General features: G+C 70.4%; 61 protein-coding genes and 1 pseudogene (1 of these 62 cut by a window edge). 20 read left to right on the top strand and 42 right to left on the bottom strand.

The genetic code is table 11. From position 1 onward, the window contains the following. A partial coding sequence (locus CGZ93_RS06270) for a translation initiation factor IF-2 N-terminal domain-containing protein (protein WP_176451654.1) occupies positions 1-392 on the bottom strand: 392 nt, incomplete at its 3' end. Between the two features lie 175 nt (positions 393-567). After that, positions 568-846, bottom strand: coding sequence for a YlxR family protein (locus tag CGZ93_RS06275; RefSeq protein ID WP_094363300.1), 279 nt, complete (start codon positions 844-846; stop codon positions 568-570). Between the two features lie 142 nt (positions 847-988). Here CGZ93_RS06275 and CGZ93_RS06280 point away from each other — a divergent pair, with 142 nt between their 5' ends. Together CGZ93_RS06280 and CGZ93_RS06285 are read left to right on the top strand one after the other, a co-directional pair. After that, the gene (locus CGZ93_RS06280) at positions 989-1,543 is read left to right on the top strand and encodes a hypothetical protein (protein WP_094363301.1); all 555 of its coding nucleotides are present in this window, start codon (positions 989-991) and stop codon (positions 1,541-1,543) included. Positions 1,544-1,582: 39 nt separating this feature from the next. Beyond that, positions 1,583-2,284, top strand: coding sequence for a M50 family metallopeptidase (locus CGZ93_RS06285; protein ID WP_094363302.1), 702 nt, complete (start codon positions 1,583-1,585; stop codon positions 2,282-2,284). Between the two features lie 8 nt (positions 2,285-2,292). On the opposite strand, the gene nusA is transcribed toward CGZ93_RS06285, so the two are convergent. After that, positions 2,293-3,276, bottom strand: a complete 984-nt coding sequence (gene nusA / locus CGZ93_RS06290; protein WP_094363389.1) for a transcription termination factor NusA — start codon at positions 3,274-3,276, stop codon at positions 2,293-2,295. Continuing rightward, positions 3,276-3,788 (bottom strand): ribosome maturation factor RimP, encoded by a 513-nt coding sequence (gene rimP, locus CGZ93_RS06295; protein WP_094363303.1) that lies wholly within the window; start codon positions 3,786-3,788, stop codon positions 3,276-3,278. The genes nusA and rimP overlap by 1 nt, the downstream gene beginning before the upstream one ends. A gap of 135 nt (positions 3,789-3,923) precedes the next feature. On the opposite strand from rimP, the gene CGZ93_RS06300 reads away from it, so the two are divergent. The 3 genes from CGZ93_RS06300 to CGZ93_RS06310 all read left to right on the top strand — a co-directional run bounded on the left by CGZ93_RS06300 (position 3,924) and on the right by CGZ93_RS06310 (position 7,283). Further along, positions 3,924-4,940 (top strand): DUF4439 domain-containing protein, encoded by a 1,017-nt coding sequence (locus CGZ93_RS06300; RefSeq protein WP_094363304.1) that lies wholly within the window; start codon positions 3,924-3,926, stop codon positions 4,938-4,940. A gap of 344 nt (positions 4,941-5,284) precedes the next feature. Next, positions 5,285-6,607 (top strand): HNH endonuclease signature motif containing protein, encoded by a 1,323-nt coding sequence (locus CGZ93_RS06305; RefSeq protein WP_094363305.1) that lies wholly within the window; start codon positions 5,285-5,287, stop codon positions 6,605-6,607. Between the two features lie 307 nt (positions 6,608-6,914). After that, a complete protein-coding gene (locus CGZ93_RS06310) occupies positions 6,915-7,283 on the top strand; it encodes a DUF427 domain-containing protein (protein WP_094363306.1) in 369 nt (122 codons plus the stop codon). Here CGZ93_RS06310 and CGZ93_RS06315 read toward each other — a convergent pair. Both CGZ93_RS06315 and CGZ93_RS06320 read right to left on the bottom strand, forming a co-directional pair. Continuing rightward, positions 7,247-7,561: a TSUP family transporter gene (locus tag CGZ93_RS06315; protein WP_094363307.1), complete on the bottom strand. Its 315-nt coding sequence runs from the start codon at positions 7,559-7,561 to the stop codon at positions 7,247-7,249. The genes CGZ93_RS06310 and CGZ93_RS06315 overlap by 37 nt on opposite strands. Positions 7,562-7,644: 83 nt before the next feature. After that, a complete protein-coding gene (locus CGZ93_RS06320; protein ID WP_094363308.1) occupies positions 7,645-8,661 on the bottom strand; it encodes an aldo/keto reductase in 1,017 nt (338 codons plus the stop codon). Between the two features lie 97 nt (positions 8,662-8,758). Between CGZ93_RS06320 and CGZ93_RS06325 the strand changes: the two genes are divergently transcribed. After that, positions 8,759-9,475 (top strand): dienelactone hydrolase family protein, encoded by a 717-nt coding sequence (locus CGZ93_RS06325; RefSeq protein ID WP_094363309.1) that lies wholly within the window; start codon positions 8,759-8,761, stop codon positions 9,473-9,475. Positions 9,476-9,484: 9 nt separating this feature from the next. On the opposite strand, the gene CGZ93_RS06330 is transcribed toward CGZ93_RS06325, so the two are convergent. The 10 genes from CGZ93_RS06330 to CGZ93_RS06375 form a co-directional block, all read right to left on the bottom strand. After that, positions 9,485-10,096 carry an arsenate-mycothiol transferase ArsC gene (locus CGZ93_RS06330; protein WP_176451655.1) on the bottom strand — a complete coding sequence of 204 codons (612 nt, stop codon included), beginning with the start codon at positions 10,094-10,096 and terminating at the stop codon, positions 9,485-9,487. 99 nt (positions 10,097-10,195) lie between these two features. Then, complete coding sequence (locus tag CGZ93_RS06335; protein WP_094363390.1) at positions 10,196-11,953, bottom strand: proline--tRNA ligase; 1,758 nt, start codon at positions 11,951-11,953, stop codon at positions 10,196-10,198. Between the two features lie 76 nt (positions 11,954-12,029). After that, entirely contained in the window at positions 12,030-12,803 is a 774-nt protein-coding gene (locus CGZ93_RS06340; protein WP_094363311.1) for a hypothetical protein, read from the bottom strand. Between the two features lie 26 nt (positions 12,804-12,829). Further along, complete coding sequence (locus CGZ93_RS06345) at positions 12,830-13,684, bottom strand: GNAT family N-acetyltransferase (protein WP_094363312.1); 855 nt, start codon at positions 13,682-13,684, stop codon at positions 12,830-12,832. A gap of 1 nt (position 13,685) precedes the next feature. Then, positions 13,686-14,855, bottom strand: a complete 1,170-nt coding sequence (ispG, locus tag CGZ93_RS06350; protein WP_094363313.1) for a flavodoxin-dependent (E)-4-hydroxy-3-methylbut-2-enyl-diphosphate synthase — start codon at positions 14,853-14,855, stop codon at positions 13,686-13,688. Between the two features lie 29 nt (positions 14,856-14,884). Continuing rightward, positions 14,885-16,192, bottom strand: a complete 1,308-nt coding sequence (locus CGZ93_RS06355; RefSeq protein WP_094363314.1) for a M50 family metallopeptidase — start codon at positions 16,190-16,192, stop codon at positions 14,885-14,887. Positions 16,193-16,201: 9 nt separating this feature from the next. Continuing rightward, positions 16,202-17,449, bottom strand: a complete 1,248-nt coding sequence (gene dxr, locus CGZ93_RS06360; protein WP_094363315.1) for a 1-deoxy-D-xylulose-5-phosphate reductoisomerase — start codon at positions 17,447-17,449, stop codon at positions 16,202-16,204. A gap of 23 nt (positions 17,450-17,472) precedes the next feature. Next, positions 17,473-18,057, bottom strand: coding sequence for a hypothetical protein (locus CGZ93_RS06365; protein WP_094363316.1), 585 nt, complete (start codon positions 18,055-18,057; stop codon positions 17,473-17,475). Positions 18,058-18,115: 58 nt separating this feature from the next. Next, positions 18,116-18,766: a peptidoglycan recognition protein family protein gene (locus tag CGZ93_RS06370; protein ID WP_094363317.1), complete on the bottom strand. Its 651-nt coding sequence runs from the start codon at positions 18,764-18,766 to the stop codon at positions 18,116-18,118. Next, on the bottom strand, positions 18,766-19,443 hold the full coding sequence (locus tag CGZ93_RS06375; protein ID WP_094363318.1) for a M23 family metallopeptidase: 678 nt from the start codon (positions 19,441-19,443) through the stop codon (positions 18,766-18,768). The genes CGZ93_RS06370 and CGZ93_RS06375 overlap by 1 nt, the downstream gene beginning before the upstream one ends. 197 nt (positions 19,444-19,640) lie before the next feature. On the opposite strand from CGZ93_RS06375, the gene CGZ93_RS19340 reads away from it, so the two are divergent. Together CGZ93_RS19340 and CGZ93_RS06380 are read left to right on the top strand one after the other, a co-directional pair. Then, positions 19,641-20,018 (top strand): hypothetical protein, encoded by a 378-nt coding sequence (locus CGZ93_RS19340; protein ID WP_229117247.1) that lies wholly within the window; start codon positions 19,641-19,643, stop codon positions 20,016-20,018. A 46-nt stretch (positions 20,019-20,064) separates the two neighbouring features. Further along, entirely contained in the window at positions 20,065-21,129 is a 1,065-nt protein-coding gene (locus CGZ93_RS06380; protein WP_229117248.1) for a S8 family peptidase, read from the top strand. Between the two features lie 81 nt (positions 21,130-21,210). On the opposite strand, the gene CGZ93_RS06385 is transcribed toward CGZ93_RS06380, so the two are convergent. After that, positions 21,211-22,275 carry an alpha/beta hydrolase family protein gene (locus CGZ93_RS06385; RefSeq protein WP_141211105.1) on the bottom strand — a complete coding sequence of 355 codons (1,065 nt, stop codon included), beginning with the start codon at positions 22,273-22,275 and terminating at the stop codon, positions 21,211-21,213. Between the two features lie 59 nt (positions 22,276-22,334). Between CGZ93_RS06385 and CGZ93_RS06390 the strand changes: the two genes are divergently transcribed. Together CGZ93_RS06390 and CGZ93_RS06395 are read left to right on the top strand one after the other, a co-directional pair. Beyond that, positions 22,335-23,432, top strand: coding sequence for an LOG family protein (locus CGZ93_RS06390; protein WP_094363320.1), 1,098 nt, complete (start codon positions 22,335-22,337; stop codon positions 23,430-23,432). 337 nt (positions 23,433-23,769) lie between these two features. Beyond that, positions 23,770-24,150 (top strand): hypothetical protein, encoded by a 381-nt coding sequence (locus tag CGZ93_RS06395; RefSeq protein ID WP_141211106.1) that lies wholly within the window; start codon positions 23,770-23,772, stop codon positions 24,148-24,150. Between the two features lie 101 nt (positions 24,151-24,251). On the opposite strand, the gene CGZ93_RS06400 is transcribed toward CGZ93_RS06395, so the two are convergent. The 8 genes from CGZ93_RS06400 to pyrH all read right to left on the bottom strand — a co-directional run bounded on the left by CGZ93_RS06400 (position 24,252) and on the right by pyrH (position 34,479). Beyond that, positions 24,252-26,714: a glycoside hydrolase family 3 protein gene (locus CGZ93_RS06400; RefSeq protein ID WP_094363322.1), complete on the bottom strand. Its 2,463-nt coding sequence runs from the start codon at positions 26,712-26,714 to the stop codon at positions 24,252-24,254. A 72-nt stretch (positions 26,715-26,786) separates the two neighbouring features. Beyond that, positions 26,787-27,887 carry a CapA family protein gene (locus CGZ93_RS06405; RefSeq protein ID WP_141211107.1) on the bottom strand — a complete coding sequence of 367 codons (1,101 nt, stop codon included), beginning with the start codon at positions 27,885-27,887 and terminating at the stop codon, positions 26,787-26,789. Positions 27,888-28,049: 162 nt separating this feature from the next. Next, entirely contained in the window at positions 28,050-29,417 is a 1,368-nt protein-coding gene (locus CGZ93_RS06410) for a dicarboxylate/amino acid:cation symporter (protein ID WP_094363324.1), read from the bottom strand. A 228-nt stretch (positions 29,418-29,645) separates the two neighbouring features. Further along, complete coding sequence (gdhA, locus tag CGZ93_RS06415) at positions 29,646-30,983, bottom strand: NADP-specific glutamate dehydrogenase (protein ID WP_094363325.1); 1,338 nt, start codon at positions 30,981-30,983, stop codon at positions 29,646-29,648. Positions 30,984-31,023: 40 nt separating this feature from the next. Next, positions 31,024-32,229, bottom strand: a complete 1,206-nt coding sequence (gene rlmN, locus CGZ93_RS06420; RefSeq protein ID WP_094363326.1) for a 23S rRNA (adenine(2503)-C(2))-methyltransferase RlmN — start codon at positions 32,227-32,229, stop codon at positions 31,024-31,026. Then, on the bottom strand, positions 32,226-33,143 hold the full coding sequence (locus tag CGZ93_RS06425; protein ID WP_094363327.1) for a phosphatidate cytidylyltransferase: 918 nt from the start codon (positions 33,141-33,143) through the stop codon (positions 32,226-32,228). Before CGZ93_RS06425 ends, rlmN begins: the two co-directional genes overlap by 4 nt. Further along, a complete protein-coding gene (gene frr, locus CGZ93_RS06430; protein WP_229117259.1) occupies positions 33,143-33,697 on the bottom strand; it encodes a ribosome recycling factor in 555 nt (184 codons plus the stop codon). Before frr ends, CGZ93_RS06425 begins: the two co-directional genes overlap by 1 nt. A 74-nt stretch (positions 33,698-33,771) precedes the next feature. Then, on the bottom strand, positions 33,772-34,479 hold the full coding sequence (gene pyrH / locus CGZ93_RS06435; RefSeq protein ID WP_094363329.1) for a UMP kinase: 708 nt from the start codon (positions 34,477-34,479) through the stop codon (positions 33,772-33,774). 119 nt (positions 34,480-34,598) lie between these two features. Between pyrH and CGZ93_RS06440 the strand changes: the two genes are divergently transcribed. After that, positions 34,599-35,021 (top strand): MarR family winged helix-turn-helix transcriptional regulator, encoded by a 423-nt coding sequence (locus CGZ93_RS06440; RefSeq protein WP_094363330.1) that lies wholly within the window; start codon positions 34,599-34,601, stop codon positions 35,019-35,021. Next, positions 35,021-35,599, top strand: a complete 579-nt coding sequence (locus CGZ93_RS06445) for a DUF998 domain-containing protein (RefSeq protein WP_094363331.1) — start codon at positions 35,021-35,023, stop codon at positions 35,597-35,599. The genes CGZ93_RS06440 and CGZ93_RS06445 overlap by 1 nt, the downstream gene beginning before the upstream one ends. A gap of 28 nt (positions 35,600-35,627) precedes the next feature. Here the strand turns inward: CGZ93_RS06445 and CGZ93_RS18320 are convergent, their stop codons facing one another. The 4 genes and pseudogenes from CGZ93_RS18320 to rpsB form a co-directional block, all read right to left on the bottom strand. Further along, positions 35,628-35,975 (bottom strand): hypothetical protein, encoded by a 348-nt coding sequence (locus tag CGZ93_RS18320; RefSeq protein ID WP_141211108.1) that lies wholly within the window; start codon positions 35,973-35,975, stop codon positions 35,628-35,630. A 38-nt stretch (positions 35,976-36,013) separates the two neighbouring features. Continuing rightward, positions 36,014-36,214: pseudogene (locus CGZ93_RS20040) on the bottom strand (serine hydrolase); the annotation flags it as partial. 138 nt (positions 36,215-36,352) lie between these two features. Beyond that, a complete protein-coding gene (tsf, locus tag CGZ93_RS06460) occupies positions 36,353-37,165 on the bottom strand; it encodes a translation elongation factor Ts (protein WP_094363333.1) in 813 nt (270 codons plus the stop codon). Between the two features lie 30 nt (positions 37,166-37,195). Continuing rightward, complete coding sequence (gene rpsB, locus CGZ93_RS06465) at positions 37,196-38,107, bottom strand: 30S ribosomal protein S2 (protein WP_094363334.1); 912 nt, start codon at positions 38,105-38,107, stop codon at positions 37,196-37,198. A 316-nt stretch (positions 38,108-38,423) separates the two neighbouring features. On the opposite strand from rpsB, the gene CGZ93_RS19345 reads away from it, so the two are divergent. Then, positions 38,424-39,428 carry a M23 family metallopeptidase gene (locus tag CGZ93_RS19345; RefSeq protein ID WP_229117249.1) on the top strand — a complete coding sequence of 335 codons (1,005 nt, stop codon included), beginning with the start codon at positions 38,424-38,426 and terminating at the stop codon, positions 39,426-39,428. A 51-nt stretch (positions 39,429-39,479) separates the two neighbouring features. Continuing rightward, on the top strand, positions 39,480-40,112 hold the full coding sequence (locus tag CGZ93_RS06475) for a hypothetical protein (protein WP_176451656.1): 633 nt from the start codon (positions 39,480-39,482) through the stop codon (positions 40,110-40,112). A gap of 12 nt (positions 40,113-40,124) precedes the next feature. Here the strand turns inward: CGZ93_RS06475 and CGZ93_RS06480 are convergent, their stop codons facing one another. Then, complete coding sequence (locus CGZ93_RS06480) at positions 40,125-41,075, bottom strand: tyrosine recombinase XerC (RefSeq protein ID WP_094363336.1); 951 nt, start codon at positions 41,073-41,075, stop codon at positions 40,125-40,127. Positions 41,076-41,185: 110 nt separating this feature from the next. Between CGZ93_RS06480 and def the strand changes: the two genes are divergently transcribed. Next, positions 41,186-41,782: a peptide deformylase gene (def, locus tag CGZ93_RS06485; RefSeq protein ID WP_094363337.1), complete on the top strand. Its 597-nt coding sequence runs from the start codon at positions 41,186-41,188 to the stop codon at positions 41,780-41,782. A gap of 18 nt (positions 41,783-41,800) precedes the next feature. Here the strand turns inward: def and CGZ93_RS18820 are convergent, their stop codons facing one another. From CGZ93_RS18820 to CGZ93_RS06505, 5 genes are all read right to left on the bottom strand, one after another. Then, a complete protein-coding gene (locus CGZ93_RS18820; protein WP_176451657.1) occupies positions 41,801-41,941 on the bottom strand; it encodes a hypothetical protein in 141 nt (46 codons plus the stop codon). A gap of 62 nt (positions 41,942-42,003) precedes the next feature. Beyond that, on the bottom strand, positions 42,004-42,582 hold the full coding sequence (locus tag CGZ93_RS18825) for an ABC transporter permease (RefSeq protein ID WP_176451658.1): 579 nt from the start codon (positions 42,580-42,582) through the stop codon (positions 42,004-42,006). A 279-nt stretch (positions 42,583-42,861) separates the two neighbouring features. Continuing rightward, complete coding sequence (locus tag CGZ93_RS06495) at positions 42,862-43,683, bottom strand: TrmH family RNA methyltransferase (RefSeq protein WP_094363338.1); 822 nt, start codon at positions 43,681-43,683, stop codon at positions 42,862-42,864. 9 nt (positions 43,684-43,692) lie between these two features. After that, positions 43,693-44,472, bottom strand: a complete 780-nt coding sequence (locus CGZ93_RS06500; protein WP_094363339.1) for a sulfite exporter TauE/SafE family protein — start codon at positions 44,470-44,472, stop codon at positions 43,693-43,695. Positions 44,473-44,477: 5 nt separating this feature from the next. Then, positions 44,478-45,260: an ABC transporter ATP-binding protein gene (locus tag CGZ93_RS06505; RefSeq protein ID WP_094363340.1), complete on the bottom strand. Its 783-nt coding sequence runs from the start codon at positions 45,258-45,260 to the stop codon at positions 44,478-44,480. A 78-nt stretch (positions 45,261-45,338) separates the two neighbouring features. On the opposite strand from CGZ93_RS06505, the gene CGZ93_RS06510 reads away from it, so the two are divergent. Further along, positions 45,339-46,055 carry a hypothetical protein gene (locus CGZ93_RS06510; protein ID WP_094363341.1) on the top strand — a complete coding sequence of 239 codons (717 nt, stop codon included), beginning with the start codon at positions 45,339-45,341 and terminating at the stop codon, positions 46,053-46,055. A gap of 72 nt (positions 46,056-46,127) precedes the next feature. On the opposite strand, the gene CGZ93_RS06515 is transcribed toward CGZ93_RS06510, so the two are convergent. The 5 genes from CGZ93_RS06515 to fabG all read right to left on the bottom strand — a co-directional run bounded on the left by CGZ93_RS06515 (position 46,128) and on the right by fabG (position 49,913). After that, positions 46,128-46,838 carry a DUF3618 domain-containing protein gene (locus CGZ93_RS06515; protein ID WP_094363342.1) on the bottom strand — a complete coding sequence of 237 codons (711 nt, stop codon included), beginning with the start codon at positions 46,836-46,838 and terminating at the stop codon, positions 46,128-46,130. Next, positions 46,835-47,332: a phage holin family protein gene (locus CGZ93_RS06520; RefSeq protein WP_094363343.1), complete on the bottom strand. Its 498-nt coding sequence runs from the start codon at positions 47,330-47,332 to the stop codon at positions 46,835-46,837. Before CGZ93_RS06520 ends, CGZ93_RS06515 begins: the two co-directional genes overlap by 4 nt. Then, positions 47,329-48,219, bottom strand: a complete 891-nt coding sequence (locus CGZ93_RS06525) for a hypothetical protein (protein WP_094363344.1) — start codon at positions 48,217-48,219, stop codon at positions 47,329-47,331. Before CGZ93_RS06525 ends, CGZ93_RS06520 begins: the two co-directional genes overlap by 4 nt. A gap of 151 nt (positions 48,220-48,370) precedes the next feature. Next, a complete protein-coding gene (gene fabI, locus CGZ93_RS06530; protein WP_094363345.1) occupies positions 48,371-49,144 on the bottom strand; it encodes an enoyl-ACP reductase FabI in 774 nt (257 codons plus the stop codon). A 37-nt stretch (positions 49,145-49,181) separates the two neighbouring features. Then, positions 49,182-49,913: a 3-oxoacyl-[acyl-carrier-protein] reductase gene (gene fabG, locus CGZ93_RS06535; RefSeq protein ID WP_094363346.1), complete on the bottom strand. Its 732-nt coding sequence runs from the start codon at positions 49,911-49,913 to the stop codon at positions 49,182-49,184. A gap of 38 nt (positions 49,914-49,951) precedes the next feature. On the opposite strand from fabG, the gene CGZ93_RS06540 reads away from it, so the two are divergent. Then, entirely contained in the window at positions 49,952-50,314 is a 363-nt protein-coding gene (locus CGZ93_RS06540) for a DUF3099 domain-containing protein (protein ID WP_094363347.1), read from the top strand. 2 nt (positions 50,315-50,316) lie between these two features. Here CGZ93_RS06540 and CGZ93_RS06545 read toward each other — a convergent pair whose 3' ends face one another. Continuing rightward, positions 50,317-51,645: an ATP-binding protein gene (locus CGZ93_RS06545; RefSeq protein ID WP_094363348.1), complete on the bottom strand. Its 1,329-nt coding sequence runs from the start codon at positions 51,643-51,645 to the stop codon at positions 50,317-50,319. A gap of 61 nt (positions 51,646-51,706) precedes the next feature. Next, positions 51,707-52,720 (bottom strand): GTP 3',8-cyclase MoaA, encoded by a 1,014-nt coding sequence (gene moaA / locus CGZ93_RS06550; RefSeq protein WP_094363349.1) that lies wholly within the window; start codon positions 52,718-52,720, stop codon positions 51,707-51,709. Positions 52,721-52,858: 138 nt separating this feature from the next. Between moaA and CGZ93_RS06555 the strand changes: the two genes are divergently transcribed. The 3 genes in view from CGZ93_RS06555 to CGZ93_RS06565 are tightly spaced (at most 33 nt apart) and all read left to right on the top strand, a layout consistent with a single transcriptional unit that may run on beyond the window. Continuing rightward, on the top strand, positions 52,859-53,119 hold the full coding sequence (locus CGZ93_RS06555) for a DUF6457 domain-containing protein (RefSeq protein ID WP_094363350.1): 261 nt from the start codon (positions 52,859-52,861) through the stop codon (positions 53,117-53,119). Between the two features lie 33 nt (positions 53,120-53,152). Then, on the top strand, positions 53,153-53,986 hold the full coding sequence (locus tag CGZ93_RS06560) for an SURF1 family cytochrome oxidase biogenesis protein (protein ID WP_094363351.1): 834 nt from the start codon (positions 53,153-53,155) through the stop codon (positions 53,984-53,986). 27 nt (positions 53,987-54,013) lie between these two features. Further along, on the top strand, positions 54,014-54,598 hold the 5' portion of the coding sequence (locus CGZ93_RS06565; protein WP_094363352.1) for an SDR family oxidoreductase. Its footprint extends 177 nt past the window's final position; 585 of the gene's 762 nt are visible here — the first part of the coding sequence; its start codon is at positions 54,014-54,016; its stop codon lies beyond the right edge, outside the window.

Here is a 54,598-nt window from a genome sequence, read left to right on the forward strand (position 1 = left end):
GGGCCACCGGCCGCCTTCGGCATCCGCGGCGTGGGCCGGGGGCCGCGGGTCGGGGCCGAGCTCGAGGGCTTCGGGGCCCGGGTGGCGGGCGCGGGCTTCGGGGCCGATGGCGCCGCCTTCGCGGGGCTCGCGGGGGTGGCGGCAGCGGGTGCCGAAGCCGTCTCGGCGGGCTTCGCGGCCGGCGTGGACGGCTTGGCGGCCGCCTTCTTCGCAGGCTTCGCGGGGGCCGCCTTGTCCGACTCCAGCCGGTCGCGCAATCGGCGCACAACCGGGGCCTCGATCGTCGAGGACGCCGAGCGGACGAACTCCCCCATGTCGTTCAGGGTTTTCAGTACTTGCTTGCTTTCGAGTCCGAGCTCCTTCGCGAGCTCGTAGACGCGGACCTTGGCCACTACTCTCCTTCAGGTCCGCATCTTTGGTGCGGACCAGCTAGTTGTGTTGCATGCTCATTGCTGGGTACTCATCGAGTGGTCATGAGCGTCAGCCCACCTTCTGATCGTGCCCGACCAATTTCGGTCGGGCGCTGGACCGCCCTACGCCGTGACCGGCTCAGGGACGCCCTACAGTCTATGCCTTTTGTCGCGACTTCGCATAAGCGGCCACCAGCTGGGCCGTGTCAGGGGGTGCGCTGACAGCGCCGCGGAGCGCGCGGGTGAGCGTACGCCGCCGGATCGCGTTCTCGATGCAGGTCGGGTCGGGATGCAGGTAGGCCCCACGACCGCCCAGGCGGCGCTGCGGATCCGGGAAGACCGCCCCGTCGCGCAGGATCACCCGCAGCAGTTCGGCCTGGGACGCCTGCCCCCGGCAGCCCACACAGGTGCGGGTCGGCCCGCCTCGTTCGCCCATCCCGGGCAGCCTACTGCCTCACAGCCACGCACAGTCCCGGCACAGGGTGTTCCGACCGGCCGCCCAAGCTGCCGCCCTCCAATGGTGGATGTCCGAGACCGGACGAACCGATCGACCAAGTCATCGACACAGTGAGGAACAGATGCAGACGAAGACGAAGATTGCCGGCGCGGTGTTCACCGGCCTCGCCCTGACCGGCGTGGGCATCGGCGCGGCGGCGACCGCATTCGCAGATCCCAGCGCCACCCCCACCCCGGGCACCAGCGCCGGCCAGTCCGGCACCCCCGGCGACAAGCAGGGCCGGATGGGTGATCGCGACGGCCAGCTCGCCCAGCAGCTGGCCCAGAAGCTGGGGGTCGACCAGACCAAGGTGTCGGACGCCCTGAGGTCCGTGCACGACGAGCGGAAGCCGTCGGGCACCGCCACTCCGGGTGCGACGCCGAGTGCCCGCCCCGACCCGGCGACCCGCGACGCCGACCTCGCCAAGAGTCTGGCCGAGAAGCTCGGCGTCGACGAGGCGAAGGTGAAGGCGGCGCTCGACGAGATCCGCACCGCCGCCGACGCCCAGCGCACCGCCGACTTCAAGGCGAAGCTCGACCAGGCCGTCAAGGACGGCAAGCTCACCCAGGCCGAGGCCGACGCGGTGCAGAAGGCCGCCGACGCCGGGGTGATCCCCAATTGCGGCAAGGGCCGCTGATCCGCGGCGATCCGCCGGGACCCGGCTACCCTCGAGGCGATGAATCTGTGGCAGCACCTGTGGCAGCGCGCCCTCGCGGAACAGCCGGTCCCGGCGGCGTCCACGGTGGCGATCCTCGGCCTGGTGGCGCTGGCCCTGGTCATCGCCGTCTGGCCGGCGACCCGGATGGGGGTGACGATCGCCCACGAGGGCGGCCACGCCCTGGTCGCGGTGCTGACCGGGCGCCGGTTGACCGGTATCCGGCTGCACTCCGACACCTCCGGGCTGACCCTGTCCCGGGGCCGACCGCACGGTCCGGGCATGGTCGCCACGCTGGCCTCCGGTTATCCGGCGCCCGGGCTGCTCGGGTTCGGCGCGGCCTGGCTGCTGGCGGCCGGCCACGCGGTGGCCATGCTGTGGCTGCTCACCCTGGCCCTGGCGCTGATGCTGCTGATGATCCGAAACTTCTACGGCCTGCTGGTGATGGTGGTGGCGCTGCTGGGGGTTGGCGCGGCGTCGTGGTACCTCGCCCCGCTGCACCAGTCCTGGTTGGCGTACCTGGTCACCTGGACCCTGCTGCTGTCCGCTCCTCGGCCGGTGTTCGAGTTGGCAACGCGCGGTGGGCGTACCTCCGACTCGGCGCAACTCGCTCGCACCACCGGCATCCCGACGCCGGTGTGGACCTTCCTGTTCGGTGTCCTCACCGTCGCCTGCCTCGTCGGTGGGGTCGCCGTCCTCGCGCCGGGGGTGCTCGGCCGCTGAGTCCCGGCTCAGGTCGGGGTGTCTCCCGGGTCGGTGTCGGGACGGATGTCGATCCGCCAACCGGTGAGCCGGGCGGCCAATCGGGCGTTCTGCCCCTCGCGGCCGATCGCCAACGACAGTTGATAATCCGGCACGATCACGCGTGCGGCACGCAGGTTCTCATCGACCACGGTCACCTTGCTCACCTTGGCCGGCGAGAGCGCCTGACCGACGAACTTCGCCGGGTCCTCCGACCAGTCGATGATGTCGATCTTCTCCTCGTTCAACTCGTGCATCACCGCGCGGACCCGCTGGCCCATCGGACCGATGCAGGCGCCCTTGGCGGACACGTTGGGGTCGGTCGAGCGGACTGCGATCTTGGTGCGGTGGCCGGATTCGCGGGCGACCGCCTTGATCTGCACCACGCCCTGCTCGATCTCGGGGACCTCGAGGGCGAACAGCTTCTCCACCAGCCCGGGGTGGGTCCGTGAGACGACGACCTGGGGGCCGCGTACCTCCTTGCGGACCGACACCACATAGACCCGCAGCCGCTTTCCGTGGCTGTAGTCCTCGCCGGGTACCTGTTCGGCCTGCGGCATGATCGCCTCCAGGCTGCCCAGGTCGACCCGGACGGTGCGGGCGTCGCGGTCCTGCTGCACCACTCCGGCGACGATGTCACCCTCGCTGGCGGCGAAGTGGCCGTATTTGCGTTCGTCCTCGGCGTCGCGCAGCCGCTGGAAGATGACCTGGCGGGCGGTGGCGGCGGCGACCCGGCCGAAGTCGGCGGGGGTGTCGTCGTATTCGCCGACCTTGTTGCCCTCCTCGTCCAGTTCGGGGGCGAGCACCTGCACCCGGCCGGTCTTGCGGTTCAGCTCGACCCGGGATCCGGGGACGGGATGCTCGGTCTTGTCATAGGCGTTGAGCAGCGCTTCTTCGAGTGCGGTCACCAGGGCGTCGAGCGGGATCTCCTTGTCCTTCTCGATGGTGCGCAGCACCGCCATGTCGATGTCCATCACTCGTCCCCTTCTTCGTCGTCGCTCTCGTTCTTGCGGTTCAGTTCGACCTGGATCAGCGCCTTGGCGAGGTCGGCGTACGCCCAGGTCTGGTCCTCGGTCGTCTGCTTCTTGGGATCGGTCACCACGGTCAGGGTGACCCCGTCGTCGTCGCTGGAGGTGATCCGACCGGTCACCGGCTCGCCCTCGTGCGGGGTGATCCGGACCAGGCGCCCGGTGTTGCGTCGCCAGTGCCGCGGTTCGGTCAGCGGACGACCGACCCCGCGGCTGGACACCTCGAGGGTGTACGCGGAGGGGCCGACCGCATCGGACTCGTCGAGGGCAGCGGAGATGTCGCGGGTGGCCTCGGAGATGTCATCCAGGGTGGGACCGCGTCCGGCGGGGCCGTCTCCGTCGACGGTGACCCGCAGCAACCGCCGCTTACCGGCGGGCACGGAGTCCAACGCGTCCAGTTCGAGGCCGTGCTGGGCCAGGATCGGGGTCAGCAGCGCAACCAACTGGGATTCCTTCACGCCTTCACCTCCCTGCGCGCTCCCGGCAGTGCCAGGGCTCGCGATCCGATTGTCGGTCTCAATTGTGCGGGCCAGCATACCCATGCTCCGCGCGCCGCCCGGACCACCGCGCCCCGTGCGGTAGCGTCGCTGCCCGTGAGTACCACCGACCGCCGCGGTTTTCTCGCCGTGGCCGGCGGGTCGCTGCTCGCACTGACCGGGTGCATGGTGAGCGATCCTCGGGTGGTGGGTGGGCCCAGTACGCCGCCCCCGCAGCCTTCGCCCAGCCCGTTGCCGACGATTCCGGGTCAGCAGCTGGCGATCGGCAGCGAGTCGGAGTTGGCCGCCCTGTGTGGACAGCTGAACCAGAGTGCCGCCGCGCTCGGTCTGCCGGCGGGTCAGGGGACGATTGCGGGCTGGTTGGCCGCTGGCCACAAGGCGCACCTGATCGCCCTCGTCGGCGTACGCCCCAATGAACGCCCGACGGCCGTGCCGACACCCGACGCCCGATGGAGCCCGCGGCCGATGCCGACGCCCTCGCTGAGACTCCCGGGCGACCGCGCGCAGGCGGTGCGCACGATCACCGATCTGCTGGGACGCTGCGTCGGGCTCTATCGCGAATCGGCGCTGGCGAGTTCGGGCACCACGGCGCTGCTGTGGGGCTCGTTGACGGCGTACGCCATCGGCGCCGGGATCGCGCTGCCCGGCGATCCGGGCCGGCCCGCCCCACCGAGCACCCCCAACCACCCGCTCGCCCCGATGACCGAGGTCGAGGCCCCGCAGCAGCTGCTGCGCCAGGTGCACGCATTGGTCTATGGCTATCAGGTGGCGATCGCGTTCCTGCCGCGTCCGGAGGCGCAGCGGGCCACCGAGCTGCTGGGGGCCCGGCGTACGCTGCGCGGCGACCTGACAGCGCTCATCCGCGGCCGCGGCCAGACCGCGCCGGCGGCCGAGGCGGCGTACGCCCTGCCGGTGCAACCCCGCGATGCGGGCACGGCACGGGAACTGCTGGCGCGGATGGAGGGGGCGTTCGCCCCCTTCGCCGGGAGCTGGGTGGCCGCGGCCACCGACCCGGAGAACCGCCGGCTCGCCCAGCAGACGTTGGAGGAATCGGTCCGAGTGTCGCTCGGCTGGGGTGGGCCGCTGCCGATCTGGCCCGGCTGGCCGCTGTAGCCCCGTTCCCGAGTGGCCGGGCAAGCGCAGCGAAGCCCCACGTTCCCCGAGTAGCCGGGAATGCGCAGCGAAGCGGAGCAATTCCTGGCGTGTCGAGGGGAAATCCTACTGGACTGGCGTTCCTCTCGACACGCGGAACGTTCAAGGCGGGTGCACCACGGTCCCCGAGTAGGCCGCCTGCGGCCGTCTCCCCGTTCCCCGAGTAGGCCGCCTGCGGCCGTGTCGAGGGGAAAGCCGAAGCGTGTGACTCAAGTGACCAAAGTTTTTCAAACTTTTTTCGTGGAGACAGCGATTCCGGCCGTTTTCGGGGCAAGACTGTCAGACCCCCCTGATGTACTAGAACCATGTCCAGCACAGTCATCGAAACCCCGCCGGTGATCACCGCGGCATCGATGCTGCCCGAACTCGATGAGCTGCATTTGCTCACCGACACAGAAATCCTGGCCTGCCTGGACAGCGTGGATGCGCTGGTCGCGGCCACCGAAGCCGCCCGCTCCCGGCTCATCGCCGACGCCGAACGCCGCGAAGCCGCCGAACGAACCCATCTGTGCTCAACCGCCACCTACCTGACCCGCTGGCACCGCCATTCCGGCCGCCAGGCCAACCGTCTCGTCCGCGAAGCCACCACCGTCCACACTCGGTTCCCGCTGATTGCCGCAGCCGCCGAAACCGGAGGGCTGTCCGGAGATCAGGTTCGTGGAATGCTGGCGGGGTTGAAGAATCTGCCCGACACCCTCTGCACCGAAGCCCTCGACCAGGCGCAGGAAATGATGGTCAAGTTCGCCGCCGCGTTCGCCCCCGACGATCTGCGCGGACTCGCCCTGCACATCTGGCAGACCATCGACCCCGACGGCGCCGACGCCGCCGAAGCAGCCCGCCTCGAAGCCGAACGGATCCATGCCGAACAGACCCGACGACTGTCCCTGTCCCCGGACCACATGGGCTCCTACATCCTCTCCGGCAAACTCCCACTGGTCGCCGGCGAAGAACTCGCAGCCCTGCTCAACGCGCACACAAGTGCCCTGTGGAAGCCGGTCACCGCCACCGACGCGATCCCACCCACCCGATCCCAGGCCCGGGCCGACGCGTTGATGATCCTCGTCCGCCGTGCCGCCAAAGTCGGTGACGCACCGAGGCATGGGGGCGACCGGCCGCGGATTTCTGTGCTGGTGAACATCGAGACGCTGCGCACCGGCCTCGGTACCGCCCAGGTTTCGTGCGGCGAGAACCTCTGTGCCACCGATCTGCGTCAGCTCGCCTGTGACGCGGACATTCTGCCGATCATCATGAACGGCAACGGAATCCCGATGGAGCTCGGCACCCCACAACGGTTGGTGACCCCGGAGATCCGGGCGGCGCTCGTCGCCCGCGACCAAGGCTGCGTCTTCCCCGGCTGTGATCGGCCACCCGAAGACTGCCACGCCCACCACGTCCAACCGTGGTGGGCCAACGGGGCCACCAAACTGTGGAATCTCGTTTTGTTGTGCCCGCATCACCACGGGATGGTCGAACCCGCCACCGACCGGGCCTGGGATGCCGACAACCCCCAGCGCTGGATGGTCCGAATAGCCGACGACGGACTCCCCATCTTCATCCCACCCACCCTTTTCGACGGCGAACGCCGACCCCGCCGACACACCCGCGCCCACCAACCCCGCGCAGGGTGAACTCTGCCCTCGACACGCAGGTCATTGCTCCGCTGCGCTGCGCATGCCCTGCTACTCGGGCAACGTAAAGGCGACCACATGCCCGACTACTCGGGGAACGAGACCACACGTTCCTCGAGTAGCGGACCATGCACAGCGAAGCGCAGCAATGGGCCGCGCGTCGAGAGGAACACCCCTGCCCTCGACACGGCCGCAAGCGGCCTACTCGGGCAACGTAAACGACACCCGCAAGCGGCCTACTCGGGCACCGAGTCACCCTTCCGTGGAAAGGCGGTGCCGGACGAGTGATCCGTGCTTCACTCGTGACATGAGAGATCACCTCGAACCCGGCCCGGAGCACCCGATCACCGTGTTGCCACTCGATGGTCCCGTTGTGGTGACCCGAAAGGGCCGAACGATCGCCCGTTCCACCGCGGCGCTCAGGCTGGCCGAGGCGGGCTATCCGGTCGTGATCTACATCCCACGCGCCGACGTCGACCAGAGTGTTCTCACCCGCAGTGAGCACACGACGCACTGCCCCTACAAGGGCGACGCCGCCTACTTCGACCTGGCCGACGGCGACGAGCGGATCGACCAAGTCGCCTGGAGCTATGAGGACCCCTGGCCCGCCGTGGAGGCCATCCGCGGGCATCTGGCGTTCTATCCGGACCGGGTCGACATCAGCAGTTCGACCTGACCGGCGGTCAGGTACGCCCGCGGAATCAGCCGCGCAGCGTACGCCCCGAAGGTCGACCCGACCGCGGAGCACACCACCAGCGGTGTCACCGCCCACCAGTTGATCCGCACCGACCGCAGATAGGTCCCCGTGGCCGCCACGGTCCCGGCGACCGAGGACAACTTGTTGGTGCCCAGCACCTGCCCGGTGGGAGTGTCTGCGGGCAACGCAAGCAACAGGCTGGGCAGCCGGACCAGCCCCCCGCCGCCGACCACCGCGTCCACCCAGCCCGCGACCAGGGGCTGCCCCCATCAGCGCGAGCAGGGCGTACCACGGCAGGGGGAGGTCGATCAGCAGCGGGAGCACGAACCCCTCATCGGCGTCATTCCCGTCCGGAGCTGATCCAATTGGGATCGGCGATGATGTTGCGGGTCCCCTGCACCAGGTCGGTGATGCCGTCCAGCCGCTCCAGATCCGCCGCTCCCAGCTGCAACTCGTACGCCGCCAGGTTCTCGATCATCCGCTGCGGCCGCCGCGAGCCAGGGATCGGTACCACCGGCAGCCGGTACTCCCGACCCTTGGCGAACAGCCACGCCAGCACCACCTGAGAGTTGGTCGCGCCGACCCGCTCGGCCACCTCGGTCGCAACGGCCAGTGCCGCCTGGTTGGCGTCCCAGTTCTCCCCCATCCGGGAGGTGCTGCCGCGCAGGTCGCCCGCCACCTGCTCGCGGGTCAGCGTCCCGGTCAAGAAGCCCCGCCCCAGCGGCGAATAGGGCACGAATCCGACGCCCAGCTCGGCACAGGTCGGCACCACCTGCGCCTCGACGTCGCGCGACCACACGCTCCACTCGCTCTGCACCGCCGCGATCGGGTGCACCGCGTACGCGCGCCGCAGCTCGTCCGCGGTCACCTCCGACAGGCCCAGGTGGCGCACCTTGCCCGCGGTGACGAGTTCGGCCATCGCCCCCACCGTGTCCTCCACCGGTACGTCTGGGTCAGGGCGGTGCTGGTAGTACAGGTCGATCACCTCGACCCCGAGCCGTCGCAGGGACGCCTCACAGGCGCTGCGGACGTACGCCGGGTCGCCGTTCACCGCACGCTGGTCACCCGAGATCGCACCGGCGATGCCGAACTTCGTGGCCAGCTGGAGCCGGTCGCGGTGTTCGGCCAGGAACGGGGCGAGCATCTCCTCGTTGGTCCCGGCCGGCCCGTCGGTGTCGGGGTGCGGATTGCCGTAGACGTCGGCGGTGTCGAGGAAGGTGATGCCCGCCTCCAGCGCCTCGGTGAGGGTGGCTCGGGCCTGTTCGTCGTTGGCGTCGCCGCCATAGATGTGCGACAGCGCCATGCAGCCGAAGCCGATCGGCGAGGTGGTGAGTCCGGGGGCAAGGTCGATGGTCATGGCTCTCCTTCGGTGTCGTCCATCCCGAACGGTACGCCCCGGGGCGACGGTCACCCGGGGGGGACCAGCCCGCGGAGCGCGTGCGAGGCTGGCTCACATGAGCACCGTCGCCCTGACCGGTCCGGAGACCTCCACCGGACTCTCCGCGTACGTCGCCCGACCGAGCACACGAGGCCCCTGGCCGGGTGTCGTGGTCATCCACGAAGCCTGGGGTCTGGACGATGTCGTCCGCCGTCAGGCCGACCATCTCGCCTCGCTCGGTTACCTCGCGATCGCCCCCGATCTGTTCAGCGACGGCGGCGGACTGCGCTGCATCCGTGGGGTGATGGCCGCGATGACCAAGCAACAGGGGCGCGCCTTCGCCGACATCGAGGCGGCGCGGCGGTGGCTGTTGGACTCCGAGGACTGCACCGGCAAGGTCGGGGTGATCGGGTTCTGCATGGGTGGTGGTTTCGCGCTGGTGCTGGCCGGTCGGGGCGAGTACGCCGTCGCCGCCCCGAACTACGGCATGCTCCCCAAGGACCTGGCGGTGCTCAAGGGTGCCTGCCCGATCGTGGCCAGTTACGGCGGTAAGGATGCCGGGTTCAAGGGGGCCGCGCAGCAGCTGGCTCAGGCGTTGGCCGACCACGGAGCGCCCCACGATGTTCGGGAATATGCCGAGGCCGGGCATTCGTTCCTCAACGACGCCTCGAACGGTCCGCTGCCCACGGCGCTGATGCGGATCGCACACGTGGGCCCGCATCCCGAGTCGGCGGCTCACGCCTGGGGCCGGATCGATACCTTCTTCAGCCGGTACCTCGCCACCAAGAGCTGAGCGGAAGACTCAGCCCAGCACCTCACGCAACAGTGCGGTGACGCGCTCCTGGATGTCGTCGCGGATGTCCCGCACCGCCCCCAGTGACTTCCCCGCCGGGTCGGCGACATTCCAGTCCTGATAGCGCTTCCCGGGATAGACCGGACAGGCGTCACCGCACCCCATGGTGATGATCACGTCGGCCGCTCGCACGACGCTGTCCGACAGCGGCTTGGGGTAGGCCGTGGTCAACGGGATCCCGCGTTCTGCCAGCACCTGGACCACCTGCGGGTTGATCTCGTCCGCGGGTGCAGACCCCGCGGAGCGTACGTGCACCCGCCGAGCCGAAAGATGCTCGGCAAGTGCCGCCGCCAGCTGGGACCGCCCTGCGTTCTGCACGCACACGAACAACAACTCCGGCACCCTCTTCGCCACCCGGCCCTCCGCCTGGGCGATCGCCATCAGCTGCTCACGCGCCTGCCGACCCACCAGAACCGGCAGAAACTGCACGACGGTGGCCCGAGGCTCCAGCAGATCGGTGGCCTCGCGCACGACCTGCGCGATCGTCTCGGGCGAGAAGATGCCCTCGTAGGCGTAGGTCAGGTCCGCCACCAGGGCGGGCTCGAAATCGTTCCGCTGCATTTGTCCCACGGCCAGCCCCCATATCGACATCCATCTATCTGGTGCCACCAACTCTGGTGGCTGCATCGACATCTGTCAATATGGACACCGGCTGGACCGTCAGCGTTGGAACTCTGCCACGATCTGCGTCACGCAGTCGTCCACCGGCAACTCACGCTTCTCACCGGTACGCCGATCGCGCAACTCGACCACACCCTCGGCCAGGCCCCGTCCCACCACCACCGAGGTGGGCATGCCCATGATCTCGGCGTCGGCGAACTTCACCCCCGGGGATGCCTTTCGATCGTCGAGCAGCACCCGAATTCCCTGCTGCGTCAGAGATTCTGCGATCTCGGTGGCCTTCGCCAGGATCTCATCGCCCTTGCCCGTGGCGAGCACGTGCACGTCGAAGGGTGCCAGCTCTCGCGGCCAGCACAGGCCCTTGTCGTCGCAGGTCGACTCGGCCACGGCGGCCACCGCCCGAGACACCCCGATGCCGTAGGAACCCATCGTGACCGTGGCCTGCTTGCCGTTGGCGTCCAGCACCTTCAGGCCGAGGGCGTCGGCATATTTGCGGCCGAGCTGGAAGATGTGGCCCATCTCGATCCCGCGGGCCAACTCGAGCGGACCGGAACCGTCGGGAGCCGGATCACCGGGGCGGATCTCCGCCACGTCCAGCACTCCGTCGGGGGTGAAATCGCGGCCGCAGACCAGGTCGAAGACGTGCTTGCCCGGCTCGTTGGCGCCGGTCACCCAGCTCGTGCCGGGCACGACCCGGGGGTCGACCAGGTAGCGCACCCTTACGGCCGCCGCTTCGCCCTCCGCGTCACCGACCCCGAGTGCCTGCGGCCCGATGTAACCCTTGACCAGTTGCGGAAAGCGGGCGAATTCGGTCCCACCGAAGGCCTCCACCACGGCCGGCTCGACCGCCGCCTCCAACCGCTTCGCGTCGACCTCCCGATCCCCCGGCAGCCCGATCGCGAGCGGCTCGGTCCGCCCGTCGGGGTGGCGCAGCAGGAACACGACGTTCTTCAGGGTGTCGCTCGCCGCATAGTCGCGGTCGGGGAACTTCTCGCGCGCCACGGCGACCAGGGTGTCGATGGTGGGCGTGTCCGGGGTGTTCTCGACGTGGGCGGCCGGCAGATCGGCGAAGTCGATCGCATCCGGTGCTGCCACCCGAACCGCCTCGACGTTCGCGGCGTACCCGCCCGGCGACCGCACGAAGGTGTCCTCGCCATTTGCCGCCACGGCAAGGAATTCCTCGGAGGCCGAGCCGCCCATCGCCCCCGAGGTGGCCTGCACGATCACGTAGTCGAAACCGAGCCGGTCGAAGATCTTGATGTACGCCTCACGATGCCGCTGGTAGCTCTCCTCCAGCCCGGCGTCGTCGACGTCGAACGAATAGGAGTCCTTCATCACGAACTCGCGCCCGCGCAGCAGCCCCGCCCGCGGCCGCGCCTCGTCGCGATACTTCGTCTGGACCTGATAGAGCGCCAGCGGCAGGTCCTTGTAGGAGGAGTAGAGGTCCTTCACCAGCAGGGTGAACATCTCCTCGTGGGTGGGCCCGAGCAGCAGATCGTTCTCCCGGCGGTCCTGCAACCGGAACAGGTTGGCTCCATATTCGGTCCAGCGATTCGTTGCCTCATAGGGTTCTCGCGGCAGCAGTGCCGGGAAGCGCACCTCCTGCGCGCCGATCGCGTCCATCTCCTGGCGGACGATCTGCTCGACCCGCTGCAGCACGGCGAGCCCCAGCGGCAGCCAGGAATAGATGCCCGGCGCCACCCGGCGGATGTAACCGGCCCGGACCAACCACCGGTGGCTCGGGACCTCCGCGTCCGCCGGGTCCTCCCGCAGGGTCCGGACGAACAACTTCGACATCCGCGCCAACTGGCTCACGGGCACTCCCTCACTCGACTGCTGCGGCGTCGCGTACGCCGACCCCGGCACCCTATCGTCAGGGGACCTCGGGACCGACCTGAAAGATGCCCAGGGTGATCTGGTCGGGGTCGGTCACGGCAAGGAACGGGAACCCGCCCAGCTCGGTGACCTCCCCGACCGGGTGGCCGGCGGCCGCCAGCCGGGCGGCGACCTCGGCCAGCGGCTCCTCGGTGCGCAGCCCGAGCTGCACCATGATCGGCCCCTGCTCGGCGATCCCGCCGCGGCCCTCGATCGCAATGGCCCCGCTCTCGGCGTTGGCGAACATGATCAGCCACAGGTTGTCCCCGCGGGCCTGGGGCCGGAAGCCGAAGAGTTCGAAGAAACCCACCGCGTCATCGGTGTTGCTGGCGTGGTGCAGGGCGAGCACGTCGATGGCCCGGTGGGGATAGTCCGCCCCCTGGTCGTCCGGATCGCGGAAGCTCTCGGCGACCCACATCGAGCGGCCATCCGGCGCGGTTACCGAGATCCCGGGGAAGTCGGAGTCGTGGATCCTGCGCGTGGTCATGCCCGCCACCCGCAGCTGCTCCTCCGCGACGTCCAGGTCGGCGGTCTCCAGAGTGAGCTCACTGCGGCCAGGACGAGCCGCTCCCTCCACCGGGAAGAGCGCGATCATCCCCCCGCGGCCCCAGACGAAGGCGGCGCCGTCGACGTCGCGCCGGACCGTCTGGTGCAGACCCAACACCTCCAGAAACCGCACCATGCGCTCGATGTTGTGGGTCGGTCGATACAGGCACACCACGAAATCGGCGGTCGCGGGCACGGTTCCCTCCTCCAGGCTCGTTCCGGTCATCGCCAGCCTAGCGTCCGGGCAAGGGTTCAGTAGAGGACGGTGGCGAACTCGCCGACCTGATCGAAGCCGACCCGGGTGTAGGTGGCGCGCGCGGGGGCATTGAAGCTGTTCACATACAGCGAGACCGTCGGAAACTCCTGCCGGGCCAGCCGGACCACCGCGGCCATCGCCGGCACGGCGAGCCCGCGGCCGCGCAGCGCCGGGTCCAGCCACACCCCCTGCACCTGGCCGACCCCGCGGGCGGCCGAACCGATGTCGGACTTGTAGACGACCCGGCCCTGCTCCACCACGCCGAAGGCGCGCCCGTGCTCGATCAGCCGCCGCACATAGCTCAGATAGGGTCCGCGGTCATTGCCGATGATCGGTGACACCCCGACCTCCTCGGTGTACATCCGCACGGCGGCGTCGAAATAGGCCTCGGTGTGCTGGGGCCCGATCCGCTGCACCCGCGGGTCCTGGGGCACAGCGGGGTCGCCGGCGATGGCCATCATCGGCTGGCTGCGGCGTACCTCTCGGGTGTCGCTCCAGGCCCGCCCCCAGCGGTGACTCAGCAGCTCCCACAGGGTGAGCGCCTGGGCGGCCGGGCCCACGATCGAGCTGCAGCGGCGAATCCCGGAGCTCGCCGCGGCGAACGCGGCCAGCGCCTCGGCGTCCGCCTCCACCGGCACCAGGTTGGACCCGGCGTGGCACAGCGCGGTCAGTTCACCGTCACGGAAATAGCCCTGGATGCCGCAGCCGAGCCGCCAGGAGTCCAGTCCGTACGCCGCCACCCGGGCAGCCACGAAGACGTGCCCCACCGGATCGCGAGACAACAGGGCCCAGGCGGCGTCCAGGTGGGAGTCGTCCAGGATGCGTACACCGGTGGCAGCGCGCGGTACCACCTCAGCCGCCGGTGACGCTGACCTCCGGGGAGCCGGCCGGCAGGTCCTCGGCCAGCCGCATCGCCTCCTCGATCAGGGTCTCCACGATGTCGGCCTCCTTGACTGTCTTGATCACCTCGCCCTTGACGAAGATCTGTCCCTTGCCGTTGCCGGAGGCGACCCCGAGGTCGGCCTCGCGCGCCTCGCCGGGACCGTTCACCACACAACCCATCACGGCCACCCGCAGCGGCGCCTGCAACCCCTCCAGCCCGGCGGTGACCCGCTCGGCGAGGGTGTAGACGTCGACCTGGGCGCGACCACAGGAGGGGCAGGAGACGATCTCCAGCTTGCGCGGGCGCAGGTTCAGCGACTCCAGAATCTTGGTGCCGACCTTGACCTCCTCGACCGGATCGGCCGACAGCGACACCCGGATCGTGTCGCCGATGCCCTGGCTGAGCAGCGCACCGAAGGCGGTGGCCGACTTGATGGTGCCCTGGAAGGCCGGGCCGGCCTCGGTGACGCCCAGGTGCAGCGGCCAGTCCCCGCGCTCGGCGAGCAGCTGGTAGGCCCGGACCATCACCACCGGATCGTTGTGCTTGACCGAGATCTTGAAGTCGTGGAAGTCGTGCTCCTCGAACAGCGACGCCTCCCACACGGCCGACTCGACGAGCGCTTCGGGGGTCGCCTTGCCGTATTTCGCCAGCAGTCGCTTGTCCAGCGAACCGGCGTTGACGCCGATCCGCAGGCTGACGCCGGCGCCCTTGGCCGCCTTGGCGATCTCCCCGACCTTGTCGTCGAACGCCTTGATGTTGCCCGGGTTCACCCGCACCGCCGCACACCCGGCGTCGATCGCGGCGAACACATATTTCGGCTGGAAGTGGATGTCGGCGATCACCGGGATCTGCGAGTGCTGAGCGATCTCGGGCAGCGCCGCGGCGTCGTCCTGGCTCGGGCAGGCCACCCGGACGATGTCGCAGCCGGCCGCGGTCAGCTGGGCGATCTGCTGCAGGGTGGCGTTGACATCGGTGGTCTGGGTGGTGGTCATCGACTGCACCGAGATCGGCGCGTCGCCACCGACCAGCACCGATCCGACCTTGATCTGGCGGGTCTTCCGGCGCGGGGCCAGGACCGGGACGACCTCGGGGTCGGGCAGATCGGTCACGGTGGAATCGGTCGACCTGGTGTCAGTCATGGGTCCATTCTCTCGTGGAGGTCGGGTGGTCAGAACAGGCGTACCGGATCGATGATGTCGGCGATGATCAGCACCGCTCCGGAGAGGGCGATGAAGGCGAAGACGGCGTACGCGATGGGCAGCATCTTGGCGGTGTCCAGATGCCCGGGGTCGGGTCGGCGGAACAGCCTGGCCGCGCCGCGGCGTACGCACTCGATGATCGCCCCGAGGATGTGTCCGCCGTCCAGCGGCAGCAGCGGCACGAAGTTGAACAGGGCAACGAAAAGGTTGACGTTGCCGAGCAACGCCATGAACGTGGTCACCTTGCCGCCGGCGGTCAGCTGGTCGGTCGAGGAGATCTCCCCCGCCGCGCGGGAGGCGCCCACCACGCTCATCGGACCGTAGATGTCGCGCGGCTTGCCGGTGACCAGGTCGGTCAGCGTGTGCCACACCCGGACCGGGAACTGGGCCAGCACCACCGCCGAGGTGGCAGCCATGTCGGCCATCTGGGAGACGACCATGCCCGGGCCGCCCTGCACCAGCTCGACCCGCGGGGTGAACCCGAGGAAACCGGCCTCAACCTTCTTGCCCGGGTCCCACTTCGACTGGACGCCGTTGATGATCGTGCTCACCGGCCGAAGGGCCACCTCCTGCCCGCCGCGGTCGACGACGATCGCGGCCTGCCGGTCCCGGTTGTCGCGGATCAGGTTCTGCAGGTGCTTCCAGTCGGTGATCCGGGTGCCGTTGAAGGAGACGATCCGGTCCCCGGCCTGCAGCCCGGCCTGCACCGCCGGGGTGGGCGGATCACCGGGCAGGCACTCGTTCTGGTTGGGCCGGTCGGCGGGCACGACGCACTGGCTGACGGTGCCGACGACCGGCTGCGGCTGGTTGATGCCGTGGATCCCGATCACCCCCCAGAGGATCAGGAAGGCGAGGATCAGGTTCATGGTCGGCCCGCCGGCCATCACGATCAGCTTCTGCCAGGTCTTCTTCTGATAGAAAAGCCGCCCGTCGTCCTCCGGCTTGATGTCGGCCCACTCGGCCTCCCGGCCGGCGCTGATCAACGAGGCCAGCGGGTTGGCCGAGGTGCCGGAGTTGCGCACCCGGCCCGTGGTCTTCTCCGGCGGGTACATCCCGATCAGCTTGACGTAGCCCCCCAGGGGGATGGCCTTGACGCCGTATTCGGTCTCTCCGCGCCGAAACTTCCACAGCGTCTTGCCGAAGCCCACGAAGTATTCGGTGACCTTCACCCCGAAAAGCTTCGCGGGCACCATGTGGCCGACCTCGTGCAGGGCGATGGAGGCCATGATCAGGGCGAAGAAGAGGATCGCTCCGCCGAGGTAGACCAGCGTGTCCATGCGCGCCCGTTACTCCTTGTTGCCGGCGGTGAGTTGGTCGGCCCGCTGCCGGGCCCACTGGTCGGCGGCGAGCACGGTGGGCACCGTGACCCGGTCCGATCCGACCAGCCTCGATCCTACGCCGTCCCCGGTAGCGTGCGGTTCGTTCGCGGCCGGCGCGAGGTGCTCCTCGAGCACCGAAGCGATGGTGTCGACGATGTCGAGGAAGCCGATCCGGCCCTCGCAGAACGCGTCCACGGCGACCTCGTTGGCGGCGTTGTACACCGCCGGCGCGGTGCCCGCGGCCGATCCGGCGCGCTTGATCAGCTCGATCGCCGGGAACGCCTGGTGGTCGATCGGTTCGAAGGTCCAGCTGGTCGCCCTCGTCCAGTCGCAGGGGTACGCCGCCCCGGCGACCCGATCCGGCCAGGTCAGGCCGAGCGCGATCGGCAGTTTCATGTCCGGCGGGGAGCACTGGGCCATCGTCGACCCGTCCACGAACTCCACCATCGAGTGCACGATCGACTGCGGGTGCACCACCGGTTCGATGTCGGCCAGCTCGACGTCATAGAGCAGCGCCGCCTCCAGCACCTCCAGCGCCTTGTTGACCAGGGTCGCCGAGTTGATGGTGATCACCCGGCCCATGTTCCAGGTCGGGTGCTGCATCGCCTGCTCGGGCGTGACGTCGGCCATCCGCTCGCGCGTCCAGCCGCGGAACGGGCCGCCGGAGGCGGTGACGATCACCTTGCGCACCTCGTCGCGACGGCCCGCGCGCAGGCACTGGGCGATCGCCGAGTGCTCGGAGTCGACGGCCACCAGCTGCCCGTCGTCGGCGGCGTCGGTGACCAACCGGCCGCCGATCACCAGGGACTCCTTGTTGGCCAGGGCGAGGGTGGTCCCGGCGGCCAGGGTGGCCAGGGTCGCGCCGAGCCCGGCGGCCCCGGTGATCCCGTTCAGCACCACATCGCACCCCTCGGCGGCCAGCTCGGTGGCGGCGTCGGGGCCGGCCAGGATCTTCGGCAGGGTGGTGTCTCCGGTGCCCCACCCGCGCAGTTTCGCCTCGGCGTACAACGCCAGTTGCAGGTCCTGGGCCGACTGGGCGCGGGACAGCGCGACCACCCGGGGTCGGTGGTCGAGCACCTGTTGGGCGAGTAGCGGGATGTTGCTGCCCCCGGCGGCCAGGCCGACGACGCGGAACGAGTCGGGTCGCTCCCCGATCACCTCCAGCGCCTGGGTGCCGATGCTGCCGGTACTGCCCAGAATGATCACCTCACGCACCCGACCAGTCTGGCAGAGCGGACCTATTCGAAGTGGTGCACGCGAGAGTCGATGCCCGGATAGCGCTCGGTGATCTGGTGCACGACCTCGACCGGACCCTTGAGCGGGCGACCTGACCGGTCGGTGGCCCGACCCCTCGCCTCCCAGAGGACTCCTTTTCGCATTCCTTTCAGGGCGCTGGCCTCGCCTGGAAGCGGGACCGGCGCCGGTTCGTCGAACCGCTGGGTGCGCCGCGACCAGAACACGACCACGGCTCCATCGCTGTCGGTGCCCACGTCCGCGTGTTGCACCGCCTTCGTCCCGGTCCCCGCGGCCGACGGTTCACCCTGCAGCCGGTGCACATCGCCCCGCCAGACCTCCCGCCCCTCGGCCAGATCGATCGCCGAGACCTGGCTCCGGTAACTGCCCGTCCCGTTGAGCAGCAGCAGATCCTCGGCGAGAGAGTAGGACGACAGCTCGCCGTAGAGGGCGATCGGAATTCGCGTGGTCTGCAGCCGAACCGGCGGCGGGGGCGGCGGCTCAGGAGCCGGCGGCGGGGACTTGCGGGTGCATCCTGCGACGCCCAGCGCCAGCGCTCCCGCCAACAGCGTGCGCCTGGCCAACCCCATGCAAACTCCTCGTTCGATCCGTCCACGGTAGGGAATCGGGGGTTCGTGGGGCCTCGTCTCAGCGCGGCCGCAGCATCGCGGAGACCTCGGTGCGCAGCCGGGTCAGCACCGCGGCGAACGCGTCCCCGGGGCAGGTGGACGGGCTCACGTCGCGGTGCCCGACGATCGCCTCGGGGCCGAGCTGATAACTGTCGCAGAGCCAGGCGACCAGGTCGACCAGGGCTTCCCACTGCTGCTCCGGCGGGCGCTCGCTGTGGTAGGTGCCCTCGTTCTCGATCCCGATGCTGCGGTCGTTCGCACCCTTCGCCTGGGCTCCCTCCACGAACCGGTCCCGGCGCCTGGCGGCGTTCAACGATCCGTGCCGACCCTCCAGCACGAACCCGCCGCGACTGATGGTGAAGTGCTGTCCGCTGTCGGACCAGCCGTTGCTCTGCATGTGGTGCTTCTGCACCGCCCGGGCCAGGGTGAGCGCCTGGTCTCTGGACAGGTCCGCGACGTTGGGGGTTTCGGTGTGGTGGATGACGATCTGGGCCGGTTCCCGCTTGATGACGTCTCCCCCGGAGGTGGGGAAGGTGGCGCCCCATTCGTCGGTGCTGATGATCCTCGGTTCCGGCACCACCCGCTCCGCTTTGGGGGTGCTGCAGGCGGCCAGCAGCGCAGCGGCGGCTCCGACCAGCACGGTACGCCGGGCGAACCGGGTTCGGTCCATCAACGCACCAGCCCCAGCGTCTTCCCGGGATCGGTCGCCGAGGCGACCCCGCCGCCGACGGCACGCTGCTCAAGGTGCAGGTGGCACCCATCCGGGGCGCCCAGGTCGCCCACCTCCCCGATCGGCGTCCCCACCTCGACCCGTTGCCCGTCGGTCACCTGCACCCGCTGCACGTGACCGACGATCAGGTCGGCCCGCTCGGTCCGGATCCGGAACGCTTTCGACCCGTACGCCGACCCCAGACCGCCGAGCACCACCCGACCGGAAACCCCGGCGTACAAGGGATTCCCGCAGGGAATGGCGACGTCGATTCCGTGGTGGAATCCCTGTCTCCCCGGGCATCGCGAATCGTGGTCGTAGTAGGGCGCCTCGGTGCAGCCGAAGCCGATCATCACCCGGTGCTTCCCGGCATACCAGTGGGATCCGTAGCGGGTCTGGTCGTTGCTGAAGAACCGCCAGCGCGGGTCGGCCGAGGGTTCTCCGCTCGGTGTGGCCGACGGCCCGGGCGAGGCGGTCGTGGTCGTCGCCGAGGGCCGCGGGGATGGGGTGGTGCCGGTGGCCGAGGGTGTGCTCGGAGCCGACGGGGGCTGCGGCGCCGGCCCGGTCTGTGGCTCCTGTGCGGGGCCGCAGCCGACCAGCAGGACCGTCAGCAGGGGTGCGGATCGAGCGCCGAACATGAGGGAAGGTTAACGAGCCGGCCCAACCCGGCCGGCGTGCATCCCTTCCCCTGCGGCCTCGGTTGTGGCTAGGTTCGATCCCACATCTCGGACACCCCCCGAGTCTCGACCACCCCCGAGCCGACACCCCAACAAGGAGATTCATGCATTCCCACACCCTCAGAAGGGGCGTGCTTGCGTGCGTGGCAGCGGTCGCGATGACCCTGCCCGCAGTGGCCGCCCAAGCCGCCCCCAGGGCCGAGGCCCCCTCGACGCCGGTGCCGTTCGCCCCGGTCGAGGGGGAGGTCAACAGCTATGTGATCAACACCGCCAAGGCCAACCCGGGCAAGGCGAAGCAGGCCGAGCGAGCGGTCGCCGCCGCCGGTGGCACCGTGGTGCAGTCCTGGCCGCAGATCGGCGTGGTGATCGCCCACTCGACCCACTCCGACTTCCTGGGCAAGATCCGCGCGGTCAAGGGCAACGTCGTCGAGTCCGCCGGCCCGACCCGGACCGCTGCGGTGTCCGAGGGCACCCCCGGCACCGGCGGTTTCCGCTCCCTCGGCGTACAAGAAGAAGCCGCCGTTCACCAACGGTGACGCGCCCGCTCCGGCGCCCTCCCCCGCGACCGGTGCCGGTGATCGGATGGAGTCCCAGCAGTGGGACCTGCAGCAGATCAACGCCGACAAGGCCCACCAGATCACCGACGGTTCGCGCAACGTGCTGGTCGGCGTGCTCGACTCCGGCATCGACCCCGATCACCCCGACCTGGCGCCGAACCTCGACCGCGCCACCTCGGTCAGCTGCACCGGCGCCGGTCAGCCGAACCAGGGGATGATCGACGGGAAGGCCGCCTGGGAGGACACCACCTCCTATCACGGCACCCACGTTGCGGGCACCATCGCCGCCGCCCGCAACGGCACCGGCATCGTTGGTGTCGCCCCGAACGTGCGAATGGCGTCGGTGAAGGTGGTCAACGACGACGGGTTCATCTATCCCGAATATGCCATCTGCGGCTTTGTCTGGGCGGCCGAGAAGAACATGGACGTGACCAACAACTCCTACTTCATCGACCCGTTCGAGTTCTGGTGCGGTGACCAGCCCAACCAGGCGGCCGCCAAGGAGGCTGTCCGTCGGGCCGTCGACTATGCCACCGGCAAGGGCGTGGTGCACGCGGCCGCCGCCGGCAACTCGTCCTATGACCTGGCCAACAAGACCACCGACGACACCTCGCCGAACGACAGCACGGCCGTCACCCGCACGGTGAACTCCACCTGCCACGACATCCCGACCGAGCTCGACGGAGTGGTGACGGTGTCCTCGACCGATCAGGCCCGGGTCAAGTCGCCGTTCTCCAACTACGGTAACGGCGTCATCGACGTGGCGGCTCCGGGCAGTCGGATCCTGTCCACCATGCCGATGGACGATCCGTCTCGACCGGGGTACGCCCTGCTGAACGGCACCTCGATGGCGTCCCCGCACGTCGCCGGTGTGTTGGCGCTGATGAAGTCGGTCAACCCGTCGGCCACCCCCGCCCAGCTGATCGCGCAGCTGCGCCGGCAGGCGACCGACACGCCGTGCCCGGCGACCTGTCCGCCGCAGCCGCCCCGCTATCCGCAGGTGCAGACCTGCACCGGCACGCCCGCCTACAACGGGTTCTACGGTGACGGCATCGTCGATGCGTTGAAGGCGGTCCAGTCGGCCCGCTGACCCAGCGGAAACACCTGTCGACCGAGGCGGCGGGGTCGGTCTGCGGACCGGCCCCGCCGCTTTTCGGTGCCGGGAGACGATTCAACCGCGCGGCAACTCGGGCAGCGACCCGCGATAGACGCCCGTGCCGGGGTCGAGCAGGATGTCGCTGGCGATGTGCCGGTTGACCGGGTCGAGCTGGGAGAAGTGGTTGCGCCCGGCGACGATCAGGGCGTACACCATCGGGTTCTTGGTGGCCTTGCGCATCCGGCGGATGGTGGGCGCGGTGTTCGCGTCGCCGCCCTCGATCACCCAGATCGGGCTGCGCACGTCCTCCAGCCAATAGCCGGGCGAGCGCGGCCGGTTCTCGGTCTGGTCGGCCTGGTCATAGGGCTGCCGCTCCCGATAGTCACGGACGTCCCACACCGGACCGAAACAGAACACGGCGCGGAACCGGTCGGTGCTCTCGCTGGTCAGCAGCGCCAGCCCACCGCCGGTGGAATAGCCGACCAGATAGATCCGCTTCGGGTCGATCGTCGGCTGGGCGGCGAGGAAGTCGGCGGCGGCCAGCACGTCGTCGACCTCACCGAGGTTCATCTCCTTGCGGCCCGGGTTGCCGTTGGCGCCGCGCAGGCTGGGCACCATCATCGTCACCCCGGCCCGGCGGAAGGCGGCACCGGTCATGTCCTTGTCCGCCGGCTGGTCGCTCCACACGTCGCCGATCGTGTTCGTGTCACCACCGCCGAGCCAGATCACCGCGGGATGCTTGCCGCGATCCGGCAGCGGGGTCAGGTAGGCCGACAGGTCCCCCACCTGCGAGGGGTAGGTGATCCGCTCGAACACCCCGGCGGGCGGCTCGGGTGGGGGTCCGGGGGTGTTGAAGTCGGCGATCAGCTGGGTCCGCAGGGCGGCCCGGGTCTGGGCGAGCGAGGTCTTCGGCTGGGGCACCTTCACCGCCGGGCGGATCAGCGGCGGGGACTTTCGCACCGGTGCCCGTCGGACCTTTCCCAGCACCATGGCCCGCACGGTCGGACGATCGGCGGGCTCGCCCATCGGCTCGGAGCCGAGTCCACCAGCTCCCACCTCGGTCACCTTGGTGGCGTCCTGGACCGGAGCGAACAGCACCATGAGAGCCAGCGCGAGCACTGAGATGAGGACTGCACGCACGGGTGGAACTGTAACGCCCAGTCAAGATGCCAGCCTCGTCACGTTGCTAGCCTCCGGACATGAGCCGCGAGTTCCTGGAGATCGAGTCCCTCGACAGCTTCGACGAGCACCTGCGGCACACCAGGACGCTGCACGGCTGGTTCCTGCAGTCGGTGGACCTGAGCGAGCGCGGCGCCGCGCTGTCCCGGGTCGACCCGGCCGGGGCGGTCTTCCTGGGTTGCCAGCTCGAGCCGGCGGTGGCCGAGGACCTGACCCGCCGCGGCGCGCTGATCTTCCCGCGGTTGAGCGGGGTGCCGTTCGACCCCTATCGCGCGGGTCTCTACAGCGCCGAGGAGCTCTATGACACCCCGCGCTACGAGGACAGCCTGGACGCCCGGGTGTACGCCTGGACCCGCGCGGCCGGGCCCGTCCCGCCGCTGCCGGACACGCTGGCCACCGCGCTGCACGATCACGCGATCACCGATGCCCTGGACGAGGTGCACCTGGATTCCGCCCGGGTGGTCGGTGTGATGGGCGGGCACGCGCTGCGCCGCGACGACCCGGCGTACGCCGAAGCCGCTCGGCTGGGGCGTACGCTCGCCGAGCGCGACCGGGTGGTGCTCACCGGTGGCGGCCCGGGCGCGATGGAGGCGGCCAACCTGGGCGCCTGGTTCGCCGGGCGTGCCGAGGAACTGGAACAGGGCCTGACCGAGCTGGCTGAGGTGCCGTCCTTCCAGCCCGATACCGGAGCCTGGGCACGGGTCGCCCTGGAACTGCGGCACCGCCACCCGGCCGCAGGGACCACGCTGTCGATCGGCATCCCGACCTGGTTCTATGGCCACGAACCGCCGAACGTGTTCTGCACCCACATCGCCAAATATTTCGCGAACGCGCTGCGCGAGGACAGCCTGCTGCACCGCTGCCGGGGTGGGCTGATCGTGCTGCCGGGGGCGGCCGGCACGGTGCAGGAGATCTTCCAGGCGGCCACCGGCAACTACTACGCGGCCGACGACGACCAGGTCGCCCCGATGGTGCTCGTCGGCCGGGAGCACTGGACCGAGCGGCTGCCCGCCTGGCCGCTGCTGCGGGCGCTCGGCGAGGGCCGCGAGCTGGGTCGCCGGCTGCATCTCGCGGACACCTTGGTCGACGCCGTGGCCGCGCTCGGCGACCAGCCGTAGGGGGACCTGCTTGGCCAGCGTGGTTGCGCACGCCGCGCCAAGGCAGCCCGTCCGGTCGACCGGCTCCCGGCCCAGGTCGCCGAGACAGACTCACGTCCTGAATGCACGGGCACGCGCGACACGCTGCGCGTGGAGCCAGGAACTCGACGTGCCCATGTGGCTTGACCACTGGTGGCCGACTCCCGGCACCCGGGCCACCGGGCGCCGCAACACCGCCGAGCGGCTAGTCGTCCGCGACGGCTCGTTGCGGCCGTTGGAGTCCCCGGCCGCGGGCCGTGAGTGGACGTTCCCGGAACCGTGGAGCACTCGTCGCGTCACCGCCACACCCTTGTCCGAGGTGGTCACCATCAGCCGGCACGTGCAGGTCGGGCGGCTCGACACGTGGCTGTGCGATAACGCCCTCGCCGAACTGGGCGACGCGCGAACACCTGCGCCGACGGAGGTCGATGCGGCGGGACGGTCGGCACAACGCTTCGTCGTCGAAGTGCTCGCACGCTCCGAGTCCTGCGTGAGCGCGCCCCTGATGGTCACGGTCGCACGAAGTCTGTTCGCCCGTTCCGCCGGACTCCACGGGTGTCGCGCGCCGGGAGAGGTCGTCGAGGCAGTCACGATCTTGACGTCGATGGCGGATTGGGGCCTGACGTGCTCGACCGTGGAGCAACCCAGCAACGAACTCACCGAAGAAGCCCGGAAGCTCGCTGACCTCCGGGGACCCTGACCTCAGGCTCAACATCGACATCGCCTGACCGAGCTGCAACGTTGCTGAACCTCATCGTGGTCACGGCTCGTGCGGACGCGTCCCTGTGCAGGCTCTGCGAATCAGCCCAGCGCCAGCCGCGCCCGCACGTCACCGAGCCCGCGGGCCAACAGGATCTCCCCGCGCCGGTCGAGCTGCCCCCACCGGTTCGCCGCAGTGTCCCAGCGGCGCCACAGCCGCAGATCGCAGTCGACGGTGACCTCCGCCGGTTCCCCCGGCGCCACCTCGGCGGCGGCCCAGCCGACCAGGCGTACCGGCTCGTCGTCGCGTTCGGGCTGGAAGTAGGCCTGCACCACCTCGCGGGAACTCCGCTCGCCGGTGTTGTCGATCCGCACGCGCACCCGGGGCGCCTGCTCCCCCGGTTCGAGGCGCGCGTCGGCGTACTCCCAGCTGGCATAGCCGAGCCCCTCGCCGAACCAGTACGCCGGTTCCGGCGCCAGTCCGTAGGGGGCAAATCCCCGGTGGCCGACGAACCGGCCGTCGCTGTAGTCCAGGCCGCGGCGGTCGTCGGGTTCGACCTGCCAGGCCGGAGCGGCACCGTCGGCGCTGGGCCAGGTGGTGACCAACCGGCCGGCTGGCTCCAGTTCCCCGAGCAGTGCCGCGGCGACCGCATGCCCGCCCTCCTGCCCGGGCAGTCCGATCACCACGATGGCGTCCACCTCCTCGGCCCACGGGGTCAGCACGGGGGTGGCGGAGTTGACGATGACGACGGTCCGCCGGGCCGCGGCGGCGACGGTGTGCACCAGTTGGTCCTGCTCCCCGGGCAACCGCAGCGTCTCCTTGTCGATCGCCTCGGTCTCGTCCTGTTCGGTGAGCCCGACGACCACCACCGCGACGTCGGCCGCGGCCGCCGCCTCGGCCGCCTCGGCGAGCACCTGCTCGACGGGCCGCGGGGCGGGACGGGCGATCAGGGTCTTGGTGCCGAGCCCGGAGGCGATCACCTCATCCAGCTGGTCGTGCCCGCTGGTCTGATCGGCTACTCCCTCGGCCGGCCGGATCTCCAACCAAGCTTCGATTTCGGTGCCGGCGGCCAGCTCCCGCCGCTGCTGCCAGTGGGGCGGTTTGAAGTGCGCCTCACCCGGGTCGTGCCCGGACACCTTCAACAGCACGTCCTCCTCGTGCTCGCCCACCCGCACCTGCCACCTGCCGGTTCCGCGGACGCCGACCTCGGCCGGTCCGGACTGTTGCACGGTGGCGCGGATCCGGGCGTACGCCACCGGCCGCGGGGTGCTGTCGTCCTGGCCGACGGAAAACTCGCCGAGGTCGTAGTGGTGGGACTCCATCAGCGCCCGGTCGGCGTCATAGAGCTCCACCAGCATGCCCGGTTTTCCTTCGTGGGTGACGAATTCTCCGGTCGCCGGGACCGGGCGGCGGCGGATCTCGACCCCGTCGCAGACGCTCACCGACACCCCGGCGGCCCGCAGGCCCTCGGCGATGGAGACCTGGTGCGGCGGGTTCACCTTGGCCGATCCGCCGCCCATGCACACGGTTTCGGTACCGTGCCGTCCGATCAGGGCGAGGCGTACGCCGCAGTGCAACGGAAGCAGGGAATCGCGGTTGCGGAGCACGGTCATGCCGGCGGCGGCGAGCTCGATCAGCTCGCGGCGTCGCTGCGCCGAGTCCGGGGCCGGCACGGTCTGCGACCACTCGCGGTGCTCACCGAGGGCACCGGTGCGTTCCGCCAGCCGGAGCAGGCGAAGCACCTTGTCATCGATACAGGTCTCGGCGACCTCGCCCGCCTCGACAGCCGCGACCAGCCGCTCCCCCCAGGGGCCGTCGGGGCCGGGCATCACCAGATCCATCCCGGCATTGGCCGGCGCGACGGTGGACTTGGTGGCCAACCAGTCGGACATGATCAGCCCGTCGAAGCCCCACTCGTCCTTGACGATTTCCTGCTGAACAACGGAATGCTCGGTGGCGAACACCCCGTTCACCCGGTTGTACGCCGACATCATCGACCACGGCCGGGCCTCGGTCCAGGCGATCTCGAACGGCAGCAGATAGACCTCCCGGAGCACGTCGTCGGCGACCCGGGAGTCCATGAAGTTGCGGTCGGTCTCCGACTCGTTGGCAACCAGGTGTTTCAGGCAGGCTGCGACCCCGTGCGCCTGCATCCCACGCACGTACGCCGCGGCCAGCTTTCCGGTGAGCAGCGGGTCCTCGCTGTACGCCTCGAACAGCCGGCCCCCGAGCGGGGTGCGGTGCAGGTTGATGGTCGGTCCGAGCACGGTGTGGATCTGCTGGCGCTCGGCCTCCTGACCGAGGATGTCACCGACCCGCTCCAGCACCGTCACGTCCCAGCTGGCGGCCAGCAGGGTGGCGTTGGGCATCAGCACCACCCGATTCCCGCCGGTGAACCGCAGCCCGCGCACCCCGGTGGGGCCGTCGGAGAACGCCAGCTTCCTCAACCCGACCGCGGGTTCGGCGTACAGGGTGAAGAAGTCCTCGCCGGTGAGAAGCCGCACCTTCTGGCGCAGGTCGAGTCGGGAAAGCAACTGGTCCAGATCGGCGGAGGTGGCGGTCATCAGACACTCCTTCGTGGCGGACCTCCATTGTCGACGCTCGCCCGACCGATCGGTCAAGCGCCCGCCATCCGGTCAGGACTCGACCAACCCCTCCACCCCACCAAGGGAGGTGACCACCGCGCGGGTCCGGCGCTCCGCCTGCTGCAGCCGGGCCCGGTCCCCGCGGCCCTCGCGCAGGTCGGCGTTCACCAGGGAGAGCCGGGCAGGATGACCGGGTGCATAGCGGCTGACCAGGGTGGGCAGGTATTCGGCCCGGACGACCTTGAACCGGCCGGGTTCTGTTTCCTCGAACGAAAAGCGCGCAGTCACCCCTTCGTAGCCAGCGGGGCGTTCCGCGCTGTGTTGGGCGACCAGGTTGCCCAGGCCATAGACGACCCACTTGCCGTTCACCCGGGTCCACGGCTGCACCACGTGCACGTGGTGGCCATAGACCAGATCCACGTCCGGGGAGGCCGTCAGCCGTTCGGCCAATCGGCGTTGCTGGTCGTTGGGCTGGTGCTGGTATTCCTCTCCCGCGTGCATGGCGACCAGCACGATCTCGGCCCCGTCGGCGCGGGCGGTGCGTGCCCGCGCCAACAACTGGTCGATGTCCAGGCCGGGCACCGACCACGGCTTGCCCGCCGGTCGCGGCACGTCGTTGGTGCCGTAGGTGCCGGTGACGACCGCGATCCGCACCCCGGCCGCGGTGGTGAACACCGGCGGGTGGTCCGCCTCCTGCTGGGTGCGGGCGGTGCCGCTGTGCTTCAGCCCGGCGGCGTCCATGGCGTCGAGGGTGCGGACCAGCCCGGGCCACCCCGCATCGAGTGAGTGGTTGGACGCGGTGGTGCAGAGCCCGTAACCGACCGCGCGCACCGCGGTCAGTGTCTGCGGCGGGGCGGCGAAGCTCGGATAGTAGGTGTAGGGACCGCCCCGTGGCGCCAGTGGCACTTCGTTGTGGCAGACCGCCAGATCCGCCGCCTGGACGACCGGGCGTACGCCGGCCAGCAGCGGCTCGAAGTCGAGGTCATCGGCGCCCCGACGCCCGGCCCTGGCCGCGTCCTCGCGGGCTCCGAAGACCAGCGTGTTGTGCCACAGGAGGTCGCCGTTCAGCACCACGCTGGCCCGCCGCGGCCCCGGAGCGGGCGTGGGGCCCGGGGTCTGGCCGGGGCCCGGGGCCGCCGAGGCTGTTCGCACCGGAGTCCCCGGAGCGGCGCCCGGGCCCGGGTCGCCGCCCGGCCTGGCCGGGCTGCTGCACGCCGCCAGCAGCAGCACCGCAGCGAGCGCGCACGAACGATGAACAGACCCCCCAGCCATGCCCGCACCTTAGGCACGGCCGGGGTCGCCTGCCGGTGATCCTCAGACCGTGACGGTGTCCCGCTGGCCCCCGGGGGCGTTGTTCAGCCGCTCCTCGGCGTTGCCGAAGGTGCTGGCGTCATAGACCTGCTGGTCGAGCAGGCCGTTGCGCTTGGCGACGATGGTCGGGACCAGCGCCTGCCCGGCGACGTTGGTGGCGGTGCGCATCATGTCCAGGATCGGGTCGATGGCCAGCAGCAGGCCAACCCCCTCCAGCGGCAGCCCCAGCGTGGTCAGGGTCAGCGTGAGCATCACCACGGCACCGGTCAGCCCGGCCGTGGCGGCCGACCCGATCACCGAGACCAGCGCGATCAGCAGATAGTGCTGCAGACCCAGCGGTACGCCGAACAGCTGGGCGATGGTGATCGCGGCCAGCGCCGGATAGATCGCGGCGCAGCCGTCCATCTTGGTGGTCGAGCCGATCGGCACGGCGAAGGAGGCGTACTCCTCGGCGACGCCCAGGTTGCGGGTGGTAACCCGCTGGGTGAGCGGCAGCGTACCGACCGAGGAGCGCGAGACGAACGCGAACTGGATCGCCGGCCAGGCGCCGGCGAAGAACTTCACCGGGTTCAGCCCGTGCGCCCACGCGAGCAGCGGATAGACCACGAACAGCACGATGGCGCAGCCGAGATAGACATCCAGGGTGAAGATCCCCAACGGTGCGACCAGGTTCCAACCATAGCTGGCGACGGCCTTGCCGATCAGTGCGGCCGTGCCGATCGGGGCGAGGCGGATCACCCACCAGGTGAGCTTGGAGAAGATCTCCAGCACACCCTCGGAGAAGCGCAGCACCGGGTCGGCCTTCGGGCCGACGGCCAGCGCGGCGGCGCCGACGAAGATGCCGATCACGACCAACTGCAGCACGTTGAACGACAGGCCCTTCGAGGAGCTCTCCAGGCCGAGCACGTTGGCCGGGACAATCGACTGCAGGAAGTCGAGCCAGCTGCCGGAGCTGCTCGGCGCCTTGCCGGTGGCGAGGTCGAGCTGTGCGTTGCGGCCCGGGTTGGTGAGCAGGCCCAGCACGATGCCGATGGTGACCGCGATCGCGGAGGTGATGGCGAACCAGATCAGCGTCTGCACCGCCAGCCGGGCAGCGTTGGCGACCTGGCGCAGGTTGGCGATGGAGACGATGATCGCGGTCAGCACCAGCGGGACGACCACCACCTTGAGCAGCTGCACGAAGATGGTGCCGACGGTGGTCAGCGTGGTGGTGAGCCAGGCGAGGCTCCAGGTGCGGGCGACGAAGCCGAGCACGATGCCGAGGGCCAGACCGATCAGGGTCTGCGCCCAGAACGGTACGCCGCGGCGCCCGGATTTGACCGAGCCGGGCTCGGTCGCGGTGCCGCGCTCGTTCGAGGTGGAAGATGACATGGGAAATGCTCCGAAGGTGTGAGGGGTCGATGAGGGGTCAGGACAGCGGCAGCGCTCGACACACGGCACTGGCGGTCAACGCCAGATCGACGTAGCGGCGCCACCACAGGCCACCGCGGACATACCCGGTCACACCGAGGCCAACCTCGGCCGGTTCGGAATCATTCCCGGCGAGGCTCAGATCACCCCGAGGCTCAGATCACCCCGAGGCTCAGATCACCCCGAGGCTCAGATCACACCGAGGGCGAGCACGGCGTCGGCGACCTTGGTGAAGCCGGCGATGTTGGCCCCGGCGACGTAGTTGCCCGGAGTGCCGTATTCCTCGGCGGTCTCGGCGCAGTCGTCGTGGATACCGGTCATGATCTCCTGCAGCCGCTGCTCGGTGTGCGCGAAGTCCCAGGCGTCGCGGGAGGCGTTCTGCTGCATCTCCAGCGCCGAGGTGGCCACCCCGCCGGCGTTGGCGGCCTTGCCCGGCCCGAACAGCACGCCGCCATTGAGCAGCACCTCCACCGCCTCCGGCGTACACGGCATGTTCGCGCCCTCGGCCACGGCGCGGACCCCGTTCTTGAGCAGGGTGCGGGCGTGGTCGGCGTCCAGCTCGTTGTGGGTGGCACACGGCAGCGCCACGTCGCAGGGCACCTCCCAGACCGAACCGCGGCTGCTGAACTTCGCCGAGCCGCGCCGGTCGGCGTACGCCGTCAGCCGCGCCCGCTCGACCTCCTTGACCTGCTTGAGCAGGTCGAGGTCGAGGCCGTCCTCATCGACCAGATAGCCCGAGGAGTCGGAGCAGGCGACGACGGTGCCGCCCAGCTGGGCGGCCTTCTCGGCGGCGTAGATCGCCACGTTGCCCGAGCCGGAGACCACCACCCGGCGCCCATCGAGGTCCTCGCCGTTGGCCTTCAGCATCTCCTCGGTGAACATCACCGTGCCATAGCCGGTCGCCTCGGTGCGGACCAGCGACCCACCCCAGGTGAGCCCCTTCCCGGTGAGCACGCCGGCCTCGTAGCGGTTGGTGATCCGCTTGTACTGCCCGAACAGATAGCCGATCTCGCGGCCGCCGACGCCGATGTCGCCGGCGGGCACGTCGGTGTACTCACCGATGTGGCGATAGAGCTCGGTCATGAACGACTGGCAGAAGCGCATGATCTCGCCGTCGGAGCGGCCCTTGGGGTCGAAGTCGGAGCCGCCCTTGCCACCGCCGATCGGCATCCCGGTCAGCGAGTTCTTGAAGATCTGCTCGAAGCCGAGGAACTTGACGATGCCGAGATAGACCGAGGGGTGGAAACGCAGACCACCCTTGTAGGGGCCGAGCACCGAGGAGAACTCGACCCGGAAGCCGCGGTTGATCTGCACCCGGTTGCCGTCGTCGGTCCACGGCACGCGGAAGATGATCTGCCGCTCCGGCTCGCAGATCCGCTCCAGCACGGCGGCGTCGGCATAGTGCGGGTTGCGCTTGAGCACCGGACCGAGGCTCTCGAAGACCTCCTTGACCGCCTGGTGGAACTCCCGCTCCCCGGGGTTCCGGGCGACGACCGCGTCGAAGGTCTGCTGCAGCGTGCTGTCCATGGTTCTCCTGTTCGTACGCCCCGTCCGGGTGGTGCGGCGGTCAGTCGTGTTCTGTCGGGTCGCTGGCGGCCAGTTGGCCGCAGGCCCCGTCGATCTCTTGGCCCCGAGTGTCTCGCACCGTCACCGGGATGCCGCCCGTCTCCAACCGGCGGACGAATTCGCGCTCGTCGGAGCGCCGGGAGGCGGTCCACTTCGACCCGGGGGTCGGGTTGAGCGGGATCAGGTTCACGTGCACCCAGCCCCGGCCGCGGGCGCGCAGCACCTTGGCGAGCAGGTCGGCGCGGTGGGCCTGGTCGTTGATGTCGCGGATCAGGGCATACTCGATGGAAACCCGCCGGCCCGTGGTTCGGGCGTACGCCGCGGCCGCGTCGAGCACCTCGTCGACCTTCCAGCGGGTGTTCACCGGGACCAGTTCGTCACGCAGTTCGTCGTCCGGCGCGTGCAGGCTGAGCGCCAGGGTGACCGGGAGCCCCTCGGTGGCGAGCTGGTTGATCCGCGGCACGAGGCCGACCGTGGAGACCGTGATGCCGCGGGCGGAGATGCCGAGCCCGTGCGGCTCGGGGGTGGTCAGCGACCGCACCGCGCCGATCACCGCGCGATAGTTCGCCAGCGGCTCCCCCATCCCCATGAACACCACGTTGTTCACCCGGCCCGGTCCGCCGGCGACCCGGTTGTGGCGCAGCAGCCGGGCACCGTCGGCGATCTGGGACACGATCTCGGCCGTGGACAGGTTGCGCTGCAGCCCGCCCTGACCGGTCGCGCAGAACGGGCACGCCATCCCGCAGCCGGCCTGGGAGGAGACGCAGATGGTGGTCCGCATCCCCCGCCCCGATGATGCGTCCCTCGCAGCGTCGGCCGCGTCGTCGGCGTGATCGTCCGCGCTGCGTACGCCCCGGGCATAGCGCATCAGCACCGACTCGACCAGCGCCCCGTCGTGCAGCCGCCACAGCGTCTTCACCGTGGTTCCGTCGTCGCAGGTGAGCTGGCGTACCGAATGCAGCAGCGTCGGGAAGTACGCCTCGGCGACCGCCTCGCGCTGGGCCGCGGGCAGATCGGTCCAGGTGCGCGGATCCTCCTCGAGCCGCTCGAACCAGTGCCGGGAGAGCTGGTCGGCCCGGAAAGCGGGCAGTCCGGCCTCGCTCAGCGCCGGGCGGCGCTCTTCGACGGCCAGGTCGGCCCAGTGCCGCGGCGGCCTGCCGCGGCGCGGCGCGTCGAACACCAGCTTCAGCGGTTCACCGACACTCATGGCGCCCCCGGGAGCATCAGGAACATCGTCAGCCAGGCGGCCGGGGCGGCGACCACCAGCGAGTCGATGCGGTCCATCACCCCGCCGTGGCCGGGCAGGAAGGAGGACATGTCCTTGATCCCGATGTCGCGTTTGATCAGCGACTCGATCAGGTCACCGCAGGCGCCCACCACGACCAGCACGACGCCCAGGATGATGCCGACCCAGAACGGCGCCTCGAGCACCCAGACGGTCATCCCGACCGCGGCAACGATGCCGAACAGCAGCGAGCCCCCGAACCCCTCCCAGGTCTTCTTGGGGCTGATTCGGGGCGCCATCTTGTGCTTGCCGGCCAGGATCCCGAGCACATAGCCGCCGATGTCACCGAAGCAGACCACCGCGATGAAAGTGATCACCCGGGCCCGGCCCATGTCGTCGGCCAGCATCAACCCGACGAACGAGCCCTGCAGCGGGATGTAGCCGATGATCAACATGCTGGCGGCGACATCGCGAACATAGCCCTGTTCGCCGCCGAACATCCGCCAGACCATGGTCAACAGGGCGGTGATCCCGATCATCGCCAGCATCAGCGTGTTCGACGGGATGTCGAAGTCCGAGCGCCCGGCGAAGTAGGAACCGGTGACGATGCTGAAGGTGCCGAGCACGATCGGCACGATCGCGGCGTGCATCTCGAGCCGCTTCAGCGCCTTGTGCACCTCGACCGCGCCCAGCACGAGGAAGGCGGCGATCATCAGCACGAAGCCGAGCGGCCACCAGAGCAGGCAGGCAACCAGGGCGCCACCGAGGACCACGCCCACGCCGATCGCCGCCGGCAGGTTGCGACCTGCCCGACCGTGGTTGCGCGCCGGGGCGGCTGCTGGGGTCTGCCCAGCCGGGCTGCCCGGCTCCCGCGCCTGGGGTTGGGAGGCGGCCATCACACCTCGAGCAGCTCGGCTTCCTTGTTCTTCAGGACCTCGTCGATCTGGTCGGTGCGAGTCTTGGTCTCGGTCTCGAGCTGCTTCTCGGCCCGGGTCACTTCGTCCTCACCGACCTCCTTGTCCTTGACCAGCTTGTCCATCGCGTCCTTGGCGTGGCGCCGGGCGTTGCGGACCGACACCTTGGCGTCCTCGGCCTTGCCCTTGGCCAGCTTGATGTACTCCTTGCGGCGCTGCTCGGTCAGCTGCGGCAGGGCCACCCGGATGTTCTGCCCGTCGCTGGCCGGGTTGACGCCGAGGTCGGAGTCCCGGATCGCCTTCTCGATGGCGTTCTGGGTGGACTTGTCGAAGGGGCTCACCAGCACCATCCGCGCGTCGACGACCTGGATGGTGGCGAGCTGCTGGATCGGCATCGGCTGGCCGTAGGCCTCGGCCACGATCTTGTTGAACATGGCGGGGTGGGCGCGGCCGGTGCGGATCGCTGCGAACTCTTCCTTCGCGTGCTCGACGGCCGCATCCATCTTCTGCTCGGCCTCACGCATGATGTCAGCGATCACGATGACCGCTCCTTCCTCTTGGTTGGTCGAAGCCCCTCGGGTGGGGACTTTGTTCCGTCTGGGGGGCGGCCTCAGGCGTGCACCCTGGTACCAATCTTCTCACCCTGCACCGCACGCGCGATGTTCCCCTCGGTGTCGAGGTTGAAGAAGATCATCGGCAGCGCATAGTCGCGGGCCATCGAGATGGCGGTCGCGTCGGCCACCTTGAGGTCGCGGGTGAGGAATTCGTCATAGCTGAGCTCGTCGAACATCTTCGCGTCCGGGTTGCTGCGCGGGTCGGAGTCATAGACCCCATCGGTCCCCTGCTTGCCCATCAGCAACACCTCGGCGCCGATCTCCAGGGCCCGCTGGGCGGCGACGGTGTCGGTGGAGAAGTAGGGCATGCCGGAGCCGGCACCGAAGATCACCAGGCGGCCCTTCTCCAGGTGCCGTTCGGCCTTGCGCGGGATGTAGGGCTCGGCGACCTGGCCCATCGTGATCGCGGTCTGCACCCGGGTCTCGATCCCCGCCTTCTCGGAGAAGTCCTGCAGGGCCAGGCAGTTCATCACGGTGCCGAGCATGCCCATGTAGTCGGCGCGGTCGCGCTCCATGCCGCGCTGCTGCAGCTCGGCGCCTCGGAAGAAGTTGCCGCCGCCGACGACCACCGCCACCTGCACCCCGCTGCGCACCACGTCCGCCACCTGCTTGGCGATCGAGGACACCACGTCGGGATCCACCCCGACGCTGCCACCCCCGAACGCTTCCCCGGACAGCTTCAGCAGGACGCGCTTGTACGCCATGGTTCTCCCTCGGTCGGTGGTGACTCCGCCCGAGACTATCCCGTACCCCGGCGGCGACCCCAAACAGCGGGGCCGGGCCCGATTTGCCCGCGAGTATATTAAGTGCTTAACTTAACCCCATGGACCTGGCCACCGAACTGCACGATCTGGTGCTCACGATGGACCGCCAGGCGGCCGAGGTGTTGCGGCCGCTGGGGGTCAACCTGCGCCAGCACGTCGCGCTGACGATCATCGGGGAACACCCCGGACTGACCGGACGCCAGCTCGCCGGTGGCCTGCGGGTGACCGGGGCGGCGGCCAGCGGGATCGTGCGCGGCCTGGTCACCGATGGCTTGGCCGAGGCCGACGCCGCGCCCGGGTCCGGAAATCGGCAGTCGCTGCGGCTGACCCCCGCCGGGACGGAACTGCTGGGGCGTACCACTGGCGCGTTGGGGTCCTCCTTCGACGAGGTGGTACGCCGCAGCGGGCACGACCCCGACCGGCTGGCCGCCGCCCTGCACGACATCCACCAGCAACTGGTCAACGACCCCAAGGAGTCCTGATGCCCATCGTTTCCTTCGCCCTCGCCACCGCCCTGCTCGCCGGACGACTCGGCATACTCGGCTGGCTGCACAAGGTGTCCGACCGCCATCCGGTCCGTGAGGCCGTCAGCGACTACGGGGTGGGGCGGACCGCCGGGACCTTCCGGCTGCTGGGGGCGCTGACCGCCGCCGCGTGGCTGGCGCTGGCCGTGGGCACCTGGTTCGGCTATCCCGACTGGAGCTTCCGGCTGCCGGCCACGTTGATGCTGGCCGGGATCGCGGTGCTGACCGTGCTCACCGCCCTGGTCCCGACCGATCTGGAGGGCGAGAAGCTGACCCTGCGCGGCGGGCTGCACTACCTGTTCGCGATCGCCTCGTTCGGGCTCAGCTACAGCCTGACCGGTGACATCTCGCGGATGATGTTCACCGGGCACCCGATGCTGGTCGCGCTCCACTGGGTGGCGCTGGTCTCGCTGATCCTGCTGTGCGTCTGCCTGGTCCCCCGACTGCGGCGCTGGTTCGGCCTGTTCGAGCGGGTGTTCCTGATCTCGATCACCCTGTTCTTCGCCGTGTACGCCATCGCCAGCCTGCTCGGCTGACTCCCCACCGGGCCGGGCTGGGGTGCCGTCAGCGGTTGACGAGTGCCTCGCAGTCGGCGACCAGCGGGGTCCGCTGCGGGCCCAGCATCTCGACCTGGGTGAACAGGATGCCGATCCGGCGGGTCCGCGGGTTGACCCGAGCGGTGGTACCGGTGCCGCCGTTCCAGCCGTAGGACCCGTCGTCGCGGACCGACCCGCCATACCCCCAGCCCTGCTCACCGGCCAGGAACACGCCCGCCGCGGCGACCTGCTCCGGGGCCCACCTGGTTGCTGAGGAGTTGACCGACCAGCGGCTCGGGGAGCAGCGGTTCTCCTCCGGCCAGCAGCATCCGACCAAAGCGCCGCCAGTCGTCGACGGTGCAGTTCGGGCAGCCACCGCTCGACCGGATCGTCGAGCGCGAGCACCCCGTCGGCCACCAACAGCAGCGCCGCCACGGCGGTGATCGGCTTGGTCAGCGACGCCACCGCGAACAGCGTGTCCGGCGCGATCGGCGTACCCGTTTCCAGGTCTTGTACGCCGACCGCGACCACCTCGGTGTCACCCTCGTGCTGGTACGCCGCCACGCCCCCGGCAGCCCGGCATCGACGTTCCGATCCTGCCCATTCTTTGCTCACGCTTATCGCCCCACTTTCCCGCGACCCCAAGTGGGTGCGCGGGACAATTGGCCAATAAGCGTGAGCGGCATTGGGGCCCAAACTGAAGCGGCGCCGTGGGAGGACCCACGACGCCGCTGTGCTGCGGTTGGGCTCAGCTCACGCGCCGGCCTCGAAGCGGACGAACCGCTTCACGGTGACCCCGGCGGCCTGCAGCTGCTGGCCGACCGACTTCTTGTCGTCGGTGATCGAGGCCTGATCGACCAGGCAGACGTCCTTGAAGAAGGCGTTCACCCGGCCCTCGACGATCTTGGGCAGGGCCTGCTCGGGCTTGCCCTCCTCGCGCGACTTGGCCTCGGCGATGCGGCGCTCGTTCTCGACGACGTCGGCGGGCACCTCCTCGCGGGAGACCCACTGCGGACGCATCGAGGCGATCTGCAGGGCGACCCCGTGCAGCAGCTCGGGGTTGTCGCCCTCGGCCTCGACGAGTACGCCGACCTGCGGCGGCAGGTCGGAGGCCCGACGGTGCAGGTAGGTGGTGGTGGTGCCGTCGAAGTAGGCGGCCTCCTTGAGCTCGAGCTTCTCGCCGATCTTCACCGCGAGCTCGTGGATCGAGTCGGCGATGGTCTTGCCCGAGGGCAGCTCGATCGCGTTGGCGGCCTCGACCCCGTTGGCCTTGGCGGTCTCGACGGCCTTGGCGACCTCGCCGGCCAGGGCGACGAACTCGTCGTTCTTGGCCACGAAGTCGGTCTCGGCGGCGAGCTGGATCAGCGCGTTGCCGGAGCCGGCGACCAGTCCATTGGAGGCCTCGCGGTCGGCTCGCTTGGCGGCCTTGGCCGCGCCCGAGACGCGCAGCACCTCAACGGCCTTGTCGAAGTCGCCGTCGGCCTCGGTCAGCGCCTTCTTCGCATCCATCATGCCCGCGCCGGTGGCGTCGCGGAGCTTCTTCACGTCAGCAGCGGTAATCGCCATGAATGTCCTTTGCTTGTCGTTGCTGGTAGGTCAGTTGGACTCGGACTTCTCGGCCTCGGCGGGCTTCTCTTCAGCAGCCGACTTGTCGGCCTCGGCGGTCTGCGACTCGCCGGCGGCCTCGGCCAGGGCCTTGCCCTGGACGTCGATGCCCTCCTCGGTGGCGGCGGCGCCCTCGGACTGCTGACCGGCGAGCAGCTCGCGCTCCCACTCCGCCATCGGCTCGGCCCCGGACTCGCCACCGGCGTTGCCGCCGGAGCGCGACATCAGTCCGTCGGCGACGGCGTCGGCGACGACGCGGGTGAGCAGGGCGACGGAACGGATCGCGTCGTCGTTGCCCGGGATGGCGAAGTCGACCTCGTCGGGGTCGCAGTTGGTGTCCAGGATGCCGACGATCGGGATCCGCAGCTTGCGGGCCTCGTCAACCGCGAGGTGCTCCTTCTTGGTGTCGACGATCCACACCGCCTGCGGGGTCTTGCCCATGTCGCGGATGCCGCCGAGGTCCTTCTCCAGCTTGTCCTTCTCCCGCTTCAGCATGAGCAGTTCCTTCTTGGTCAGACCGGAACCGGCGACCTTGTCGAAGTCCATGCCCTCCAGCTCCTTGAGCCGGCTGATCCGCTTGGAGATGGTCTGGAAGTTGGTGAGCATGCCGCCCAGCCACCGCTGGTTCACATAGGGCATGCCGACCCGGGTGGCCTGCTCGGAGATGGCCTCCTGGGCCTGCTTCTTGGTGCCCACGAACAGCACCTGACCGCCCTTGGCGACGGTGTCCTTGATGAACGCGTACGCCTTGTCGATGTAGGTCAGCGACTGCTGCAGGTCGATGATGTAGATGCCGTTGCGCTCGGTGAAGATGAAACGCTTCATCTTGGGGTTCCAGCGACGGGTCTGGTGCCCGAAGTGGACGCCGCTCTCGAGCAGCTGGCGCGCAGTGACGACGGCCATGGCCGTTCCTCCTTGTGGCGTGCCCGCTGGGGCGTACGCCGTGTCGGTTGGTTCGGTGCCGGCTCTCGGCACCGCCTGACGCAGTCGCGGATCGGGCACCACCTGTGGTGGACCAACGCCCGAGCGCACCCCAGGGGGCCTGACTGCATGCGAAGTCAACCCGGATGGCCGGGTTGCGGCCCCAAGTCTATGCCCGCGCGCGACGTGGTAACAACTCGAGTTGTCCACAGCTCCGACGGGCCTCGAAGCACTGTCCACAGCCGACGGGTCGGCGGCGAACGATCGGCGCCCGGATCGGCATCGTGACCTCGTGCGGATGCTGCGGCGGACCCTGGGGACGGCCCTGGCCACGCTGGTGCTGCTTTCCGGTTGGGTACGCCCGGCCGCGGCGGTGCCGGCGCCCCCGGTCGTGCCCATCGGACGCAGCCCGCTGGCCGACTCCCCCGCGCCGACCCGGGTGTTCCAGCCACCCGCCAAGCGCTGGCAGTCCGGGCACCGCGGGGTGGACCTGCCCGGCCGCGCCGGCGAGTCGGTGCTGGCGGCCGCATCGGGGCGGGTCACCTTCGCCGGTCAGTTGGCCGGACGTGGGGTGGTGGTGATCGAGCACGGCTCGGTGCGGACCACCTATGAGCCGGTCCAGGGCAGCGTTCGGGTCGGGGACCGGGTGACCGCCGGGCAGCGGATCGGCGTGCTGCTGGCGGGACACGCCGGCTGTGCGGCGGCGGCCTGTCTGCACTGGGGGCTGCGCGCGGGCGAGGACTACCTGGATCCGATGCTGATGGTCGGCCCCGGCAACCCGCGGGTACGCCTGCTGCCCTCCGGGGCGGTCAGCACCGCCGAGCGGCGCGCCGCCGAACGGGCCCGCGCCGCCGCTGCTGCGGCCGCAGCGAGCCAGGTCGGCGGCGGGCCGGCCCCGCCCCCGGGAGCCAGCGGACTGGTCCGCCCGGCCGACGGCCCGATCACCTCGCCCTATGGGATGCGGCGGCACCCGGTGCTCGGGGTGTGGAAGCTGCACGACGGGACCGACTTCGGCACCGGCTGCGGAGCGCCGCTGCGGGCGACCGCTGACGGGGTGGTCAGCGACTCCTACTACAACGCCGGTTACGGCAACCGGCTGCTGATCGATCACGGCGAGGTGCGCGGGCGACGGATCCGCAGCGCCTACAACCATGCCATCCGCTACCTGGTCTCCCCCGGCCAGTCGGTGCGCGCCGGGCAGGTGATCGGGCTGAGCGGCTCAACCGGTTACTCCACCGGTTGCCACCTGCACTTCATGCTCTGGGTCGATGACCAGTTGGTGGACCCGGCGCGCTGGCTGTGAGCTTGGCGGGGCACGCGGCCGATGACCCGGAGCAGCGGGACCATGGACGGCGTGCGTGACTTCTTCAGGCGGCGACGCCCGTCCGCGGCGGAGCCCGCCCCGCCGGACACCGCACCGCCGGACACCGCGCCGGGGCCGGATCGCTGGACGTCCCTGCCCCGCCCACCGGTACCGGCCGCACTGCAGCAGGAACTGGACGCGGTCACCGCCGAGCATGGGATCGGGCGCTGGGTCTGGACCGAGCGCGACTTCCCGGTGCTGGGCTGGCACGACAGCACGCTGTGGGGCTACCGCGTCGAACACTCGGAGCCGGGGTTCACCTTCGGGCCGGTGGATCGGGTGGCCCTGGACCTGGACTACATCACCCGCTGGGTCGATCCGGTGCCACCGAGCCCCTACTTCTCCTTCTGGGTCGCCCCGGTCACCCTGGTCTTCCACGGCGTCACCGCTCTGGAGCTGGACACCGCGATCGACACGGGGACCCCGCGCGCGATCACCCTGGCCGACATCCACCCGGTCCGCGGCGGCTGGCACGTGGAGAGCCATGCGGACTTCGACCTGATGATCGCCGCGGCCGGCTTCACCCAGACCTTCCGGCAGGTTCCCCGGCACCTGTCGGGGCAGACCCTTTCGCTGGCCGAACGCGGCGGGTACAGCTTCGCCGAGGAACCGGTCCGCGACTGACGGCCGCGCCGCTCAGGCCCGCGGGTGCGCCTGCCGGAACGCCTGGCGCAGCCGGTCGCTGGTGACGTGGGTGTAGAGCTGGGTGGTCGCCAGGGACGCGTGGCCGAGCATCTCCTGCACGCTGCGCAGGTCGGCGCCGCCCTCCAGCAGATGGGTGGCCATCGCGTGCCGCAGCCCGTGCGGGCCGAGATCGGGTGCCCCCTGGGTCACCCGCAGCGCCCGGTGCACCACCCGGCGCACCACCCGCTGGTCGATCCGCCCGCCCCGCTCCCCCAGGAACACCGCATTGCCCGACCGATCGGACGCCAGCTCCCCGCGCACGGCCAGCCACGACTCCACCGCCCGCCACGCCGGGCCACCCATCGGCACCGTCCGCTGCTTGTTCCCCTTGCCCAGCACCCGGATCAACCGGCGGTCGGCGTCCAGGTCGGCCAGGTCGAGCCCGCACAGCTCGGCAACCCGGATCCCGCAGGCGTACAACACCTCCAGCATCGCCGCATCGCGTACGCCGACCGGCCCGGGTTCCTCGGCCGCCCGCTCGACGGCTCCCCGCAGCATCGCGGCGGCGTCGCGCTGGGCCAGGGTGGGCGGCAGCCGGCTGGGCAGCTTCGGGGACTTCAGCGCCGCGGCCGGGTCGGTGGGCAGCAACCCGGTGCGATGGCACCACGCGAAGAACACCCGGGCCGCCGCGGCCCGGCGCTGCAACGTCGTCCGCTCGGCCCCGCGACCCTGCTGTTCGGCCAGCCAACTGCGCAGGGAGCGCAACTCGACCTCGGACAGGTCCTCGTGCCCCAGCTCCTGCAGGTGCTGGCACAGTCCGATCAGGTCGGTGCGATAGGCGCGCACGGTGTGCGGTGAGAGGTGCCGCTCCGCGGCCAGATGTCGCTCATAGTCGGCCAGCACCCGGGCGTACGCCTCGCTCAGCTCCTCGGGCTGCGGGTCGGCTCCCTGCGGTTCTGGCACCGGCCCAGTGTGCGACAGGACCACCCCGGGAGCCGGTTGCCATGCCCGAGCAGGGTCGGATCGCGGCAAACCCGTTACGATGCCCGCGAACCTTGAGGAGGCCCGACCCGATGACCCCGCAGACCCCGATCGACGAGCTCACCACCGGCGGCACCGTGCGACCCATCACCCGTTGGGGCACCCCGGTGATGCACGCCCAGACGAAGCCGGTGACCGAGTTCGACGACGAGTTGCGCACCCTGGTCCGCGACATGTTCGCCACCATGGACGCCGCCTCCGGGGTCGGACTGGCCGCGACCCAGGTGGGGGTCGACCTGGCGGTGTTCGTCTACGACTGCCCCGACGAGGACGAGGTCCGCCACGCCGGCGTCATCTGCAACCCCGAGGTGACCCTGCCCGAGGGCAAGGACCGCAAGCTGGAGGCCGCCGAGGAGGGCTGCCTGTCGCTGCCCGGGGCGTACCAGACCCTCGCCCGCCCCGACCGGGCCACCTGCACCGGTCAGGACGCCGACGGCAACGAGGTGACCGTGGTCGGGACCGGGCTGCTCGCCCGCTGCCTGCAGCACGAGACCGACCACCTCAACGGCATCGTCTTCGGCGACCGGCTGTCGGCCCGTTCCCGCAAGAAGCTGTACGCCCAGCACGACGACCTGGCCGAGCGCTATCTCGAGGACTGGCCGATCAGCGCCAAGCAGCCCGCGAGCTGACTCTCACTCGGTGACCCCTCACTCGGTGACCATTGCCGCGGCGGGGCTGACCCGGGCCGCCCGGCCCGCCGGCAGCCCCGAGGCGAGCAGCCCCGCCAGCAGCGCGACCGCGCAGACCAGTCCGATCGTGGGCCAGGGCACGCTGACCGCGACCTGCATCTCGCGACCGATCAAAGCGTACGCCCCGGCGATCCCGTAGCCGATGCCCAGGCCGACACCGACTACCGTGGCGACCCCGCCAGCACCAGCGCTTCCAACCCGACCATCGCACGCAGCTGGCCTCGGGTGAGTCCGAGCGCCCGGAGCAGCCCGGACTCCTGGGTACGTTCCAGCACCGACAGCCCGAGGGTGTTGCCAACGCCGACCAGCGCGATCACCACCGCTACGGCGAGCAGGGCGGTGACGATCCACAGCACCGTCGAGATGATCTTCCCCAGCTCGGCCCGAGCCAGCGCCGGCCCACCGACCTGCAGGCCCTCGATGGCGCCGAGCCTCTCCTCGGTCTGCTGGATGTCGGTCCCCTTGGCGTACTGGATCAGCGCCCCCGTCGGGTGAGGTACGCCCAGCTTCCCCATGGTGGCCTCGGGGGCGGCGGCTCGGCGGCCGCCTCGTCGTCGGAATCGTTCGGCCGGGGGTGCGGCCGGCGCGGGCAACAGCAACTCAATGCTCTGCCCCGGCGCGACACCACGCAGCTGGGCGGCGCTGGGGTCGAGCGCCACCTCGTCGGGGGCGGTGGGCGTGCGCCCCTCGACGAGGTGGGTGCGCGGGTCGAGCTCGGGTACGCCGCGGGCGATCAGCACCCGGACTGCGTTCGCGGGTCACCATCTCGACGACCGTCTCCACGTCGGCGCGGACACCGCTCACCCCGGGCAGCCGGCGGATCGCGGCGACGGTGTCGGGGGTGGCCAGGGACGGGTTGTTGATCATCCGGCCCTCGGCGTCGACGCTGGGGCTGGTCAACCACGGCGGCCGACCCCTCGACGGGCGACGCTCCAGCAGGTCGCTCAGGGCACGGGTGTCCACCCGTGCAGCCCAGGCGGCGGGATCCGCGGACGCTTCCGCCGACGGACGGAATAGCCTCAAGCCCGGGGCGGAAACGCCGGATTCAGCGCATAACAGGCGACGGCTGCCGCGGCGGCCACGTTGAGCGAGTCGATGCCGGCGGCCATCGGGATGATGGCGGCCTCGTCGGCGCCCTCGATCCAGCGCCGGGAGAGCCCCGCCCCCTCGGTGCCCAGCAGCACGGCGACCCGGTCGCCCGGCACCACCCCGGCAGCGACCTCGGCGAGCGGGCGCGCCCCATCGGTGAGGGCCAGCGCGATCGTGCGGAAACCGTGCGTACGCAGCAGTTCCGGCGTGCCGGACCAGTCCTCGAGCCGGGCCCACGGCAGGGAGAACACCGCCCCCATCGACACCTTGATGGAGCGGCGATAGAGCGGGTCGGCAGCCCGCGGGGCGAGCAGCGCACCGTCCCAGCCGAGGCCGGCCGCGCAGCGCAGGATGGCGCCCACGTTGGTGTGGTCGACAATGTCCTCCAGCACCACCAGCCGGCGCAGCGGGAGCAGGTCCTCGACCCGGTGCCGTACGGTCCGGTGCAGTGAGGCCAGCGCCCCACGGTGCACGTGGAATCCGGTGACCTGCTCGGCGAGCGCCTCGGTGACCACGTAGACCGGGGCGTCCGGGTGCCGCTCCAGCACATCGGCCAGCCCCGGCAGCCAGCGTTCGGCGAGCAGGAAGGAGCGCGGTCGATGACCGGCCTCCACCGCGCGGCGGATCACCTTCTCCCCCTCGGCGATGAACAACCCCTGCTCGCTCTCCAGGCTGCGTCGCAGCGAGGTCTCGCGCAGGCGTACATAATCGGCCAGGCGATCGTCGCCCGGATCGGTGATCTCGATCAGCACCCGCGCGACCTACTTCAGCACCAGGTTGATGATCGCGATCACGCCGATCACCACGATGATGATCCGGTACGCCACAGCGGGCAGCTTCCGACCCACCTTGGCTCCCAGCAACCCGCCCAGCGCCGAGCCGACCGCCAGCGCCCCGACATAGGGCCACGACACGGGCGCCACCAGCACGAACACCACCGCCGCGGTCAGGTTGATGATCAGCGCCAGCGCGTTCTTCAACCCGTTCAGCCGCGACCACGGCTCCTCGGGGATCGCCAGGCCGAGAATCGCCATGTGCAACAACCCCTGCGCCGCCCCGAAATAGCCGCCATAGGTCGAGCTGAGCGCGATCATCGGCACCGGCCAGATCGACCGGCGCTTCGGCGGCGGACGACCCTCGGCGGACAACTGTTCGGCCCGGGCCGTCATCTTGGAGGTCAGCCACGGCTGCAGCACCACCAGCACGCAGCCGATCGCGATCAGCACGGGCACGATCGCATCGAACGCGCTCGAGGGCAGCTTCAGCAGCAGCAGCGCGCCGGCGATGCCGCCGGCCAGCGCGGCCGGTCCCAACCGGATCAGCTCGTGCCGCAACGCCTTCACCTCGGGCAGCATGCCGACGGTGCCGGAGATTCCGCCGGCGACCAGGCCGATGTTGTTGGTGGTGTTCGCCATCACCGGTGGAAGCCCGAGTGCGAGCAGCGTGGGAAAGGTGACCAGGCTGCCGGAACCGACCACGGTGTTGATCATGCCGGCCCAGATCCCGGCCAGACCGGCGAGCAGCAGATCGGTCCAGGTCATGACGGTCAGATCGCGCGGGCGCTCCAGCGCCCGTCGGTCCGGGAGATCCGCAGCGGCAGGTCGAAGGTGCTGCTCATCGACTCGTCGGTCAGGGTCTCGTCGATCGGCCCGGCGGCGACGATCCGGCCCTGCTTGAGCAGCAGCGCATGGGTCATCCCGACCGGGATCTCCTCGACGTGGTGGGTGACCAGCACACTCGCCGGGGCAAACTCGTCGGCGGCCAGTTCACTGAGCGTGCGGACCAGCGACTCCCGGCCGGCGACGTCGAGCCCGGCGGCGGGCTCGTCCAGCAGCAGCAGCTCGGGATCGGTCATCAACGCCCGCGCGATCTGCACCCGCTTGCGCTCCCCCTCCGAGAGGGTGCCGAAGGTGCGGTTCGCCAGGTGATCCACCCGCAGTTGGGACATCAGCTCCTCGGAGCGGGCGTGGTCCATCTCGTCATACTGCTCGCGCCAACGCCCCATCACCGCATAGCTGGCCGAGACGATCACGTCGCGCACCGCCTCCCCGCGCGGGATCCGGTCGGCCAGGGCGGCGGAGGTGACGCCGATCCGGGGGCGCAGTTCGAACACGTCGACCGCGCCGAGCACCTCGCCGAGCAGCCCCACCACACCGGTGGTCGGGTGCAGCTGGGCGGCCAGCAGTTGCAGCAGGGTGGTCTTGCCGGCACCGTTCGGTCCGATCACCACCCACCGGTCGGTTTCGTCAACCTGCCAGTCGATTCCGGTGAGCAGGGTCGCCCCACCCCGGACGATGCTGACATCGGCAAGTTCCACGACTGCGGCCATGCGGGCAAACCTATCAACGCCCGGCGGGCTTCCCCACGTCGTGGCCTGCCGCTGGCGTGCGCCGCTAACGTTGGCGGGATGGACACCCTTGCTGCGGTACGCCTGACGGCGCACCTGAACGCCCTGCGGCACACCCCGCTGAGCGCGGAGGTGGCCGCGCGCGCCGTCGTGGGCGAGGACGCCGCGCACCACGTGACCGACCCCGAGGGGCTGCTCGGCCTGGACCCGTTGCGGGCCAGCGAACTCGACGAGGCGTTGCGGGCGGCGCTGTTGCTGGTCGACGCGGACTGGGTGCTGGTGCTGCCGCGGCCCGGCGCGACCGGCGTCCTGGCCGGCCCGCCGGCGCTGAACGCCGCGGCGATCGAGGCGGGTGCGGTGGTGCTGTCGGCCAGCGGCGGGATCGCCTGGCTGCCGCACCGGGTCGGTCCGGCCGTGCAGTGGCAGGTCACGGCCTGCCGCCCGCCGCGGCTCAGTCAGACCCCGGCCGAGGCCGACCGCGCGTTGCGCGAGGTGGTGCTGGCCGCCGGCCGCGAGCTGGCCGAGCTGGAGCTCACCCCGGCCGAGCGACCCGACCTGACCGGGATCGCGCTACCCGCCGGTTACGGCTCGCGGGCCCAGCGGGCCGCCGCCCGCGCCTGGACTCTGCTGCAGGCGTGCGAGGCCGCCCTGGGCGACGACGGCGGCGTACTGCACCTGCACGCCCTCCAGGCCCGCAGCCGCGTCCTGAACGAGGTACGCCGGGCCGCCACCGACGTGCTCTGCGCCGCCGTCAGCTGGACCGGTCGCCAGGGCTAGGCGACCAGGCGTACCCGAACGCAGCGATGGCCGCCCCGACGAGCGGGACGGCCATCGCGGTGCACCAGCGGGTCAGTGGTCCTGCACGTTGCCCTTGGCTTCCTTGGCGTGGTCGCCGAGGTTCTGGGCGTGCTGCTGGCCCTCACCCTTGACGGTGTCGACGGAGTCGGTGGCCGACTCCTTGACGTTCTGCACCGCCTGCTGGGCCGGCTCGCGCAGGTTCTCGCCGACCTCCTGGGCCACGCCCTGGGCGGTCTCGCGTGCCTGCTCGACCAACGGCTGGGCCCGGTCGGCGAGCTGGGCCACGGCGCGCTGTTCCCGCCGGCTGACCGGAGCCAGCCCGCCGATCAACGCGCCGACGCCGAAGGCGATCAGGCCGGCGGCCAGCGGGTTGCCCCGGGTGCCCCGCTTCACCTGATCGGGTGCGCCCTGAATGGCCTGACCGGCCTGCTGCAGGCCGTGGCTGGCCTGCTGGCGGGCATCCTGCATGCCCTCACGTGCCTGCTGACCCACCTGCTGGGCGCGGTCCCCCATGCTCGGGCCGCTGGTGCGCACGTCGCGGTCATAGCCGTAGCCGTAGCGGCCGTCACCGTAGGGCTCGTCGTCGGAGCCCATGATCCGCTCCTTGAGCCCGCGGGCCCCCTCGGCCACCTTGTTCACCTGGCGACGGGCCACGTTGCTGGGGCGGGCCTCGTCGGTCAGGGCGTTCACGTCCTGGCTGAGATTGGCCCGCGTGCGCTCGATATCACGTCGGATCTGATCGGGATCGTTGCTCTGCGTCATCGGTTCTGCGCCTCCTCGCCCTTGAGGGCATTGGGAATCTGGCCTACGGTCTCGGTGGTCTGGGGCACGCCCTCGACCTTGTTCAACGCGGACTTTCCGGTGGCGGCGAGGATGCCGGCGATGATGGCCCAGATCACCGCGACGATGATCGCGGACCAGCCGAACATGGGGTCCTCACTGCGCAGCAGGTGCGCCAGCCCCCACCACAGCGCCAGGGACAGGAAGAGCAGGGTGAAGTGCCCGGCAACGCCGGCCCCGCCCAACATGCCTGCGCCCTTGCCGGCCTGTTTCGCCGACTGGGTCGCCTCCGCCTTGGCGAGCGCGACCTCCTGACGCATCAACGTCGACAGGTCGCGGGTGATGTCGCCCATCAGGTCACCGATGGAGCGGTCGTCACCCACCAGCTGGCGCTCGACCGCCCGCCCCTCGACGAACCCCTCCGCGCGCTGCGGGTGGGCGCCGCCCTGGAAATTGACGTTCTGGTGCTCGGTCATCGGCTCTCACCGGACCAGCCGCCGGACTGCGCCGACCCGCCCTGGTCGCCGAGCGGCCGACCACCGGAGAATCCCTGTCCTGGCACGAAACCCTGCTCCTGTGCGGGCGGGGTGAGGCCGTCATTGTGGCCCTGCACCTGCTCAGATCCGGAGCCGGCGTGACCGGGCTGCTGGTACGCCGGGCCGCCGTGCGCTCCCGTGCCGTACGCCGAGGGGGACTGGGTCTCGAACCCGGTACCGGCCTGAACCTGGCTGTAGCCCGGATCCTGGTAGTAGTACTGGGATCGGGAGCCCTGACCCTGCTGGGCGGTGTTGTCATCGGCGTGCTCGGCCTGCATCCCGCGGGCGAAACGCCCCACCAGCAGACCGGCACCGGCAGCGATGGCCAGGAACGCCAGCGGCCGGCGAGCGGCGAAGCGACGGGCCTGGTCGAGCACGTCGGAGGGCTCGTGGTTCTCCAGCCAGGACGCGAGCTGGTCCCCCTGCTCGGAGGCCTGCCGGGCCAGCTTCGAGGCGGTACCGGAGTTCTCGTTGCCGCTGGCCATCTCACCGAACTCCTTGGCGATGGTGCGTACCTGCTCGGCGACCTGCTGCTGGCCGCGGCTGGCCTGTCCGCGAAGCTCGTGCACCGAGGTGTCCACGAGTGAGCGGACCTCGCTGCGGGCGTCGCGGACGACGCTGCCGGCCTCGGCGCGCGCGGTCTGGGTCAGGTCCTTGCCAGCCTCTGCGGCGTGGTCCTTCACCCCGGACGCCTGCTCCTTGGCGACGTCGGTACGCGACCGATCATCGGTGCCGTGGGCGCCGGTCGTCGTGTTCGGGTTCTGGAAGGCACCGGTGCCTGAGGTGCGGTTGCGGTCGAAGGGGTCATGCGGATCGTTGGTGCTCATCTGTGCTCCTGCCCGCGCCAACTGTGGCGCATAGTCGGGACGCGCGCCAAGGGACGCACGACGGGATCACCCGCCCGGGTGATAACCGGGATCAGCAGTCAATATACATTTAACGACTCGGAGCGGGTTGTGAGTCCCCTGCGGCGGGGGTTCAGGCGCCCATCGCGTGCAGCCCGCCGTCGACGTGCACGACCTCGCCGGTGGTGGCGGGGAACCAGTCGCTGAGCAGGGCGACAACGGCCCGCGCGGTCGGCCCGTTGTCCTTGGCGTCCCACCCGAGCGGGGCCCGCTCGCCCCAGATGTCGTTGAACTCGCCAGCCCCCGGAATCGCCTTCTTGGCCAGGGTTTCCAGCGGACCTGCGGCGACCAGGTTGGAGCGTACGCCCTCGGGGCCGAGATAGCGCGCGAGATAGCGACTGGTCGACTCGAGCGCCGCCTTGGCCACGCCCATCCAGTCGTACGCCGGCCAGGAGATGGTCGCGTCGAAGGTCAGCCCGACCACCGACGCGCGCTCGCCGAACAGCGGTTTGCACGCCATCGTCAACGACACCAGCGAATAGGCCGACACCTGCACGGCGGCGCTCACATCGGCGGCCGGGGTGCCCAGGAACTTCCCGCCCAGCGCGGTCTCGGGGTTGGCGAACGCGATCGAGTGCACCACCCCGTCGAGGCGCTCCACCCCGGCCTCGCGCAGCGCGTCGGCCAGTCCGGTGAGGTGGTCCTCGTCGGTCACGTCCAGCTCGAGCAGCGCGGGCACCGGCTCCAGCTTCTGGATCACCCGACGGGTCAGGCTCATCGCGCGCCCGAAGTTGGAGACCACGACCTTCGCCCCCTCGGCCTGCGCGATCTGGGCCACCGCGTAGCCGATCGAGGTGGGGTGGGTGACGCCGGCCACCAGGATCGTCTTACCCTCGAGAATTCCCATGCTGCTCAGCCTTTCCGTGCAGATCGTGAAGAAGGAGTCAGTGGCCCATGCCGAGGCCGCCGTCGACCGGGATCACCGCACCGGTGATATAGCCGGCGGCGTCGGAGGCCAGAAATTCAATGGTGGCGGCGATATCGTCCACCTGCCCGAGTCGACCCAGCGGGATCTGTTGCTGGTAGGCCTTCACCTGCTCCTCGCCGAGCACTGCGGTCATGGCGGTCTCGATGAAGCCGGGGGCGACCACGTTGGCTGTCACGTTGCGCGAACCGAGCTCGCGGGCGATCGAGCGCGCCATCCCGACCAGGCCCGCCTTGGACGCCGCATAGTTGACCTGACCGGCGGATCCGAGCATCCCGACCACCGAGGAGATGAAGATGATCCGTCCGAACCGGGCCCGGGTCATCGGCCGGGCCGCCCGGCGGGCCACCCGGAAGGAGCCGGTCAGGTTGGTGTCGATCACCTTGTCCCAGGCGTCGTCGGTGATCCGCATCATCAGGTTGTCCGCGGTCACCCCGGCGTTGGCGACCAGCACCTCGACCGGCCCGTGCTCCTCCTCGACCTGCTTGAAGGCCGCGTCGACCTGCTCGGCGTCGGTGACGTCGCACTGCACCCCGAGCACCCCTTCGGGCACCTCGCCGCTGCGATAGGTGGCGGCCACCCTGTGCCCGGCGGCGGCCAACCGGGCGGCGATCGCGTGCCCGATCCCCTTGCTGCCCCCGGTGACCAGGACGGATCGGGCGGTGCCGGTGCTGTCGTGCTGCGCAGTCATGTGGGCAACCCTGCCACACCCGGGCGTAGTGTGGACGGATGGCAACCGCCGGCTCCCGTCGGGAGCGATCTTCGCGGCCGTCCCGCACGGGTCAGGCCGTGATCACCAACGCCCGGCACGGGCGATCGCGTGACCTGTCGGCCCGCGAACGGCGCTATCTGATCACCATGGGCGTCCGGATCGCCTGCCTGATCGGGATGGCGATCACCCCCGGCGTCTGGAGGTGGGTGCTGCTCGCCGGGGCGGCCTTCCTGCCCGCGATCGCCGTGGTGCTGGCAAACGTGATCGACAAGCGCGGCGAGGGCACCCGGTCCGCGCCCCCGGAGCCCGAACCGCTGGCCCTGTCCGACCGCAGCGTGGACGTGGTCTCCGGTGAGGTGGTCGAGGACCAGCGCCGCTGACCTCACCCCTGACCGGGGCGCTGCAGCAGCTCGGGCGGAAACCCCTCCACCTCCGCCTCCCGGTCCGGGCGGGCGGCCAGCCAATTCTCCCGGTTGGCCAGCATCACCCGGGGTGCGACCAGCTCCACCTCGGCCCGTGGCCGCGCGGTGGGATAGTGCCGCAGCGCGAACTCCCGCATCGACGGCATGGTCAGCTGCACGATCCCGTAGGCCGGGTCGAAGATCTCCCCGCGGGTCATCAGCGCCTCCCGGAAGGAGCTCACCTCCCCCACTCGACGGCCGAGCGTCGCGGCGACCTCGCCCGAGGTGGCACGGCCGTCGCACACCGCCAGCGCGGTCAGGTATTCCCGCTGCCGGTCACTGAGCCGGTTCCAGCGCGGCGCCAGGTATTGCTCGGCGACGAACAGCTCCGCGTCCCCGGTGGCGTCGGCGACATCGGTCCCGGTCACCGGGTCGTTGCCGGTGCCGCGCTGCCAGGCCAGGTCGGCGTACGCCTGCAGGTGCGCCGGATAACGCATGGTGCGGGTCAGCACCAGTTTCACCGCCTCCGGCTCCCAGCCCGACCCGATCCGCAGAGCCGGCTTGACCAGCGCGTCACGGGCGGCGTCGGGGTCGAGGTGCGCCGGCAGGTGGTGGAAACGGAACAGCCGTTCGGGGTTGGTGATCAGCGGGTGGTCGGCGTCCGGACCCACCATCCGGTCGCGCAGGTTGGGCAGGCCGGCCCCGACGAACAGGATCGGCGCGGTGTCCAGGTGCTGATTCAGATGATTGAGTACGCCCCCGAGGGTGCGCAGGTCGTCGGGTCGCGCCATCTGCAGCTCGTCCACCATCAGCACCAGCCCACCGCCGGAGTGGTCGCGCAGGGCGCCAGCGAGGTCGGCGAGCACCTCCGCCACGGCGGCGGGGTGAATGTGGTCCGGGTCCTGCCGGGCGCGCCCGGCGAAGTCGACCTGCGCCTTCAGCCCGACCGGCCCCTGGGCCGACACCGCGGTGATCCGTCCGAGCGCGGCGGCGGCCCGTCCCCAGGCGCCGACCCCCTTGTCGGCCCGCGTCGTCGCGCTGACCTGGATCGCCCGGACCAGGGCCGAGGACTGGTCAGCCTGCAGCGCGAGCACGTCGAAGTGGTGCTCCCGGGCGTCGTCGGCCATGCGGCGCAGCAGCACCGATTTGCCGACTCCGCGCAGCCCCGTCCAGACCCGGTCGCCGCCGGCGAACCGCCCGACCACCCGGGCGTCGTTGAGGGCGAGCCGCCAACCGCGCAGCTCCTCGTCGCGGCCGGCCAGTTCGGGCGGCATCAGACCCGCCCCGGAGCGGTAGAGCTGAGTTCGCATCACACCTCCGAGCGACTTATAACCTCGCTCAGGTTATAACACCATCGGTCCGCGGCGCGCTTCAGCCGCCGATGGCGCTCATCGGGCGATCCGGCTGCAGGAAGCTCGGGTCGTCGATCCCGTGACCGGGCAGCTTCCCGGCGACGGCGCGCACCCACCGCTGCGCGATCTCGTCGTCGTCAGCGCCGGCCCGCAGCGGCGCGCGCAGGTCCGACTCGGTCCGCGCGAACAGGCAGTTCCGGATCTGCCCGTCGGCGGTCAGCCGGACGCGGTCGCAGTCACCGCAGAAGGGCCGGGTGACGGCCGCGATGAAGCCCACCTGCTGCGGCGTACCCACGACCCGGAACAGTTCCGCCGGCGCCGATCCGCGGGCGGCGGCCACCTCGGGGTCCTCGATCAGTTCGAACCGGTCGGCGACCAGCGCCATCGCCTCGGCGGCGGTCACCATCTCGCCGCGATCCCAGCCGTGCTGGGCGTCCAGCGGCATCTGCTCGATGAACCGCAGTTGCACCCCTTCGCCCAACGCCCACTCGACCAGGTCGGCCGCCTCGGTGTGGTTCACCCCGCGCATCAGCACCGTGTTCACCTTCACCGGATCCAACCCGGCCGCCTTCGCCGCCCGCACCCCGTCGAGCACGTCGGTCAGCCGGTCACGTCGGGTGAGGTCACGGAACACCTCGGGGCGCAGCGTGTCCAGGGAGACGTTCACCCGATCGAGTCCCGTCGCGACCAGACTGGCCGCGCGCCGGTCGAGCCCGATCCCGTTGGTGGTCAGCGCGATCTTCGGTCGGGGGGTGAGGGCGGCGATTCCGGCGACCAGCTGCTCCAGGTCCGGGCGCAGCAGCGGCTCTCCCCCGGTCAGCCGCACCGAGGCGATCCCGAGCCGCTCGACCGCGACCCGGATCAGCCGCATCAGTTCGGCATTGGTCAGGATCTCGTCCTTGGGCAGCCAGGGCAGTCCCTCGGCCGGCATGCAATAGGTGCAGCGCAGGTTGCAGCGGTCGGTCAGCGAGACCCGGAGGTCGGTCGCGACTCGGCCGTGGCGATCCGCCAGTGGCAGCATGCGTGCAGGCATGCGCCCGAGTGTACGGGTGGGCTGTCCGCCGATTCCCGCCCCGGGGGGCCGGCGATGGCGGGCCGCTCACCCCCCTGCCGGGCGCCCGAGCCGCTCGTGCCATGATCGCAACGGACCCGAGGGACACCGGAGGAGAACATGAGCGAGGAGCCCGTTGGCCTGCAGCAGTGGGTGGACACGCTGGGTGCGCACCTGGGCACCGACTATCAGATCGACGAGGAGTCGATGCACATCCTGCTCGATCTGGCCCGTGACGCCGCCCACGAGATCGTGCGTCCGGCGGCCCCGTTGACCGCCTTCCTGGTGGGGGTGGCGGTCGGTCGAGGACAGTCGTTGGGCTCGGCCGCGGCCCGGGCCACGGAGCTGGCCCAGAGCCTGGGCGAGGCCGCCGACGCCTGAGCTCACCTTCGCCCGCGCGAGTAGGGTGGCCGGGTGAGGAGGCTGTGGCTGCGCTGGATCGCCCTGCTGCTCTTCGTGACCGTGCTCGCGGTGACCTTCGTCAACCTCGGGGAATGGCAGTTGCGGCGGCTCGAGGAGCGTCGGGAGAGCAACCGGATCGTGCTCACCAACGATGCCGCGCCGGTGAAACCGTTCGCCGAGGTGTTCAACCGCCCGATCACCGACGCCGACCAGTGGCAGCGGGTCCAGGTCCGCGGCACCTTCGACGCGGGACACCAGCTCCAGGTGCGTTATCGGGCCAACCGCGACCAACCCGGCTATGAGGTGATCACCCCGATGCGCACCGACACTGGTCAGGTGGTGCTGGTCGACCGGGGGTTCCTGCACGTCCCTCGGGGGGAACGGATCCCCGACACCCTGCCCCAGCCGCCGACCGGAGTCGTGGTGGTGACCGGGCATGTGCGGCGCAACGAACAGGGCAGGGCCAACGCGATCGAACCGACCAACGGCCAGGTACGCCTGATCAACTCCCCGGCCATCGCGAAGGCGCTGCCCTATCCCGTGGTGGACGGCTATCTGTCGGCGATCTCGATGCAGCCCGAGCAGTCCGGCGGGTTCGAACCGATCGCGTTGCCCGAGATCACCGAGGGCCCCCATCTGTCCTATGCCGTGCAGTGGTTCGCGTTCACGCTGATCGGCGTGGTCGGTGTGGTGATCCTCGTCCGCGGGGACCTGAAGGCACGGCGCCGGCTGCGGGCCGAGCGGGCAGCCGCCGCGGCCCGGACCGGGGAAGAGCAGCCCGCCGACGGCGTACCGACCGTCGACGCACCCGCCGACTCCCTGGACAGCACCTCGGTGCGGCACTGAGGATCAACAGCAACGAAAGGGATTCCGATGGATCTGGGACTCACCGACCGGGTGTTCGTGATCACCGCGGCCAGCTCCGGGCTCGGCCTGGCCACCGCCGAGCAACTCCTCGCCGAGGGCGCCCGGGTGGTGCTGGTGGCGCGCAGCGGTGACCGGCTCGCCGAACACCGGGCTCGCCTCGGGGAGGATCGCGTGGTCACCTTGACCGCCGACCTGACCGACGCCGAGGTCCCGGACCGCGCCTGCAGACTGGCCCTGGACACCTTCGGTCGCCTCGACGGCTCCTTCATCTCGGCCGGCGGGCCCCCCGGCGGGAGCGCCCTGTCGAACACCGACGAGCAGTGGCGCGAGGCCTTCGAATCCGTCTTCCTCGCCGCGATCCGCGCGATCTCCGCGACGGTCGAGCACGGCACCGCCGACGACCTGGCGATCGGGCTGGTGCTGTCCACCTCGGTCCGGACCTGGCTGCCCGGCCTGACCATCTCCAACGGGTTGCGGCCCGGCCTGGCCAACCTGGTGAGTCAGTACGCCGCAGAGCTCGGCCCGCGTGGGGTGCGCGTGTTCGGGTTGATGCCGGGTTCGATCGCCACCAACCGGCTGACGCGCACCCTG

It is taken from the genome of Enemella dayhoffiae (assembly GCF_002250625.1).
Classification (GTDB): domain Bacteria; phylum Actinomycetota; class Actinomycetes; order Propionibacteriales; family Propionibacteriaceae; genus Enemella; species Enemella dayhoffiae.

Bases quoted from the DNA above. Each gene is read 5' to 3' on its own strand.
- CGZ93_RS06305 (WP_094363305.1), top strand. From the start codon at position 5,285: ATGTCCAGCACAGTCATCGAAACCCCGCCGGTGATCACCGCGGCATCG.
- CGZ93_RS06525 (WP_094363344.1), bottom strand. From the start codon at position 48,219: ATGAGCACCAACGATCCGCATGACCCCTTCGACCGCAACCGCACCTCA.
- rpsB (WP_094363334.1), bottom strand. From the start codon at position 38,107: ATGGCCGTCGTCACTGCGCGCCAGCTGCTCGAGAGCGGCGTCCACTTC.
- CGZ93_RS06340 (WP_094363311.1), bottom strand. From the start codon at position 12,803: ATGACCGGAACGAGCCTGGAGGAGGGAACCGTGCCCGCGACCGCCGAT.
- CGZ93_RS06365 (WP_094363316.1), bottom strand. From the start codon at position 18,057: ATGGGGTTGGCCAGGCGCACGCTGTTGGCGGGAGCGCTGGCGCTGGGC.
- CGZ93_RS06390 (WP_094363320.1), top strand. From the start codon at position 22,335: ATGAGCCGCGAGTTCCTGGAGATCGAGTCCCTCGACAGCTTCGACGAG.
- def (WP_094363337.1), top strand. From the start codon at position 41,186: ATGACCCCGCAGACCCCGATCGACGAGCTCACCACCGGCGGCACCGTG.
- tsf (WP_094363333.1), bottom strand. From the start codon at position 37,165: ATGGCGATTACCGCTGCTGACGTGAAGAAGCTCCGCGACGCCACCGGC.
- CGZ93_RS06505 (WP_094363340.1), bottom strand. From the start codon at position 45,260: ATGGCCGCAGTCGTGGAACTTGCCGATGTCAGCATCGTCCGGGGTGGG.
- CGZ93_RS06275 (WP_094363300.1), bottom strand. From the start codon at position 846: ATGGGCGAACGAGGCGGGCCGACCCGCACCTGTGTGGGCTGCCGGGGG.
- rlmN (WP_094363326.1), bottom strand. From the start codon at position 32,229: ATGAGTGTCGGTGAACCGCTGAAGCTGGTGTTCGACGCGCCGCGCCGC.
- ispG (WP_094363313.1), bottom strand. From the start codon at position 14,855: ATGACTGACACCAGGTCGACCGATTCCACCGTGACCGATCTGCCCGAC.
- CGZ93_RS06285 (WP_094363302.1), top strand. From the start codon at position 1,583: ATGAATCTGTGGCAGCACCTGTGGCAGCGCGCCCTCGCGGAACAGCCG.
- CGZ93_RS06375 (WP_094363318.1), bottom strand. From the start codon at position 19,443: ATGTTCGGCGCTCGATCCGCACCCCTGCTGACGGTCCTGCTGGTCGGC.
- CGZ93_RS06520 (WP_094363343.1), bottom strand. From the start codon at position 47,332: ATGACCGAGCACCAGAACGTCAATTTCCAGGGCGGCGCCCACCCGCAG.
- CGZ93_RS06320 (WP_094363308.1), bottom strand. From the start codon at position 8,661: ATGACCATCGACCTTGCCCCCGGACTCACCACCTCGCCGATCGGCTTC.
- CGZ93_RS06400 (WP_094363322.1), bottom strand. From the start codon at position 26,714: ATGACCGCCACCTCCGCCGATCTGGACCAGTTGCTTTCCCGACTCGAC.
- pyrH (WP_094363329.1), bottom strand. From the start codon at position 34,479: ATGGCGTACAAGCGCGTCCTGCTGAAGCTGTCCGGGGAAGCGTTCGGG.
- CGZ93_RS06330 (WP_176451655.1), bottom strand. From the start codon at position 10,096: ATGCAGCGGAACGATTTCGAGCCCGCCCTGGTGGCGGACCTGACCTAC.
- CGZ93_RS06440 (WP_094363330.1), top strand. From the start codon at position 34,599: ATGGACCTGGCCACCGAACTGCACGATCTGGTGCTCACGATGGACCGC.
- CGZ93_RS06515 (WP_094363342.1), bottom strand. From the start codon at position 46,838: ATGACGCAGAGCAACGATCCCGATCAGATCCGACGTGATATCGAGCGC.
- CGZ93_RS06310 (WP_094363306.1), top strand. From the start codon at position 6,915: ATGAGAGATCACCTCGAACCCGGCCCGGAGCACCCGATCACCGTGTTG.
- CGZ93_RS06545 (WP_094363348.1), bottom strand. From the start codon at position 51,645: ATGCGAACTCAGCTCTACCGCTCCGGGGCGGGTCTGATGCCGCCCGAA.
- CGZ93_RS06540 (WP_094363347.1), top strand. From the start codon at position 49,952: ATGGCAACCGCCGGCTCCCGTCGGGAGCGATCTTCGCGGCCGTCCCGC.
- fabG (WP_094363346.1), bottom strand. From the start codon at position 49,913: ATGACTGCGCAGCACGACAGCACCGGCACCGCCCGATCCGTCCTGGTC.
- CGZ93_RS06335 (WP_094363390.1), bottom strand. From the start codon at position 11,953: ATGTCGAAGTTGTTCGTCCGGACCCTGCGGGAGGACCCGGCGGACGCG.
- fabI (WP_094363345.1), bottom strand. From the start codon at position 49,144: ATGGGAATTCTCGAGGGTAAGACGATCCTGGTGGCCGGCGTCACCCAC.
- CGZ93_RS06355 (WP_094363314.1), bottom strand. From the start codon at position 16,192: ATGGACACGCTGGTCTACCTCGGCGGAGCGATCCTCTTCTTCGCCCTG.
- CGZ93_RS19340 (WP_229117247.1), top strand. From the start codon at position 19,641: ATGACCCTGCCCGCAGTGGCCGCCCAAGCCGCCCCCAGGGCCGAGGCC.
- CGZ93_RS06325 (WP_094363309.1), top strand. From the start codon at position 8,759: ATGAGCACCGTCGCCCTGACCGGTCCGGAGACCTCCACCGGACTCTCC.
- CGZ93_RS06555 (WP_094363350.1), top strand. From the start codon at position 52,859: ATGAGCGAGGAGCCCGTTGGCCTGCAGCAGTGGGTGGACACGCTGGGT.
- CGZ93_RS06370 (WP_094363317.1), bottom strand. From the start codon at position 18,766: ATGGACCGAACCCGGTTCGCCCGGCGTACCGTGCTGGTCGGAGCCGCC.
- CGZ93_RS06510 (WP_094363341.1), top strand. From the start codon at position 45,339: ATGGACACCCTTGCTGCGGTACGCCTGACGGCGCACCTGAACGCCCTG.
- CGZ93_RS06380 (WP_229117248.1), top strand. From the start codon at position 20,065: ATGGAGTCCCAGCAGTGGGACCTGCAGCAGATCAACGCCGACAAGGCC.
- CGZ93_RS06410 (WP_094363324.1), bottom strand. From the start codon at position 29,417: ATGTCATCTTCCACCTCGAACGAGCGCGGCACCGCGACCGAGCCCGGC.
- CGZ93_RS06280 (WP_094363301.1), top strand. From the start codon at position 989: ATGCAGACGAAGACGAAGATTGCCGGCGCGGTGTTCACCGGCCTCGCC.
- nusA (WP_094363389.1), bottom strand. From the start codon at position 3,276: ATGGACATCGACATGGCGGTGCTGCGCACCATCGAGAAGGACAAGGAG.
- CGZ93_RS06500 (WP_094363339.1), bottom strand. From the start codon at position 44,472: ATGACCTGGACCGATCTGCTGCTCGCCGGTCTGGCCGGGATCTGGGCC.
- CGZ93_RS06445 (WP_094363331.1), top strand. From the start codon at position 35,021: ATGCCCATCGTTTCCTTCGCCCTCGCCACCGCCCTGCTCGCCGGACGA.
- CGZ93_RS19345 (WP_229117249.1), top strand. From the start codon at position 38,424: ATGCTGCGGCGGACCCTGGGGACGGCCCTGGCCACGCTGGTGCTGCTT.
- CGZ93_RS18820 (WP_176451657.1), bottom strand. From the start codon at position 41,941: ATGCAGGTCGCGGTCAGCGTGCCCTGGCCCACGATCGGACTGGTCTGC.
- CGZ93_RS06425 (WP_094363327.1), bottom strand. From the start codon at position 33,143: ATGGCCGCCTCCCAACCCCAGGCGCGGGAGCCGGGCAGCCCGGCTGGG.
- moaA (WP_094363349.1), bottom strand. From the start codon at position 52,720: ATGCCTGCACGCATGCTGCCACTGGCGGATCGCCACGGCCGAGTCGCG.
- gdhA (WP_094363325.1), bottom strand. From the start codon at position 30,983: ATGGACAGCACGCTGCAGCAGACCTTCGACGCGGTCGTCGCCCGGAAC.